The sequence below is a fragment of the Xanthomonas sp. 3498 genome (genome assembly GCF_014199795.1).
Lineage (GTDB): Bacteria > Pseudomonadota > Gammaproteobacteria > Xanthomonadales > Xanthomonadaceae > Xanthomonas_A > Xanthomonas_A rydalmerensis.
In genome coordinates, this window is record NZ_JACHOH010000009.1 from 1 (window position 1) to 55835 (window position 55835).

52 protein-coding genes and 1 pseudogene (1 of these 53 running past the window's edge) are annotated in these 55835 nt (G+C 68.5%); 17 read left to right on the forward strand and 36 right to left on the reverse strand.

Features of this window, described 5'->3' with window-relative positions; genetic code table 11:
- Positions 1-159 precede the first annotated feature (159 nt).
- From lepB to GGR66_RS21325, 5 genes and pseudogenes are all read right to left on the reverse strand, one after another.
- On the reverse strand, positions 160-789 hold the full coding sequence (gene lepB, locus GGR66_RS19790) for a signal peptidase I (protein ID WP_184450132.1): 630 nt from the start codon (positions 787-789) through the stop codon (positions 160-162).
- Between the two features lie 240 nt (positions 790-1029).
- Positions 1030-1569, reverse strand: a complete 540-nt coding sequence (locus GGR66_RS19795) for a hypothetical protein (RefSeq protein ID WP_184450134.1) — start codon at positions 1567-1569, stop codon at positions 1030-1032.
- Between the two features lie 103 nt (positions 1570-1672).
- On the reverse strand, positions 1673-3832 hold the full coding sequence (gene dcp / locus GGR66_RS19800) for a peptidyl-dipeptidase Dcp (RefSeq protein ID WP_184450136.1): 2160 nt from the start codon (positions 3830-3832) through the stop codon (positions 1673-1675).
- Positions 3833-4150: 318 nt separating this feature from the next.
- The gene (locus tag GGR66_RS21320; protein ID WP_255421814.1) at positions 4151-5116 is read right to left on the reverse strand and encodes an isoaspartyl peptidase/L-asparaginase; all 966 of its coding nucleotides are present in this window, start codon (positions 5114-5116) and stop codon (positions 4151-4153) included.
- A gap of 213 nt (positions 5117-5329) precedes the next feature.
- A pseudogene (locus tag GGR66_RS21325) lies at positions 5330-6097 on the reverse strand (cyanophycinase); the annotation flags it as partial.
- Positions 6098-6252: 155 nt separating this feature from the next.
- Here GGR66_RS21325 and GGR66_RS19810 point away from each other — a divergent pair.
- From GGR66_RS19810 to GGR66_RS19820, 3 genes are all read left to right on the forward strand, one after another.
- Complete coding sequence (locus GGR66_RS19810; protein ID WP_184450140.1) at positions 6253-6825, forward strand: sigma-70 family RNA polymerase sigma factor; 573 nt, start codon at positions 6253-6255, stop codon at positions 6823-6825.
- Positions 6806-7855, forward strand: coding sequence for a FecR domain-containing protein (locus tag GGR66_RS19815; protein WP_184450142.1), 1050 nt, complete (start codon positions 6806-6808; stop codon positions 7853-7855). The genes GGR66_RS19810 and GGR66_RS19815 overlap by 20 nt, the downstream gene beginning before the upstream one ends.
- Before the next feature lie 114 nt (positions 7856-7969).
- Positions 7970-11005: a TonB-dependent receptor gene (locus tag GGR66_RS19820; RefSeq protein WP_255421811.1), complete on the forward strand. Its 3036-nt coding sequence runs from the start codon at positions 7970-7972 to the stop codon at positions 11003-11005.
- A 151-nt stretch (positions 11006-11156) separates the two neighbouring features.
- On the opposite strand, the gene GGR66_RS19825 is transcribed toward GGR66_RS19820, so the two are convergent.
- Together GGR66_RS19825 and arfB are read right to left on the reverse strand one after the other, a co-directional pair.
- The gene (locus GGR66_RS19825) at positions 11157-11711 is read right to left on the reverse strand and encodes a lysophospholipid acyltransferase family protein (RefSeq protein ID WP_255421815.1); all 555 of its coding nucleotides are present in this window, start codon (positions 11709-11711) and stop codon (positions 11157-11159) included.
- Between the two features lie 51 nt (positions 11712-11762).
- Positions 11763-12194 (reverse strand): alternative ribosome rescue aminoacyl-tRNA hydrolase ArfB, encoded by a 432-nt coding sequence (arfB, locus tag GGR66_RS19830; protein WP_160964622.1) that lies wholly within the window; start codon positions 12192-12194, stop codon positions 11763-11765.
- A gap of 164 nt (positions 12195-12358) precedes the next feature.
- On the opposite strand from arfB, the gene GGR66_RS19835 reads away from it, so the two are divergent.
- The gene (locus GGR66_RS19835) at positions 12359-12895 is read left to right on the forward strand and encodes a DUF2059 domain-containing protein (protein ID WP_184450149.1); all 537 of its coding nucleotides are present in this window, start codon (positions 12359-12361) and stop codon (positions 12893-12895) included.
- A 188-nt stretch (positions 12896-13083) separates the two neighbouring features.
- Here GGR66_RS19835 and GGR66_RS19840 read toward each other — a convergent pair whose 3' ends face one another.
- The 8 genes from GGR66_RS19840 to oleD all read right to left on the reverse strand — a co-directional run bounded on the left by GGR66_RS19840 (position 13084) and on the right by oleD (position 20908).
- Positions 13084-13479 (reverse strand): hypothetical protein, encoded by a 396-nt coding sequence (locus tag GGR66_RS19840; RefSeq protein WP_184450151.1) that lies wholly within the window; start codon positions 13477-13479, stop codon positions 13084-13086.
- Positions 13480-13584: 105 nt separating this feature from the next.
- Positions 13585-14370: a pseudouridine synthase gene (locus GGR66_RS19845; RefSeq protein ID WP_184450272.1), complete on the reverse strand. Its 786-nt coding sequence runs from the start codon at positions 14368-14370 to the stop codon at positions 13585-13587.
- A gap of 185 nt (positions 14371-14555) precedes the next feature.
- On the reverse strand, positions 14556-15155 hold the full coding sequence (locus GGR66_RS19850; RefSeq protein ID WP_184450153.1) for a class I SAM-dependent methyltransferase: 600 nt from the start codon (positions 15153-15155) through the stop codon (positions 14556-14558).
- Between the two features lie 2 nt (positions 15156-15157).
- Complete coding sequence (gene ubiB / locus GGR66_RS19855) at positions 15158-16816, reverse strand: ubiquinone biosynthesis regulatory protein kinase UbiB (protein ID WP_160964626.1); 1659 nt, start codon at positions 16814-16816, stop codon at positions 15158-15160.
- Positions 16813-17454 carry an SCP2 sterol-binding domain-containing protein gene (locus tag GGR66_RS19860; RefSeq protein WP_184450155.1) on the reverse strand — a complete coding sequence of 214 codons (642 nt, stop codon included), beginning with the start codon at positions 17452-17454 and terminating at the stop codon, positions 16813-16815. Before GGR66_RS19860 ends, ubiB begins: the two co-directional genes overlap by 4 nt.
- Positions 17455-17533: 79 nt before the next feature.
- Complete coding sequence (locus GGR66_RS19865) at positions 17534-19489, reverse strand: S9 family peptidase (RefSeq protein WP_184450157.1); 1956 nt, start codon at positions 19487-19489, stop codon at positions 17534-17536.
- A 187-nt stretch (positions 19490-19676) separates the two neighbouring features.
- The gene (locus GGR66_RS19870) at positions 19677-19835 is read right to left on the reverse strand and encodes a DUF1328 domain-containing protein (protein WP_003468167.1); all 159 of its coding nucleotides are present in this window, start codon (positions 19833-19835) and stop codon (positions 19677-19679) included.
- A gap of 62 nt (positions 19836-19897) precedes the next feature.
- Positions 19898-20908, reverse strand: a complete 1011-nt coding sequence (oleD, locus tag GGR66_RS19875) for a 2-alkyl-3-oxoalkanoate reductase (protein ID WP_184450159.1) — start codon at positions 20906-20908, stop codon at positions 19898-19900.
- A gap of 195 nt (positions 20909-21103) precedes the next feature.
- On the opposite strand from oleD, the gene GGR66_RS19880 reads away from it, so the two are divergent.
- Positions 21104-22228, forward strand: coding sequence for a serine hydrolase (locus GGR66_RS19880; RefSeq protein WP_184450161.1), 1125 nt, complete (start codon positions 21104-21106; stop codon positions 22226-22228).
- On the opposite strand, the gene GGR66_RS19885 is transcribed toward GGR66_RS19880, so the two are convergent.
- Positions 22212-23774, reverse strand: coding sequence for a winged helix-turn-helix transcriptional regulator (locus GGR66_RS19885; protein WP_184450163.1), 1563 nt, complete (start codon positions 23772-23774; stop codon positions 22212-22214). The genes GGR66_RS19880 and GGR66_RS19885 overlap by 17 nt on opposite strands.
- Positions 23775-23783: 9 nt before the next feature.
- Complete coding sequence (oleC, locus tag GGR66_RS19890) at positions 23784-25445, reverse strand: olefin beta-lactone synthetase (protein ID WP_184450166.1); 1662 nt, start codon at positions 25443-25445, stop codon at positions 23784-23786.
- Positions 25446-25590: 145 nt separating this feature from the next.
- On the opposite strand from oleC, the gene GGR66_RS19895 reads away from it, so the two are divergent.
- A complete protein-coding gene (locus GGR66_RS19895) occupies positions 25591-25965 on the forward strand; it encodes a YkgJ family cysteine cluster protein (RefSeq protein WP_010340074.1) in 375 nt (124 codons plus the stop codon).
- 308 nt (positions 25966-26273) lie between these two features.
- On the opposite strand, the gene GGR66_RS19900 is transcribed toward GGR66_RS19895, so the two are convergent.
- The 8 genes from GGR66_RS19900 to GGR66_RS19935 all read right to left on the reverse strand — a co-directional run bounded on the left by GGR66_RS19900 (position 26274) and on the right by GGR66_RS19935 (position 37918).
- On the reverse strand, positions 26274-26753 hold the full coding sequence (locus tag GGR66_RS19900; protein ID WP_184450274.1) for a hypothetical protein: 480 nt from the start codon (positions 26751-26753) through the stop codon (positions 26274-26276).
- 250 nt (positions 26754-27003) lie between these two features.
- Complete coding sequence (locus GGR66_RS19905) at positions 27004-27909, reverse strand: alpha/beta fold hydrolase (RefSeq protein WP_184450168.1); 906 nt, start codon at positions 27907-27909, stop codon at positions 27004-27006.
- On the reverse strand, positions 27906-30407 hold the full coding sequence (locus GGR66_RS19910; protein WP_184450170.1) for a DEAD/DEAH box helicase family protein: 2502 nt from the start codon (positions 30405-30407) through the stop codon (positions 27906-27908). Before GGR66_RS19910 ends, GGR66_RS19905 begins: the two co-directional genes overlap by 4 nt.
- Before the next feature lies 1 nt (position 30408).
- Positions 30409-32028 (reverse strand): site-specific DNA-methyltransferase, encoded by a 1620-nt coding sequence (locus GGR66_RS19915; protein ID WP_184450172.1) that lies wholly within the window; start codon positions 32026-32028, stop codon positions 30409-30411.
- Positions 32025-33188 carry a Fic family protein gene (locus GGR66_RS19920; protein WP_184450175.1) on the reverse strand — a complete coding sequence of 388 codons (1164 nt, stop codon included), beginning with the start codon at positions 33186-33188 and terminating at the stop codon, positions 32025-32027. The genes GGR66_RS19915 and GGR66_RS19920 overlap by 4 nt, the downstream gene beginning before the upstream one ends.
- Positions 33189-33483: 295 nt before the next feature.
- Positions 33484-34500 carry a 3-oxoacyl-ACP synthase III gene (locus GGR66_RS19925; RefSeq protein WP_160964646.1) on the reverse strand — a complete coding sequence of 339 codons (1017 nt, stop codon included), beginning with the start codon at positions 34498-34500 and terminating at the stop codon, positions 33484-33486.
- 102 nt (positions 34501-34602) lie between these two features.
- Entirely contained in the window at positions 34603-34920 is a 318-nt protein-coding gene (locus tag GGR66_RS19930) for a DUF4156 domain-containing protein (protein ID WP_017907737.1), read from the reverse strand.
- A gap of 121 nt (positions 34921-35041) precedes the next feature.
- Positions 35042-37918, reverse strand: a complete 2877-nt coding sequence (locus GGR66_RS19935; RefSeq protein ID WP_184450177.1) for a pitrilysin family protein — start codon at positions 37916-37918, stop codon at positions 35042-35044.
- Between the two features lie 411 nt (positions 37919-38329).
- Between GGR66_RS19935 and GGR66_RS19940 the strand changes: the two genes are divergently transcribed.
- The 4 genes from GGR66_RS19940 to GGR66_RS19955 all read left to right on the forward strand — a co-directional run bounded on the left by GGR66_RS19940 (position 38330) and on the right by GGR66_RS19955 (position 40836).
- Positions 38330-38806 carry a hypothetical protein gene (locus GGR66_RS19940; protein ID WP_160964650.1) on the forward strand — a complete coding sequence of 159 codons (477 nt, stop codon included), beginning with the start codon at positions 38330-38332 and terminating at the stop codon, positions 38804-38806.
- A gap of 41 nt (positions 38807-38847) precedes the next feature.
- Positions 38848-39327, forward strand: coding sequence for a tRNA (cytidine(34)-2'-O)-methyltransferase (locus tag GGR66_RS19945; protein ID WP_184450179.1), 480 nt, complete (start codon positions 38848-38850; stop codon positions 39325-39327).
- A gap of 187 nt (positions 39328-39514) precedes the next feature.
- Positions 39515-40372, forward strand: coding sequence for an AraC family transcriptional regulator (locus GGR66_RS19950; protein WP_184450182.1), 858 nt, complete (start codon positions 39515-39517; stop codon positions 40370-40372).
- 56 nt (positions 40373-40428) lie between these two features.
- Entirely contained in the window at positions 40429-40836 is a 408-nt protein-coding gene (locus GGR66_RS19955; protein WP_184450184.1) for a DUF2000 domain-containing protein, read from the forward strand.
- Positions 40837-40860: 24 nt separating this feature from the next.
- Here GGR66_RS19955 and GGR66_RS19960 read toward each other — a convergent pair whose 3' ends face one another.
- Entirely contained in the window at positions 40861-41550 is a 690-nt protein-coding gene (locus GGR66_RS19960; RefSeq protein ID WP_184450186.1) for a DUF1349 domain-containing protein, read from the reverse strand.
- A gap of 148 nt (positions 41551-41698) precedes the next feature.
- Here GGR66_RS19960 and GGR66_RS19965 point away from each other — a divergent pair, with 148 nt between their 5' ends.
- A complete protein-coding gene (locus GGR66_RS19965) occupies positions 41699-42241 on the forward strand; it encodes a TetR family transcriptional regulator (protein WP_184450188.1) in 543 nt (180 codons plus the stop codon).
- Positions 42242-42488: 247 nt separating this feature from the next.
- On the forward strand, positions 42489-43061 hold the full coding sequence (locus tag GGR66_RS19970) for an Ax21 family protein (protein WP_048490709.1): 573 nt from the start codon (positions 42489-42491) through the stop codon (positions 43059-43061).
- A 179-nt stretch (positions 43062-43240) separates the two neighbouring features.
- Here GGR66_RS19970 and GGR66_RS19975 read toward each other — a convergent pair whose 3' ends face one another.
- The 5 genes from GGR66_RS19975 to GGR66_RS19995 all read right to left on the reverse strand — a co-directional run bounded on the left by GGR66_RS19975 (position 43241) and on the right by GGR66_RS19995 (position 46310).
- Complete coding sequence (locus GGR66_RS19975; protein WP_184450190.1) at positions 43241-44266, reverse strand: NAD(P)H-dependent glycerol-3-phosphate dehydrogenase; 1026 nt, start codon at positions 44264-44266, stop codon at positions 43241-43243.
- 18 nt (positions 44267-44284) lie between these two features.
- Positions 44285-44803 (reverse strand): protein-export chaperone SecB, encoded by a 519-nt coding sequence (gene secB / locus GGR66_RS19980; RefSeq protein WP_017907745.1) that lies wholly within the window; start codon positions 44801-44803, stop codon positions 44285-44287.
- 85 nt (positions 44804-44888) lie between these two features.
- Positions 44889-45323 (reverse strand): rhodanese-like domain-containing protein, encoded by a 435-nt coding sequence (locus GGR66_RS19985; protein WP_019797227.1) that lies wholly within the window; start codon positions 45321-45323, stop codon positions 44889-44891.
- Positions 45324-45376: 53 nt separating this feature from the next.
- Positions 45377-45796: a hypothetical protein gene (locus GGR66_RS19990; protein ID WP_184450192.1), complete on the reverse strand. Its 420-nt coding sequence runs from the start codon at positions 45794-45796 to the stop codon at positions 45377-45379.
- 43 nt (positions 45797-45839) lie between these two features.
- Complete coding sequence (locus tag GGR66_RS19995) at positions 45840-46310, reverse strand: YiiD C-terminal domain-containing protein (RefSeq protein ID WP_184450195.1); 471 nt, start codon at positions 46308-46310, stop codon at positions 45840-45842.
- 33 nt (positions 46311-46343) lie between these two features.
- On the opposite strand from GGR66_RS19995, the gene GGR66_RS20000 reads away from it, so the two are divergent.
- The 3 genes from GGR66_RS20000 to GGR66_RS20010 all read left to right on the forward strand — a co-directional run bounded on the left by GGR66_RS20000 (position 46344) and on the right by GGR66_RS20010 (position 49484).
- Positions 46344-47126 carry a uroporphyrinogen-III synthase gene (locus tag GGR66_RS20000; RefSeq protein ID WP_184450197.1) on the forward strand — a complete coding sequence of 261 codons (783 nt, stop codon included), beginning with the start codon at positions 46344-46346 and terminating at the stop codon, positions 47124-47126.
- 112 nt (positions 47127-47238) lie between these two features.
- Complete coding sequence (locus GGR66_RS20005) at positions 47239-48219, forward strand: uroporphyrinogen-III C-methyltransferase (protein WP_184450199.1); 981 nt, start codon at positions 47239-47241, stop codon at positions 48217-48219.
- Entirely contained in the window at positions 48216-49484 is a 1269-nt protein-coding gene (locus tag GGR66_RS20010; RefSeq protein ID WP_184450201.1) for a heme biosynthesis HemY N-terminal domain-containing protein, read from the forward strand. The genes GGR66_RS20005 and GGR66_RS20010 overlap by 4 nt, the downstream gene beginning before the upstream one ends.
- Positions 49485-49910: 426 nt before the next feature.
- On the opposite strand, the gene GGR66_RS20015 is transcribed toward GGR66_RS20010, so the two are convergent.
- Both GGR66_RS20015 and GGR66_RS20020 read right to left on the reverse strand, forming a co-directional pair.
- Positions 49911-50477, reverse strand: coding sequence for a hypothetical protein (locus GGR66_RS20015; protein WP_184450203.1), 567 nt, complete (start codon positions 50475-50477; stop codon positions 49911-49913).
- 179 nt (positions 50478-50656) lie between these two features.
- Entirely contained in the window at positions 50657-51937 is a 1281-nt protein-coding gene (locus GGR66_RS20020) for an acetyl-CoA C-acetyltransferase (RefSeq protein ID WP_184450205.1), read from the reverse strand.
- A 106-nt stretch (positions 51938-52043) separates the two neighbouring features.
- Here GGR66_RS20020 and GGR66_RS20025 point away from each other — a divergent pair, with 106 nt between their 5' ends.
- Both GGR66_RS20025 and GGR66_RS20030 read left to right on the forward strand, forming a co-directional pair.
- On the forward strand, positions 52044-52931 hold the full coding sequence (locus tag GGR66_RS20025; protein ID WP_184450207.1) for a hypothetical protein: 888 nt from the start codon (positions 52044-52046) through the stop codon (positions 52929-52931).
- Between the two features lie 215 nt (positions 52932-53146).
- Positions 53147-53713: an NADAR family protein gene (locus tag GGR66_RS20030; RefSeq protein WP_184450209.1), complete on the forward strand. Its 567-nt coding sequence runs from the start codon at positions 53147-53149 to the stop codon at positions 53711-53713.
- A gap of 141 nt (positions 53714-53854) precedes the next feature.
- Here GGR66_RS20030 and GGR66_RS20035 read toward each other — a convergent pair whose 3' ends face one another.
- The 3 genes from GGR66_RS20035 to ntrC form a co-directional block, all read right to left on the reverse strand.
- Positions 53855-54481 (reverse strand): superoxide dismutase family protein, encoded by a 627-nt coding sequence (locus GGR66_RS20035; RefSeq protein ID WP_160964680.1) that lies wholly within the window; start codon positions 54479-54481, stop codon positions 53855-53857.
- Between the two features lie 79 nt (positions 54482-54560).
- Entirely contained in the window at positions 54561-55136 is a 576-nt protein-coding gene (locus tag GGR66_RS20040) for a superoxide dismutase family protein (RefSeq protein ID WP_184450211.1), read from the reverse strand.
- A 252-nt stretch (positions 55137-55388) separates the two neighbouring features.
- Positions 55389-55835: the end of a nitrogen regulation protein NR(I) gene (gene ntrC / locus GGR66_RS20045; RefSeq protein WP_160964684.1), read on the reverse strand. 984 nt of this gene lie beyond the right edge of the window; the window shows 447 of its 1431 coding nt (coding positions 985-1431); its start codon lies off the right edge, out of view; it ends in the stop codon at positions 55389-55391.

Here is a 55835-nt window from a genome sequence, read left to right on the forward strand (position 1 = left end):
CACACCTCCTCCGATGATCAGTCGGAAGACATGACGCCTGTTTAAGGGCGCCAGGTCCAGATACAAGGAGCGGCTTCAGCCGCGACGGGCGTTCCCGGTAAAGCCCGTCGCGGCTGAAGCCGCTCCTACGGATCACGTCCCGTCGTTGCGAGCGATGCCCTACAGCTGCGCCCACTCCAACCCCTCACCGCGACGGTAGAACACCGCCAGCGCCTTGCCATAGACGCTGTCCGCATCGACGAAGCCGAAGTAGCGGCCGTCGAAACTGTCGCCGCGATGGTCACCCATGACCAGCAGCTTGCCGGGCGGCACGCGCACGTCGTGCAGGTCCGGACCGCCGCCCGCGTCCAGGTCGAGCCGCGCGATGCGTGCGCCGAATCGCTCCGCATCGCCCGCGGCGCCCACCTGCAGCGGCTGGCCGTTGATGGAGAGATGGCCATCGCGCACGTCGACGCGATCGCCCGCCACCGCGACCACGCGCTTGATCAGGCGGGTGCCGTCGTGCGGGGAATCGAACACCGCCACATCGCCGCGCTGCGGCCTGCCGCGTTCGAGCACGCGGTACTCGGTGAACGGCACGCGCAGCCCGTAGGCGCTCATGTCCACGGCAACGCGGTCGCCTGGCTGCAGGGTCGGCTGCATCGAGCCGGAGGGCACAACGTAGTGATTGGCGAAGGACGACCGTGCGGCGGTGAGCAGCAACAGCATCACCACCATCGGCAACAGTTCCTTGCAGGTCCAGCGCGCGGCGCGCTGCAGGCGGGTGGCATGCGGATCGGCGTGGGTCATGGGGCACCTGTGGTGAGCGAGGGCGGCACGGGATGTGTCATCGCGACAGTGCGCGCTCGGCGGCTCGGCGGGCCAGTGACGAAAGGCATGGCGAGAGCGCATTCGGTGGCGAACCCGCGGCGACAGCGACCGTGGGAGGCAGAGGCACAACACGAGTGCCATGTACGATCCGGCTGCGGCGATCGGCTTCATGATCACCTTTGATACGGACTGCAGGCGATAGTCTCTACGTCTTCTGCGTTAGGTATCGGATTGAGGCTCGACCGATGCCCGCGGCGTGACCTCGATGCGGTTGGACGTGGCGGCCTTGAGGGAACCCACCTGATCGGAAACATGCGCGGCGGTGGCCGCCGGAAGTTCGCGATACCGCAGCAAAGGCTGCGCAGTCACCATGTAGCGGCGGCCGGGCACGATCCGGTAGCTAACTGACAGATCCACCGTCGCGGATTTCGACTCGCCCGGGCGCAGGATCACGTCGGGCCTGGACCCCGGCAACTGACTCACGTAAACGCCGAGGTAGTCCGCAGGGCTTCCGTCTTCCTGCAGCACTCGGAACAGATTCGCTTGCAGTCGCCCGTCGCGGCCCACCTCGGGGACGTAGGCATCCGGCACCGCGATCGGCTGGTCGCCCGCATTGACCAGGGTAATCGTGATGACCGCTGCGCCCGCGCGTTTGCTGCCTGCTTGCGCGTGTTCCAGCCGGATGTCCAACCGTCCTGCGGCGGACGCCGTAAAACAGGCGCCCAACATCGCCATGCCGACGATCCAGCTTCCCTTCATGGGCCTCTCCTTGTGGTGGATGGATTATCCGGACACCCCAACGAAAAACGGGATGGCCACAAGGCCATCCCGTTCTCGACACACCCGATTGGCGCAGCGCCGATCAGTTCTTCAAACCGCGGTTTTCCAGCAGCGGCTCGACGCTGGGGTCCTTGCCGCGGAAGTCGCGGTACAGGGTGGCCAGGTCGACGGTGTTGCCGCGCGAGAGGATCTTGGCGCGGAAGATGTCGCCGTTCTTGCGCGACAGGCCGCCGTTTTCCTTGAACCACTGGAACGCGTCGTCGTCGAGCACTTCCGCCCAGAAGTAGGCGTAGTAGCCGGCCGAGTAGCCGCCGCCCCAGATGTGGTCGAAATAGGTGGTGCGGTAGCGCGGCGGGACTTCGGCCAGGTCCACCTTGTACTTCTTCAGCGAGTCGGCTTCGTACTTGTCCACGTCCTGCAGCGGCGCGTCGGCCGGCAGGGTGTGCCAGGACAGGTCGAGCAGCGCCGCCGACAGGTACTCGGTGGTGGCGTAGCCCTGGTTGAAGGTGCGCGACTTCTTGATCTTCTCCACCAGGTCGGCCGGCATCGCCTCGCCGGTCTGGTAGTGCTTGGCGTAGTGCGCGAACACCTTCGGATCCGACGCCCAGTGCTCGTTGAACTGCGAGGGGAACTCGACGAAGTCGCGCGAGGTGGCGGTGCCGGCCAGGGTCGGGTACTTCACGTTGGAGAACATGCCGTGCAGCGCATGGCCGAACTCGTGGAACATGGTGGTGACGTCGTCGAAGCTCAGCAGCGCCGGCTGGCCCGGGGCGGGCTTGGTGAAGTTGCAGACGTTGTAGACCACCGGCTTGGTGCCGGTCAGGCCGTTCTGGCCGACGAACTCGTCCATCCAGGCGCCGCCGGACTTGCTGTCGCGCTTGAAGTAGTCGGTGTAGAACAGCGCCAGCGACTTGCCGTCCTTGTCGAACACTTCATAGACCTTCATCCCGTCGTGGTAGGTGGGGATGTCGGTGCGTTCCTTGAAGGTGAGGCCGTACAGCTGGTTGGCGGCGTAGAAGACGCCGTTCTGCAGCACGTTGTCCAGTTCGAAGTACGGCTTGATCTGCGCTTCGTCGAGGTCGTACTTGGCCTTGCGCACCTGCTCGGCGTAGAAGTCCCAGTCTGCTGCGGTGAGCTTGAACCCGCCCTTCTGCGCGTCGATCACCTTCTGCATCTCCGCGGCCTCGCTGCGCGCCTTGGCGGTGGCGGCGGGCACGGTGTCGGTGAGCAGCTTCAGCGCCGCGTCCGGGGTCTTGGCCATCTGGTCGCTGAGGCTGTAGGCGGCGTAGCTGTCGAAGCCGAGCAGCTTGGCCTTCTGCGCGCGCAGTTGCGCCAGGCGCTGCACGGTCTGGCGGGTGTCGTTGGCATCGCCCTTCTCGGCGCGCGACTGCGAGGCGGCCATCACCTGCTGACGCAGGTCGCGGTCCTTCAGCGAAGCCAGCACCGGCTGCTGGGTGGTGTTCTGCAGGGCCAGCAGGTACTTGCCGTCGAGCTTGCGCGCGGTGGCGTCCTGCGCGGCCGAGGCGATGTCGCCGTCGGACATGCCGTCGAGCTTGGCCTTGTCGTCCACCACCACCGCACCGGCGGCGGTGGCCGCGACCAGCTTGGTGTGGAACTGCGTGGCCAGGGTGGTCTCTTCGACGTTGAGCTTGCGCAGGGTGGCCTTGTCGGCGTCGGACAGCTGCGCGCCGGCGCGCACGAACTCCTGGTATTCGTACTCGACCAGGCGCTTCTGCTCCGGATCCAGGGTCAGCGTGTCGCGCTGGTCGTACAGGCTCTTGATGCGCGCGAACAGCTTGGGATCCAGGCTGATCTCGTCCTGGTGCGCGGCCAGCTTGGGCGCGATCTCTTCCTGGATCTTCTGGCGGGCATCGTTGGTGTCGGCCTGGACCAGGCCGAAGAAGATGCGCGACACGCGGGTCAGGGTCTCGCCGCTGCGCTCCATCGCTTCCAGGGTGTTGGCGAAGGTGGCCGGTTCCGGGTTGTCGGCGATCTTGCGGATCTCGGCCAGGTGCTGCTTCATGCCTTCTTCGAAGGCCGGCAGGTAGTCGCTGTCCTTGATCTTGTCGAACGGCGGCGCCTGGAACGGCAGCGTGCTCGGGGTCAGCAGCGGGTTGGCGGCGGCGGCGGGCTGCGCGGCGGCCGGAGCAGCGGGGGCGGCGGGCACGGGGGTGGACTCCTTACCGGAACAGGCGGCCAGCGCCAGGCTGATGGCGGCGGCCAGAACGACGTTACGCGACATGAGGTGGAACTCCTGGGAGGACCTTGGGGCCAAGACAGCCGCCCACGTTACCGGGTTTGCCTGGCAGCGGCATGTGCCATTGGCTCGGCCCGGCACGGCAGCCAGCCGGCGTACAGATCGCCGGGCGCGGGCTTGGCGCCAGCGCCGGCAGGGTGACCTCGCTCCTGCACCTCGCCCACGGCGTCCTCGCATCGGCCACCGCGTTCGACCCGGAAAGGACCCTTGCCTGCCAGGGGGCAAGACGGTCTCTACGGCGGTACGGGCGCCGGCCAATTGCAAGGAAGCGGCCGGCACCGCGGAGCGGGCCGGCGCGCCGGCTCACTGCCCGCCGGGCAGCGGCAACGCCTCGTCCTTGAAGATGGCCACGTGCGGCACGCCGTCGGCGCCGATCCAGCCGCGGTACATGCCCTCGGTGTTGAACGGGAAGGCCACGCTACCGTCGGCGCCCAGCGCGATCGCGCCGCCGTCGCCGCCGTCCTTGGGAATCTGCCTGTCGATCACCGCATCGGCGGCCTGGGCCAGGCTCTGCCCGGCGTACTTCACCCGCGCGCAGATGTCGTAGGCGGCCACCGCGCGGATGTAGAACTCGCCCCAGCCGGTGCCGGACACCGCGCAGCGGCTGTCGGCGTAGGTGCCGGCGCCGATGATCGGCGAGTCGCCGACGCGGCCGTAGCGCTTGTTGGTCATGCCGCCGGTGGAGGTACCGGCGGCCAGGTTGCCCTGCAGGTCCAGCGCCAGCGCGCCGACCGTGCCGAAGTGCTTGGCGGTTTCCAGATCGGAGTGCGCCTGCTTGTTGGCCTCTTCCTTCAGCGCCTGCTGCAGTTGCTGCCAGCGCTTCTCGGTACGGAAGTAGGACGGATCGACCAGGGCGATGCCGTGCTGCCGCGCGAAGATCTCGGCGCCGTCGCCGACCAGCATCACGTGCTCGGACTGGTCCATCACCGCGCGCGCCAGCTCGATCGGGTTCTTGACCCGGTGCACGCCCGCCACCGCGCCGGCCTTGCCGGTGCGGCCGTCCATGATCGCCGCGTCCAGTTCGTTGCGGCCATCGTGGGTGAACACCGCGCCCTTGCCGGCGTTGAACTGCGGCGAATCCTCCAGCACGGCGATCGCCGCGGCGACCGCACCGGTCGCCGATTTGCCCTGCGCCAGCAGCGCCTGCCCGGTGCGCAACGCCTTTTCCATCGCCGCGCGCGCCTCGGCCAGGTCGGCGGCGCTGCTGCTGGCGCGCTCGACGCCGGCACCGCCATGAATCACCAGGGTGGTCGCCGGGATCTCGCGCATGCGTCCGTCCTGCACGGCGTAGTAGCGGTGGAACACCGGCGCCTCGACGCGGCCGTCGGGCAGGTGCAGCGTGGAGCCAGGGCCGACGCCGACGGTCTCGATGCGGGCGGCCTGCAGCGGCTGCCCGGCCGGGGTGGACGGTTGCAGCGGCCCGGCGACCACGGTGGCCACGGCCTGCGGGTCGGTGGCATAGACCCGCGCAGTGCCGTCGCCTTCCACCGCCAGCGCGGCGCTCTCGTCCACGCCCAGGCCGATCAGCGGCGCGTCCTTGGGCGCCAGCGTGGCGGCCTTGGCGCGGAACGCGAACAGGCGGCCGAGACGGTCGCGCTCGCGGAAGTGGGTGTCGGTGATGACCCGCTTGAGCAGGTCCAGGTGCAGGAAGTCGGTCTCGATGGTGACCGCCGGCCCCAGCGGATCGGACAGCGCCGCCGGGCTGGTGATGCTGCCGCCGTCCATTGAGCCGTACAGGTACTCGCCGAGCATCGCCAGGCCGGCACTGGTGCCGCCCAGCGGCTTGCCGGCGCGCACGTGCGCGTCCAGCGCGTCGGCCACCGGCGTGTTCTTCCAGTAGCGCACGTAGCGCGACTGGTCGCCGCCGGCGATGAAGATGCCGTCGGCCCGCGCCAGCGCGCGCAGCAGCGCCGGATCGCTGGAGGCGCCGCGGCCGCTGAACACGAACGTCTCCACCGAGGCCACGCCGCCGACCTTGCGATAGAACTCCTCGCCCACCTCGCCCGCCTGCGAGGCGCGCAGCACCACTACGTGGCCATGTCCGGCCTTGGCCATGAACCAGCGCAGCGCGTCGTAGTTGCGGTCGCCGCCGCCCATCAGCAGCAGGCCGGGCGACACCGGGCCGGGTGTGGGCGCGGCCGGGTCGCCGACCAGGTACTGGCGGTAATCGCGCGCGACGGCGGGCGTGGCCAGGCACAGGCCCAGCAGCAGCGACATCCAGGGCCGGAACATGCCGACGGAACGGGTCATGCGGATCTCCTCGGGAACGGGGCGGGCAGGCGAGCGTGCGGCTCGTTGCTGAGAGGGGACGAACGGCGGCACGGTTTCCCCCCGCCGCGCCACCCTCCCACGTTCGACGCGCGGCACTTGCCCGCACGCGCCGGCGATCGGCTAATGTGGGATCCATGCCCGCTTCCCTTGACGATTGGTTCGTCCAAGAAATCCTGGTCCACGAGCAGGCGCTCAGCGGCTACCTGCGGCGCTGCTGGCCGCATCGCGAGGAGTGGCACGACCTGCGCCAGGAGATCTACGTGCGCGTCTACGAGGCCGCCGGCAAGGCCCGGCCGAGCCTGCCCAAGTCGTTCCTGTTCGCCACCGCGCGGCACCTGATGACCGACCGCCTGCGCCGCAACCGCGTGGTATCGATCGAGGCGGTGGGGGATCTGGAGTCGATGCACGTCCTCATAGACGAGCTGTCGCCGGAACGCTGGTGTGGCGGACGCCAGGTGCTGGGGCGGCTGGCGGCGGCCTTCGACCGGTTGCCGGACCGCTGCCGCAGCGTGGTCTGGCTGCGGCGGGTAGAGGAACTGCCGCAGAAGGAGGTGGCCGTGCGCCTGGGCATCAGCGAGAAGAGCGTGGAGAAGCAGGTGGCCCGGGGCATGCGTCTGCTGGCCGATCATTTCCATGGCGAGGAGGGCGCGCCGGCGCCAGCGACGCCATTGCAGGCGCGCGCACGCGATGGACAGCAGGTGGATTGAGGCGCGTGCGGCGGCCTGGCTGGCGCGGCGCGACCGCGGCGACTGGTCCGACGCACGGCAGGCGCGCCTGGACGCATGGCTGGCCGCGGCCACCGCGCACCGGGTGGCGTTCCTGCGCCTGCAGGCCGCCTGGCAGGAGAGCGGACGCCTGCAGGCACTGGGCGCAGGCCAACGCGATGGACAGGTGCCCGAACGCGGCCGCTGGCAGGGCCTGGGCGGCCGCAGCACGACGGTGCCGGCCGCCACGGCCGCGCCGGATCTGCGCGACCTGCGCTTCGCCCCACGCCCACGCGCGCGGCCACGACGGCGCTGGCCGGCCGCGCTGGCGGCGGCGCTGATCGGTGCCGCGGTGCTGGGCCTGGGCTGGCGCCATGCGCTCGAACCGGTACCGACCGCCTACGCCAGCGTGACCGGCCAGCTGCGCCCGGTGGCCCTGGCCGATGGTTCGCAGGCGACGCTGAGCAGCGATAGCCGTATCGCGGTGGCGTTGTCGCACGCGCAGCGGCACATCGACCTGCAGCGCGGCGAGGCGTTCTTCGCGGTAAGCAAGGACCCGGACCGGCCGTTCGTGGTCGCCAGCGGGGTGCGCCGGGTGGTGGCGGTCGGCACGCGCTTCGCGGTGCGCCGCGAGGCCGATGCGCTGCGCGTGGTGGTCACCGAGGGCACGGTGCGGCTGGAATCGGCGAGCGCGCCGCAGGCGCCGCCACTGCTGCTGCACGCCGGCAGCATCGCCCAGGCCGGTCCGCACGGGGTACTGGTGCGCCGGGTGGCGCTGGCCGAGGCCGAGCGCGTGCTGGATTGGCGCAGCGGCTACCTGAGTTTCGACGACACCCCGCTGCAGGCGGCGGTGGCCGAGTTCAACCGCTACAACACCGTCAAGCTGCAGGTCGCCGACGCCGGCGCCGCGGCGCTGCGGGTCGGCGGCAACGTGCGCTGGTCCAACGTCGACGCCTTCGTGCGCCTGCTCGAACAGGGGTTCCCGATCCGCGCCGAGCGCCGCGGCGACACGGTGCTGTTGCACAGCCGGTGAGCCGTTCCGCGCCGGGGAGGCGCGGTGGCGGGGGGATTTGCCGGTCTCGTTCGTCCTGGAGCTACGGAGGCGCGCTCCGCGCCCGTTTGGGGAGAAAACTCGATGCGGTATCCGATGCGCGCCCTGCTGCTGAGCATGGCCTGTGCGAGCGCCTGTGCGGCGCAGGCGCAACCCGCTGCCGTAGCAGCCACCGCCACGATAGACATCCCCGCTGGCCCGCTGCGGACGGCGCTGGACGCCTTGGCGCGGCAGTCCGGCGCGCAACTGATCTACCGCGCCGACCAACTGGGCCAGGCCCGCAGCGGCGGCGCGCACGGCCGGTTGGACACGGGGCAGGCGCTGCAGCAGGTGCTGCGCGGCAGCGGCTTCGTCGCCCAGCGCGATGCCTCCGGCGCCTGGCTGGTGCGGCGCCAGGAGCCGGCCCCGGCCCGCGCGCAGCCAGCCCGTGCCGCCGCGCCGACGCCGGCCGCGGCGGCCGATGCGCCGGTGGCGCAACTGGACACGCTGCGCGTCACCGGCTCGCGCATCCCGCGCACGCAGGTGGAAGGCCCCGCGCCGATCAGCGTGATCAGCGCCGAGCAGATCAAGGCCAATGGCTTCACCTCGGTGCCGGACGTGCTGCGCGCGATGACCCAGAACGGCGGCGAGACGCAGAGCCCGCAGTCGGCCAGCGGCGCGGACTTCTCGCCTGGCGCGCAGCAGGTGGACCTGCGCGGGCTCGGCCCCAACCACACCCTGGTGCTGGTCAACGGCCGCCGCATCGCCGACTTCCCGATGCCGTTCAAGGGCCGCAGCAACTTCACCGACATCTCCAACATCCCGCTGGGCATGATCGACCGCATCGAGATCCTGACCGGCAGCGCCTCGGCGATCTATGGCTCGGACGCGATCTCCGGCGTGGTCAACTTCATCCTCAAGAAGCACGCCGACGGCACCACGCTGGACTACCGCTTCGGCGACACCACCCGCGGCGGCGGCGAGAGCTTCAACCTCAGCCTCAGCAGCGGCTGGTCGCGCGGCAATTTCGACTCCGTGTTCGGCGCCGAACTGGTGTCGCAGACGCCGCTGTGGGCCTATCAGCGCAGCCGCCAGGACAGCACTCTGGACGGCCCCACCGCGCGTTCGCAGGTGCCGCGGCGCACCTTCCTGCGCACCGACTACGACGACAACTATCTCGACCCGGGCGCGGACACCTGCGCGTCAGTGTCCGGCCTCAACGGCGGCAGCACCGGCTACGCCACGCGCCCGGGCTACGGCGCGTTCTGCGGCAGCAGCGCCTCGATCGGCTACGGCACCATCACCAACAAGCGCCGCGGCTTCAACGGCTACGCCTCGCTGCGCTACGCCTTCGACAACGGCAGCGAGTGGTTCGCCGACGTGCAGCTGGGCTACCACGAGCTGTCGCTGTTCCGCGACGTGACGCAGTGGGGCTACATGGCCCCGGACGGCAACGAGCAGGGCTATTTCTACAACCAGGCCACCGACCAGGTGGAAGCCTGGGGCCGGCAGTTCAGCCCGGAAGAAATGGGTGGACTGAGCGCCGGCACCATCCGCACCCGGCAGAAGACCTTCAGCGTCACCACCGGTTTCAAGGGCCACCTGGGCGCGGACTGGGACTACGAGGCCAGCCTCAGCCACTCGCAGTACCAGGCCACGATCAGCTGGCCGCAGATCGTCGCTGCGCGCGCCAATGCGCTGTTCCTGGGGCCGCAGCTGGGCGTGGACGAGGACTCGGGGCTGCCGATCTTCAACGCCGACCCACAGCGCCTGTACACGCCGCTGAGCCGCGCCGAGTACGACAGCATCGCCCAGCGCACGGTGTACCAGCCGCGCTCGCGCACCGACACCCTCGCCTTCACCACGACCAACACCGCGCTGTTCTCGCTGCCCGGCGGCGATGCCGGCATGGCCGCGACCGCGGAGTTCGGCAATCAGGCCTACAACCTGCGCCCGGATCCGCTGGCCACGCAGTACTACTACTACAGCTGGAAGGACTCCGACGGCCACGGCAGCCGCAACCGCTGGGCGCTGGCCAGCGAGCTGCGCCTGCCAGTGCTGTCGACGGTGTCGCTGAGCCTGGCCGGGCGCTACGACCAGTACCGCTTCGCCGGGCGCGCGCTGGGCAAGTTCACCTACAGCGGCGGGCTGGAGTGGCGGCCGGTGGACACGCTGCTGGTACGCGCCTCCTACGGCACCGCGTTCCGCGCGCCGGATCTGCACTACGTGTATGCCGGCCCGGGCAACGACGAGACCACCGGGGTCGATTACTACCGCTGCGCCAGCGAGGAACCGGGCGTGGCGATCCAGGACTGCAGCTACAACGAAGAAGCGGTGATCCGCGGCCGCAGCGGCAATCGCGCACTGGATCCGGAGAACAGCACCTCGTGGACCGCCGGCCTGGTGTGGTCGCCGCTGGCGGACCTGGACCTGTCGGTGGACTACTTCAACATCGACATGCGCGACCAGGTGCAGGACCTGCGCGTGGACCAGGTGCTGCGCGACGAGGCCGACTGCCGCCTCGGCGTGCTGCAGGCCACCTCCACCACCTGCCAGCAGGCGCTGGCTCGGGTCACCCGCAGCGCCGATGGCCGCCTGTACGGGGTCTACGTCAACCCGATCAACATCGCCCGCGAGCGCACCAACGGCATCGACCTGAGCGCGCAGTACCGGATCGACACCGGCATCGGCACCTTCCGCCTGAGCGGCAACTACACCTGGGTGCGCCGCCACGACATCCAGGTGTACGCCGGCGAAGCGATGGTGGACGAGTTCGCGGTCAACAGCGGCTACGACATCCCGCGCACCAAGGCCAGCGCCAGCGTGTCGTGGGAGCGCAACGCCTGGACCGCGACGCTGCATGGCGAGCGCCTAGGCCGGCTGCCCACCTCGGATTCCTATGACCAGGTCTACGACCCGGCGAGCGGCGACAGCCCATGGATCGGGGCGACCTATCGCTACAACGCCTCGCTGCAGTACCGCTTCACCGACCGCGCGCAGCTGTCGCTGACGGTGACCAACCTGTTCGACACGATGCCGCCGCACGACCGCACCTACACGGCGTACCCGTATTACGACGTGTCCTGGTTCGACACCGTGGGCCGCAGCGTGTACCTGCAATACACGCAGAAGTTCGGCGGCAGCGCGCTGTAGCGCAGGCGTCGAAGCGATCGTGTGGGAGCGGCCTCAGCCGCGACAGGGCGTTACCGGGAAGGCCTGTCGCGGCTGAAGCCGCTCCTACGACAGCGGGTGGCGCCGTTGGGTGCAACGGCGGGTCGGCGCAGCCCTCAAGCGCCGCCCATCCTCACAACGTATCGCGATGCTTGCCGCGCCACGGCCGGTACCAGGTGCGGATCGCGGCGATGTCGGCCTGCATGTCATCGCTGGTCCATACCACTTCGCCGAGGCCGATGGTACGGCTGGGGTAGTCGAAGTACACCGGAAAAATCGGCACCTGCGCGCCGTGGGCGATCTTCCAGAAGCCGGTCTTCCACTTCTCCACGCGCTTGCGCGTGCCCTCGGGGGTGATCACGTACCACATGCGCTCGGCGCCGCGGATCAGCGCCACGGCCTGTTCCACCACCCCGCGCGGCGAGTTGCGGTCCAGCGGGATGCCGCCAAGCTTGCGCAGCAGCGGCCCCAGCGGCCACCAGAACAACTGGGTCTTGCCGAGCACGCGCACCTCGAAGCCGACCGCGAACTTGACCGCGAAGCCCACGAAGCCGTCCCAGTTGGACGAATGCGGGGCCACGATCATCACCAGCTTCGGCTCGTTCGGGAACTCGCCCACCACCCGCCAGCCGGTCAGCCGCAAGGCGGTGCGGCCGAGCCAGCGCATGAAGCGGCTGGGCTTGACCATCGGGATGTTCGGGGGCGCTGCGGGCAGGCGGTAATCGCGTTCGGTCAAAAGTCACTCCCAGCGGCCGGGCGAGCGGCCGCGTTTGATCTGGCTGCGCTCGCGCTTGGCGTCCAGGCGTCGCAACTTGGCGCCGTGCGAGGGTTTGGTGGCGATGCGCCGCTTCGGCACCGACAGCCCGGCGGCGATGAACTCGGCCAGGCGCTGGCGCGCATCGTCGCGGTTGCGGTCCTGGGTACGGAAGCGCTGCGCATCGATCACCAGCACACCGTCGGCGGTGATGCGGCGATCGCGCCGCGCCAGCAGGCGCGCGCGCAGCGGCTCCGGCAACGACGGCGAGCCGGCCAGGTCGAAGCGCAACTCGACCGCGGTGGCGACCTTGTTGACGTTCTGCCCGCCGGCGCCGCTGGCGCGCACGAAGCGCTCGACGATTTCGTCTTCCGGAATCGCCAAGCTGCTCGAGATGTGGATGGCCCCGTTACCCATGGCGCGGATTGTAGGGCATCCGCCGGACCACTCGGTTTACGCCCCGGCGCTGCCTGAACGGGCCAGGGCGCGAATGCCACCCCGCAGCGCCGCCCGCGGTGCGGCGGCGGCATCGCGGCGATTGCCGTATTCTGGCCGCCGGTCATCGTTCTGCAGGATGCTCCATGTCCCCGACTCCGCGCTTCTTCCGTTGGCCGCAGCGCCTGCTGCTGGCCCTGCTGCTGGCCCTGCTGCTGGCCCTGGTCGCCCTCCCCGCGCTGGCCGAACCGCCCAGCGAGGCCGACGTCAACCGCCTGCTGTCGGCCTCGCGTGCGCAGAACATGCTCGACACCATGCTGCCGCAGATCGAGGCGATGCAGCGCCAGCAGTTCGCCCAGCTCACCGCACAGCACCCGCTCGACGCCACCCAGCAGCAGAAGCTGCAGCAGATCCAGGAGCGCACCCAGGCCACCGTGCGCAAGGCGCTGTCCTGGCAGGAAATGCGCCCGCTCTACGTCGACCTGTACAAGCAGACCTTCTCCAAGCAGGACGTGCTGGCGATGGCCGAGTTCTACGAGAGCCCGGCCGGCCAGAGCCTGCTCGACAAGACCCCGCAGCTGATGCAAAACCTGATGGGTGCGATCCAGCAGAAGATGACCCCGCTGTTCGCCGACCTGCAGAAGGACCTCGAGCAGACGGTCAACGCGCCGCCGGCGAAGTAACGCGGCATCGATTTTGCGCTGTCGTAGGAGCGGCTTCAGCCGCGACCGGGATGCATCGGGAACGCCTGGTCGCGGCTAAAGCCGCTCCTACAGCTCATTGCTCAGGCATACACGGTAGCTTTCCATCATTGCTACCAGCACGATCAATAGTTCGCGGCCTGCGATATCCGGCCGGATAACGCAGCATGTCAGTTCATCCAGATATATGCGGCCGTTTCACGATCGCCCCATACAGCACAATCGCCGGTTCCATGCACGTGGACCACCTTGCCTTGTGCGGAAGCGCTTAGCAGCAGTGCGTACTGAGCTCTTCCGGACTGGGTCGCCAATGACAACGCCAATGCCGTGCTGGAGCATGCGGGCACGTTCGTGTAGGGCCCATCGAGGGAAAAAAATACGACATCCTGAGAGTGCGCCATGATCGTTGACACTTTTCCCGACGCATCGCCTGCCGATGCAGAAAACGGCAGCATGGAAATAATCGAGACAGCAAGAACCAAACGAACCTTATTCCACATATTACCCCCCTGAGAAACTACGGAATTCAGTTTGGCAAGATAAACGAAACCGAGCTTCGCCGCCATCGGGCCGCAGACGCTTTGGCACTATGCATACAAAGGATCAGCCTCGAACAGATCATCCCAGTGGCGGTACCTTGCCACGGCAACAGCCTCATGGTGGGAGCTGTGCTACCCCGCCACATCACATCCCACAGCCACCTGCCACGGCGCAGGATCCCAACCGAACAACCCGAACGCGCGCACGAACTCCGTATCCAGCGGGGCAGTGACCACGATCCGGTGCCCATCGGGATGCGGAAACGCCAGGCGTTCGGCATGCAGCAGCATGCGGTGCACGCCCTGCATGCGGAAGATGCGGTTGTGGCGACCATCGCCATGGCTGGTGTCGCCAATCAGGTGATGCGAGAGATGCTTGAGGTGGCGGCGGATCTGCCGGAAGCGTCCGGTCACCGGGCTGCAGCGCAGTAGCGCATAACGCGAGGTGGCGAACTCGCCCGACGGTACCTGCAGCTCACCGCAGGCGAGGCGCTCGAAGCGGGTCTGCGCCGGTTTCTTCAGCGGCTTGCCAGGGCCGCCGTCGAGGTCGTGGTCGACGTCGAAGCGGTCTTCGGCCGGCCAGCCGCGGCAGATCGCCAGATAATCCTTGTCCACTTCGCCGCTCATCAGCGCCTTGCCCAGTGCGCTGGCGGTGTCGCGGTCGAAGGCCAGCAGCAGGCAGCCGCTGGTGGCGCGGTCGAGCCGGTGCACCAAGAAGATCGGCCGGCCCAGCTGCGCACGCAGGCGGCCGGCGAGGAAATCGTCCTCGCCGCGGGCGAGCTTGCTGTCGTGGACCATCAGCCCGGCGGGCTTGTCGACCACGGCAAGCAATGGGTCTTGGTAGAGGATCTGTAGAGGCGCGGCGTCGGTATTCACCGCCGGATTATCCGCGCCGTACCGCGGCGCGACAATGCGCATGGCAGGAATGCGCCACGCATGCAGGTGGCAGGTGGCGATGAGCGGCAGCGTTCGACGCCATGCCCCCACGATGTCGCTCACGACAGGGCGCTCATTGCTCGGATGGCACCCTGGCTGCAGTTCGGGCATCCAGTTGCGTGACCCGGCGATGCACGCCGCACGTCCGCAACGCCGTCGCGGGACGCCTACGCGTCCTTGACTGCCAGCAGTTCGCCGTTACCGACCGGCAGCGTGGTGCAAGTGAACGCGGCATCGGCGTGCAGCAGCGCGGCGAAGGGTGCCATCTCCGCCGCATGCGACAGCGCGTTGTCCACGACCAACAGCCCGCCCGGCCGCAACACGCGACGCAACTGCGGCCACCAGTCGCAATACAGCGTGCGCTCGGCGTCCAGGAACAGCAGGTCGAACGCGGCCGACCCCGTGTCCGCCAGCCAGACGCCGGCATCGGCGTGGACCAGCTCGACGCAACCTTCCACGCCGGCACGGGCGAAGCTGCGCTGCGCCAGCGCGATCTTGTGCGCGGCGTGCTCCACGGTGACCACGCTGCCGCCCAGCGCCGCCGCGGCCTCGGCCAGCCACAGCGTGGAATAGCCGTTGGAGGTGCCGATCTCCAGGACGCGCCGCGCGCCGCTGGCGCGAACCAGCACCGCCAGCAGTTCGCCGGTCTCCGGGGTGATGTTGAGCAGACGCTGCGCGCGCTGGGATTGGCCGGCGTCGTGGCGCGGCCCCTCAGCGCCGAGCTCGGCGCGCACCGCCTGCAGACGCCCGCGATCGAGCCCGCCCATGCTCAGCGCCGCCACCACGCCGACAGCAAGGCCGCCGTGCCGGCACCACCGCTGATCCACGCCCACAACGAGACACCGGCCAGCTGCGGGCCGCCGGCGTCGAGCGCGTACAGCAGCGTGGCCACGGTGAGCAGGCCGACGCCGGCGATCGCCGCGACCACCCGCCGCTGCATGCGCCGCACCAGCAGGTTGAGTTCGAACAGGTCGCGCGAGCGCATCGACAGCTCGTGCCGGCCCTCGACCTGCTGGCGCAGCCAGCCGTGGATCAGCCGCGGCATGTCCGGCGCGTGGGTCATGATCTCGGGCAGGCGTTTGCGCAGTTCGTGCAACGCCCGCTGCGGGCTGTAGCGCTCGATCAGGATGCGCTCGAGCACCGGCCGCGCCACCGCCCAGATGTCCAGTTCCGGGTCGAGTTGGCGGCCGACGCCTTCGATGTTGAGCAGGGTCTTCTGCAGCAGGATCAGCTGCGGCTGCAGGGTCAACTGGTAACGCTGGGCCACGCGGAACAGCTTGATCAGCACCTCGGCCAGCGAGATCTGCGACAGCGGCCGGGTGAAGTACGGCTCGCACACCGAGCGCGCCGCCGCCTCCAGCTCGTCGATGCGCACGTTGGCCGGCATCCAGCCCGCCTCCACGTGCAGCTCGGCCATGCGCCGGTAGTCCTTGTTGAAGATGGCCATGAAGTTCTCGGCCAGGTAGTACTGATCTTCCTGCGAGAGCTGGCCCATGATGCCGAAGTCCAGCGCGATGAAGCGCGGGTTGTCGCGGCGCGCCGGATCGCTGTCGACCCAGATGTTGCCGGCGTGCGCATCGGCATGGAAGAAGTTGTCGCGGAACACCTGGGTGTAGAACACCCGCACGCCCTTGGCCGCCAGCGCGCGGCGGTCGATGCCGGCGGCGTCCAGCGAAGCGATGTCGTCGGACGGAATGCCGCGTACCCGTTCCAGGGTCAGCGCGCGCTCGGCCGTGTGGGTCCAGATCACCTCAGGCACGTACAGGTCGTCCGAGTGCAGCCAGAAGCGGCGCAGCACGCTGGCGTTGGCGCCCTCGCGCTGCAGGTCCAACTCCGCGGCCAGGGTGGTCTCGATCTCGGCCACCACCTCGCGCGGGCGGATCTTATCGGCGCGCGGATGGGTGCGTTCGACCAGCGCGGCGGCCGATTTCAGCAAGGCGATGTCGGCGTCGATCTGCCGCTCGATGTCCGGGCGCAGTACCTTGACCACCACTTCGCGGCCGTCGTGCAGCGTCGCCGCATGCACCTGCGCGATCGAGGCCGAGGCCAGCGGCGTGGTGTCGAAACTGGCGAAGGCGACGCCGATCGGCTGCCCCAGCGCCTGCTCGACGATGCGCCGCGCGGCCTCGCCGTCGAACGGGCGCACCCGGTCCTGCAGCAGGGTCAGTTCCTCGGCCACGTCCGGCGGCATCAGGTCGCGGCGGGTGGACAGGATCTGCCCGAACTTGACGAAGATCGGCCCCAGGTCCTGCAGCGCCAGGCGCAGGCGCGCCCCGCGCGATTGCGCGGCGATGTCGGGGCTGGCGCGCGGCACGAAGGGTTTGGCCAGACGCAACCAGCGTTCGGCCGGGGTGCCGTCGAGCAGGTCGTCCAGGCGGTAGCGCAGGATCACCCGGCCGATGCGGCTGGCGCGGAACATCGCCTTCATGCGCCACGCTCCGGCTGCAGCCGCGCCACCCGCGCGGCGATGCGCTCGACATCGTCGCGCAGCACGTCCACGTCGTCGTAGAAGGCCTCCAGCTCGGCGCGCGCGACCACGTCACGCGACTCTTCGGTGACGTACTCGGCCGCACTCTGCGCCAGGTCCTGCGCACTGCGCCGGGCCTGCTGCAGGGCCGAACGCGCGGTGTTGGCCACCTGCACGCCGAGCACCTCGCCGAACACCTGCACGAACGGCCGCTGCCAGTCCGGATCGAAGCGCGTCGCCAGGTGCTGCAGGCGTCGCGCCAGTTCGGCATCGCCGGAGACCCGCACGCGTCCGCCGGGGCCGCCGGTGCGCCGCGCCTGCGCCAGGAACGGCAACTGCGCGAGCAGCCCGCCGAGTGTGCTGCGCACCGCCAGTTCCGGCTCCTGCGCCGGATCCACCGGGCCGACCCGCAATTGCGAGCCATCGACGCGGATCTGCAGGGCCAGCGCCGGCGCCTCCAGGGTCAGCGCCACGCGCTGGCCATCGAGGTCGCGCAGGGCCTCGCCGGTTTCCGGGTCCAGCGCCAGCGCGCGATTGAGCGCCGCTTCCAGCGCGCGGCCGGCCAGGGGCTTGAGAGCATCGAGGGGGGATCCAGACATGCCCGCATTCTAGCGGCAGACACGTCGCAAGGCCGTGCGCAGGGCGAGACAGATGCCCCACCCAGGCCGCCGCTCGCCGCTATTGCGCCTGCGCGCCGCCCAGGTGCTTGCTCAGGAACGCCAGCAACTGCGTGTAGTAGGCGCGCCGGTGCGCCTCGGTGTAGAAGCCATGACCCTCGGTGGGGACATACAGCGCCTCTACTGGCACCCCGGCCTTCTTCAATGCCTTCTCCATCCGCTCGGTATGTTCGATCGGGGCACGTTCGTCCTTGCCGCCAGCGGCCAGAAACACCGGCACGCGGATGCGTTCGGCCAGGTTGACCGGCGAACGCGTCGCCAAACTGTCGCGTTCGCCCAGCCAATCGCCCGCCCAGGCCTTGGTCCAACGCGCATATCTGGCCTTGTCACGGTACATGGTCTCCAGGTCGTACACGCCGACGTAGCCGGCCGCGCAGCGGTACAGCGCCGGCTCCTTCGCCGCCCCCATCAGCGCAGCATAGGCCCCGTAGCTGGCGCCGTAGATGCAGATGCGCGCGCTGTCGGCGACGCCCTGATCGATCGCCCAGCGGGTGGCATCGGTGAGATCGTCCTGCATGCGCCCGCCCCATTCCCGGGCGCCTGCCTGGGTATAGGCGCGACCATAGTTGCCGGAGCCGCGGTAGTTCACCCGCAAGACCGCGTACCCGGCCGCGGCCAGCACCTGCGCATCGTCGTCGAATTCCCAGCCATCGAAGAGACCGAACGGTCCGCCATGCGGCAACAGCACCATCGGCAGTGGTTTGCCGGCCGGCGCCTGCAACGGCAGTGTCAGATAGCCGTACAGGTCCATGCCATCCCTGGCCTTGAAGGCGACCTCGCGGGTGTGCGGCACCCTATCCGGCACGAACCATTCGCGACGGCTGAACACCCGCTTTGCCGACTTGTCCGCGGTGTCGAACAGGAAGTAATCGCCGTTGTTGCGATCGCTCCACACATAGAGCATCAGCAGGCGCCGATCGGCGGTGGCCGAGGTGATGAACACCGCATCGCCGTTGAAGGCCTGCTCCAGCGCGCGGTACAGCCGTGCCATCGGTGCGTTGTCGTCGAAGAAGCGGTTGTGCACGCGGTCGCTCATAAACGACACGCCGATCGGGGTACGGCCGTCCAGGTCGCGCAGCACCTGGTAGGGATCGACTCGTGCGTCGCGCAACAGCGGTGTGGAGCGGTCGCTTTGCGGATCCCAGGACACGACCGTATCGGGTCCTTCGGCTTGCTCTACCTGCAGGTAGGCGATCTTGTCGTCCGCGGAAAAGCCCAGCGGGAAACTGCGATGTCCGCTGCTGGCCTCGTCGTTGATCAGCCGCCATGGGCTGGCGTCGTCGCTGCGGTAGAACAGTTTACTGGCGTTGCTGCCGGTCTCGGCACCCTGCGCGAAGCGCACGTGGCCGCCGTGGTCGGTGACGAAGTCCGCGCGTGCCACCGGTGCGCGCGCCACCGGCATGCGCCGGTGGTTGTAGATGTCTAGCTTGTCCACATGCACGGTGGGATCCTTGGTCTGCTCCACCACCGACACCAGGACCGAGCGCGGATCGTCCGGCAAGGTGTCGAGCATGAACACCGACGGATCCAGGCCGGCCTTGTAGGTGACGCCATTGACGCTGTCGTTGAGCCCGTAGGGGCTGGCCAGCAAGCGCGGATTCTTGCCGTCGGCGTCGACCGCATGCAGCTGACCGATCGCCACCGGCCGGTCGAGCGCGCCCAGGCGCTCGGCCATCGATACCACGATGCGCTCGTTGCTGGCCCACCAGAAATCGTGCACCACCGAGTCGGCCTGGCCCATGATCTTGGCCGAGACCTGCTTGTCGCTGCGTCGTATGACCGCCAGCACGGTGCGGTCCTCGAGCGGCGCGGTGACGGCGTAGTAGGCACCGGTCGGCGAGATCTTGACCCGTTCGAACTGATCGCGCTGCAGGTATGGCGCCAGGTCCACCGGCGGCACCTGCGCGCACGCGCTCCCCGCAAGCGCAAGGCCTGCCCATACGATCCACGCTCGCATTCGATCCGCCCCTGTCCCCTGAGCGGAGGATGGTGACAAGCGTCAGGCTAAACGTCTAGCCCGCAGCGCCACTAAGCGGCCCGGCGTGCGGTCAGCCAGCGCCATCGCGGCGCCCTGCCCCAGAAACGACTTGCCCGCGACGCAAAGCGCCGCGGGCAAGCATCGACGTTCGATTGTCGCGAAAGGACTACACCTTGCCGCGGCGGAACATCGAGATCACCGCCAGGATCAGGAACACCACGAACAGGATCCAGGCGATGTTGGTCGCCGCGCCGGCGATGCCGCTGAAACCGAGCACGGCGGCGATGATGGCGATCACGAAGAAGATGATGGCGTAATGCAGCATGGCAATATCCAGAAGTTGTCGTGCCGAATCGGCGCGGCATCATCTTCGGAAACCAGCGGTCGTCAGCGGGTGACGGACGTGTCGTTGCGCCATGAGGACGCCAGCCGCTGCAGGCCCTGCTCGATCGACACCTGCGGCACGTAACCGAAGTCGCGTCGGGCCGGTTCCATGCTGTACCAGTGCGGCGTGCACAGCTGCTCGGCCAGGAACCGCGTCAGCGGCGGCTCGCCGCGCAGGCGCAGCAACGGCCACAGGGTTTCGCAGGTGGCGCCGATGCGGTAGGCGGCCTTGAACGAGAGCGTCTTGGTCACGACCGGCGCGCCGACCGCGGCGAGCAGCTTGTTGAGCAGCTCGCGCATCGGCAACGGCTCGCCGTTGGAAATGAAGTAGGCCTTGCCGGCACAGGGCGCGCCTACCGCCAGGTGCTCGAAGGCGTCGAAATGCGCCTGCGCGGCATTGTCGATGTAGGTGGAATCGACCTTGTTGTCGCCGCCACCGACCAGGCGCACACGCCCGGCCTGCGCCCGCGCCACCAGCTTGGGCAGGATCTGATTGTCGCCCGGCCCCCAGATCAGCCGCGGGCGCAGCGCCACCACGGCCAAGCGCGCGTCGTTGGCGGCCAGCACCATGCGTTCGGCGATCGCCTTGGTCGCCGCGTACGGCGCCTGGAAATTCTCGCCGTAGGGCACCTGGTCCGCGCCCAGGCCCTCGACCGGATGGGTGGCGCGGTGGGTCACGCTCGGCGTGGAGGTGTAGACCAGGCGCGACACGCCATGCATGCGGCAGGCAGCCAGCACGTTCTCGGTGCCGACCACGTTGGGCTGGTAGTAACTGTCGTAGCTGCCCCAGGCGCCGGCCTTGGCGGCGTTGTGGAACACCGCATCGGCGCCGGCCAGCGCATGTTGCAGCGCCTGCGCGTCGACCAGGTCGCCCCGCACCTGGGCCACACCCAACGCCTGCAGTTCCGGATAGTGGCCGCGGTTGTAACTGACCACCTCGTGCCCCCGCGCGACCAGCCCGCGGCACAGCGCCTGGCCCAGGAATCCACCACCGCCCGTCACCACAATCTTCATCGCGTCGCACCGATCGAACCAGGGCGCACACGATAGCCGGGGCCGCCGGTGAAGGCGATCCGCGATGACGACGCCGGCGACACAAGCCGTGCAAGCCCTTGATCCGACTGACCTTCAGAATTCTTCAGTCTGGCATCAGGCACTTCAGCGATGCCATGGGCGTAAGTGCACCGGCCTTTCCACCGGAGTTCCGCCATGTCACGCCTGCCACTGCTGCTGTGCGCCATCTTCTCCCTCATCGTTCCGTTTGCTTGCGCCGCCGCACCAGCGGCCGCGACCGCACCGCCGGCGCAGGACGACGGCTGGCCGGTCGCCGACGCCGCCGCCAGCGGCTGGAAGCTGGACCGGCTTGCCGCCATGGAACGCGCCATCGCCGATGGCGCGGCGCCGGACACCACCAGCGTGCTGATCGTGCGCGACGGCGCCTTGGTCTACGAGCACTACTTCGGTGGGGCCGACCGGCAGACCTTGCACGACACCCGCTCGGCGACCAAGAGCGTGACCGCGCTGCTGGTCGGCGCGGCGATCGCGCGCGGCCGTCTGCCTGGCGTGCAGACCCACGTCTACGACTTCTTCGGCGACCGCCAGTGGCAGCACGATGCGCCGCGCAAGCGCGCGATCACCGTCGAAGACCTGCTGACGATGAGTTCGCAATGGGAGTGCGACGACGACAACGCCTTCTCCAGCGGCCACGAGGAACGCATGTACGTCAGTGCCGACTGGACGCAGTTCGCACTGGACCTGCCGCTCAAGGGCTATGCACCGTGGATGCGCCGCCCCGAGGAGAGTCCATATGGACGCGCCTTCTCTTACTGTACCGCCGGCAGCTTCCTGCTCGGCGCGCTGCTCGAGAGGGCCACCGGGCAGCGCCTGGAGGACTTCGCCGCGCAGGTCCTGGAGCGGCCGCTGGGTATCGTCGGTGCGCACTGGCTGCACGCCGCCGAGGGCGTGGGCATGGGCGGTGGCGGCACCCGCTACCGCAGCCGCGACCTGGCCAAGTTCGGCCAGTTGGTGCTTGACGACGGCCGCTGGCACGGCACGCAAGTGCTGCCGGCCGCATGGATCCGGGCGATGACCCAAGTGCATGCGCAGGCCCGCGACGATGCCGACTACGGCTACCTGTTGTGGCGCTTCCGCTTCCAGGCCCACGGCGTCGAACGCGGGGTCTGGGCGATGTCGGGCAACGGCGGCAACTATGTGTTCGTGCTGTCGGAGGAACGCCTGGTGGTGGTGATCAGCCGGCGTGCCTACAACCGCCCGCAGATGCACCCGCAATCGCAGGCGCTGCTCGCCGACTACGTGCTTACGGCATTGCCGTAGGCACCAGTCCGGCACGCTGCGCCTGTACCCGTTGCGCGGCGACATCGGCCTCGTTGCGCGCCAGCAACGCCGCGAAACCCGGCTCTGCGCGCAGCGGTGCCAGCAGCGGCGACACCCGCAGGTAGGCACCGTCGCGATAGCCCGCGGCCTGGGCCCGACGCAGCGCGTCCAGCGCCGCCGGCCGGTCGCCGGTCAACTGTAGCAGCAGCGCCGCATCCAGCGCATCCAGCGGGTCGGTGCCGCGCGCCACGGCGTCCAGCAAGGTCTGCGCCCGCGCGCGCAGCTGCGGCGCCGGGAGCGGCGGTTGCGCCTGCAGCGTCCAGGCCACGGCCTGGGCAAAACTGCCTTGCGGGCGCAGACGCATGGCCTGCAGGCTCGCCTGGCGTGCCCGCGCGGGGTCGCCACGCGCCAGCGCCACCTCCGCCTGCAGCAGGAACAGTCCGGCGGAGTCGGTGCCACGCCCCAGCGCCTGATCCAGCGTAGCCTGCGCATCGGCCGTGCGGCCATGCACGAACAGGAAGCGCGGCCACGCCAGATTGGAATACGCGCTGTCGGGATAGAGCTGGAAACTGTCGCGGTAGCGCGCTTCGGCGGCGCTGACGTAGCCCAGCAGGTCGAGGTTGCTGGCGATCTGCAGCGGCAGGAAGCGCACCCGCGCCGGATCGCGCACCTGCAGGTTGGCCGCAAGCGCTTGCGCCAGGCGGCCCTGGCGTTCGTACAGATAGGCCGCCGAGCCACGCACGGCATCGGCCTGCGGGTCCAGTTGCAACGCGCGCTCATAGGCGGCCAGCGCCGCGGCGTTGTCGCCGCGGCAATCGTACGCATAGCCGAGCGCGGCATGCGCGGCGGCCAGACGCGGATGCGCCGCGAGTACCTGCGTCGCCAACCGCTGCGCGCGCAATGCGACCTGCTGGTCGCCGTCGTATTGGCAGACGCGCGCACTGTAGGCGCGGCTCAGGCCAATCAGAGCTGCCGCCTCGTCCGGTGCCTGCTGCAGGCGCTGCTGGTACAGCGCGATCGCACGCGTGTTGTTGTCGCGCTGGCCGATGCCGGCGTAGTACTCGGCGCGCTGCAACAACGGCGACGCGGCCGGCGTTGGCACGGCTGCCTGCCAGCGCGATACGACCAATGCCGAGGCGATCGCCACCGCACCGGCCGCGATCGTCCAGACGCCACGCCTGCGCCACATCGGCCGCGGCGCAGGTGCGGCGCCGGCAGGAACCGGATCGGCGTCGGGCTGTACCGGAAGGCACAGCTGATACCCCTGGCCGCGCACCGAGCGCAGATAGCGCGGTTGCCGCGAGGCATCGCCCAGCGCCTGGCGCAGCAGGCGCACGCGCTGGGTGACGGTCTCCTCGTTGACCAGCGCCGGCGCCCACACCTGCGCGATAAGTTCATCGAACCCCACCACGCGCTGACCCTGCTGCAGCAGGTAATGCAGCAGGCGAAAACTCAGCCCGCCCACCTCCAGGACTTCACCATCGCGCTCGACCCGCTGCCGCGCCGCGTCGATGCGCAGATCGCCCAGCCGGTAGCGCTCGGCCATCGTCGCGCCTCAGCGCACCTGTTCCGCGGCCCACAGCGCCAGCTTCTCGCGCCCGATCTTGGCGTTGTGGCGGATGTCCACCGGAAAGCCCGGGTGGCTCAGGAAGTCGACGATGCCGGCCGTGTGCGCATGCGCGGCAGCGGTGTCGCGTAGTTGCTGGAGCAGATCGTCCAGTTCCAGTTGGCTCGCCATCCAGGCGTTGTCGCCCAACTCGTAGCACAGCACCGGGCGCTGTCGCCCCGGCTCGCCGATGCCGACCAGGGCGGTGCGGCCGATGCCCGGCAGTGCATTGAAGATCGGCTCCACCTGTTCGGTGTACAACGGCCCCTGCGCGGTCTCCACGCGCTGGGTCTTGCGCCCGCAGAACCACAGCCGGCCCTGCGCGTCGAAATAGCCGACGTCGCCCATGCGGTGCACGATGCGTTCGCTGCCATCGTCCAGGCGCTCGCGGATCTTGGCCAGCCGCGTGCCCGCGTCGCGGTTGAAATAGGTGTCGGTGGCAGTCGGGCCGGCCACGGTGATCTCGCCGACCGTGCCCGCCGGCACTTCGCGCACGTCGCTCCACTCGGGAATGGCGGCATCGTCGATGGCGATGATGCGCACCTCGTTGGGCGGCACCACGGTACCGACGCAGGTGCCGGCGCCGCTCTCGGTGGCCGCGCGCGTGTCCTGCAGCGCGCGGCCCTCGATCACCGCCACCGGCAGACACTCGGTGGCGCCGTAGGGCGTCCAGAACTTGCCATCCTCCGGCAGCAGACTGCGGATCCGCGCCACCACGTCCGGCGGCACCGGCGCGCCGGCCGAGGTGGCGCAGCGCACGTTGGTCAAGGGCTTGCCGTAGTCGGCCAGCACCCGCATCAGTGCCGGCGAGCCAAACAGCTGGGTCACGCCGAAACGCTGCATCGCATCGTGCAGCTTGCGCGGATCGACCTTGGCCGGACGCGTCGGGTCCATGTCCGGGATCACCGAGGTCAGCCCCAGCGCCGGGTCGAACAGCGCGAACGGCGGGAAGGTCGGCAGGTCGATGCCGCCGGGCTGCATGTCGAAGGCATTGCGCATCAACTCGATCTGGCCGACGAAATGGCGGTGCCGGTAGACCACGCCCTTGGGCACGCCGGTGGAGCCGCTGGTGAACAGGATCGCGGCGACGTCGTCCGCGGCCGTGTCGGCCAACTGGCTGCCGGCGCCCTGGCCGGCGCGCTCGATCCGCGCCAGCGTGGTGCCGCCCCAGGCCCAGCGCCGGCCGACGGTGACGATCCGTTTCGCCGAGCGCGCCCAGCCGAGCAGGCGCCGCGCCAGCTGCGCCAGTGGAATGCCGATGAAGGCCTCCGGCTGCGCCTCGTCCAGGCATTGCTTGAGCGCGCGCCGGTCGATGCCCGGATCGACCAGCACCGGCACCGCGCCGGCCTTGAACAGCGCGAACATCAGCAGGAAGAACTCCGGCGACGGCCGCACCATCACCACCGTGCGGGTGCCACGGCCGATGCCGTAGGCGCCCAGGCCAGCGGCGATGGCATCGCTGCGCGCGTCCAATTGCGCATAGCTCAGGGTCACGTCGTAAGCGGCCATGCCACCGGGGCCGGGTCGGCCGGGGCAGCGCATGGCGATCTGGTCCGGGCGCTCGCGCGCCAGCCGCGGCAGCGTGGCCGCGATGTTGCAGGTCGTGGTCATGCGCCGATTATCGCCGATGCGCCGGGCCGCAGCGGACAGCCCGCCCGCGGCGGCCGCGGCTGAATGCCGCAGTGCTTGCAGCGCGCCCCGGTTCGGTCAGAATGCCGCGCCCCCCACGCTGTTCGCCGCGCAAGGCCCGGCCGCCATGTCCCATCCCTGCCTCACCTGCGGCGCCTGCTGCGCCTACTTCCGCGTCAGTTTCCACTGGAGCGAAGCCGATCCCGCGCTGGGCGGCAGGGTCCCGTTCGAGCTGACCGAGCCGCTGCGTACCCACGAGCGGGTGATGCGCGGCACCTCGCAGGCGCAGCCGCGCTGCATCGCCCTGGACGCGGACATCGGCCGCTACAGCCGCTGCAGCATCCACGAGCGGCGGCCGTCGGTGTGCGCGGCGGTGCCGGCCTCGCTGGAGTTCGGCGAACGCAGCGCGCAATGCGACAAATCGCGGCTGGCGCACGGCCTGCCGCTGCTGACCGCTGCCGACTGGGACGGCGTGGTCGAACGCAATCTGCCGGACGCCTGAGCGACGGCGCCGCAAGCACGGCAGGGATGCCGTGGGAGTGGCTTCAGCCGCGACCGGGCGTGAGCCGCAACGCCAGTCGCAGCTGATCCCACAAAACGGGACGACAGCCGCTCCCACAGGTGCGGCACTCGCCTTGTCGGAGGACTGCACTGTGGGAGGGACTTCAGTCCCGACGACGGCGGGTGTCAGTCGGCCTTCGCTCCTCGCGACTGCATGACAGTTGACTCCTACGGAAACCCGTACAAACGCCCAGCCTGCCGGCATCCGGCGAACGGCGTGGCGCACGTGCGCCCACACGCCGCACCGGCTCAGCGATGCTTCCAGGCGGTCGGCACCGGATTGGTCACGGTGTTCTTTTCCAGGGTGTAGGTGCCGTTCTGCTGGGCGATGGCCTCGCCGGTGTCGACGATCGCGTTCTGGATGAAGACGTTCTTGTCCTCGCCGCGGATGAAGGTCAACTGGTGGAAGGCGGTCTTGTTGCCCCAATCTTCGGACGGTAACGAGATGAAACGGACCGTATAGGTCTGGTCGTCGAAGCTGCCCTGCAGCACGTACACGCCGTAGTGGTTCTCGCCCTGCGAAATGATCTTGTACATGCCGTTGCTGTAGTAGTAGATCTCCGCATCGGGGAACGGCTTCTTGTCGTACAGCTTGCGGTAGTGCAGCACCTGCTTCCAGGTGGGCTGGCCGAATCCCACCGTCAGCGTGTTGCCGTCTGCGGACGTGGTCAGGTCTTCCGCCTGCGCGCCAGGCACGCTCATCGCCATCAGCAGCATCGCCATCGTCATCGCTTTCACTCTCGTCTCCGGTTGGATTGCGTGCAGCGTTCGCTTCGCCGCGCCGCGCACATCGGCGGCGACTGTACACAGCCCCAAATGTTGCAGCACGGCAATCGGTAGCAGTTTGCGTGCGCCGGTGTAGACGATCCGCGGCGCAGCGGCGACGCCGTCTCGCGCCACTTCGCCGCAATGCCCTCCCTCGTAGCTGCGCATCGATGCGGCGCACCACTGCACGCCGGCATCATGCCGGCGAGTGCGCTCAGGACAGCGGATGCGCGTCCAGGAAGCGGCGGATTGCCGGCACCAGCACCTCGTGCTTGTCTTCCAGCACGTAGTGGTTGGCATCCTCGAACGCCATCACCTCGGCCTGCGGCAGCGCGCGGCGGAAGCCCTCCAGGAAATGATGGTCGAAGCAGATGTCGCGCAGGCCCCAGCCGATGAAGGCGGGACGATCGGCGAACGATGGCAGCGCCTGCTCGGCCCGCGCCAGCAACGACCACGCCTTGTCCGCCGGCGACAGCGGAATGTCCTGCATGAAGCGGATGGTGGAAATGCGGTTGGCCCAGCTGTCGTACGGCGCCACGTAGGCGCGACGCACGTCGGCGGGCATGCGCCGCGACACGCCCAGCCACGACGCGCCCGAGGAGAACGCATTGAAGGTGCGGATGAACCACTCGCCCAGGCGCCAGTGCCGGCCCATTGCGATCTGCCATGGCATCGGCTTGGCCGCCGGCAGCGGAAACGCCGCCGTGTTGGTGATGACCAGGCGCCGCACCTGCGCATGGTGCGACAGCGCCCAGCCGAAGCCGATCATGCCGCCCCAGTCGTGCACCGCCAGCGTCACCGGCCCGTCGATGCGCAGATGCCGCAACAACGCGTCGAGGTCGTCCACGCGCGATTGCAGGGTGTAGTCGTAGCCCGGCTGCGCGCCCGGCGCATCGTCCGGCTTGTCCGACAGGCCCATGCCGATGTGGTCGGGCACGATGCAGCGGTAGCGGTCCGACAACCCGCTCACCAAGGTGCGCCACAGATAGCTCCACGACGGATTGCCGTGCAGCATCAGCACCACCTCGCCGTCGCGCGGGCCCTCGTCGAGATAGGACATATGCAGCCCCGGGCGGACCTGGAAGCGCTGCGGGGTGAAGGGGTAGCCGGGGTAGTTCATGGAAACCGCATCCGATCCAGATCGAAGTAACCCGCGCTCTCCAGGCGGCCGCCCAGTTCCTGCAGGTAAAAGAAGTCGCGCTCCCCGCGTTTGCGCCCGACCATGAACACTGGGCCATAGTCCCGATGTTTGGCCAGGCTTTTGTCCACTTCCGTCGGAACCCCCCAAGATTGCTCGCCTTTTACTTCCAACAAGGCGATTCCCGACGCTGCACGCTGCGCCATGCAAACCACAAAATCGGGATAGAAGCCGGCCCCTTCATCCCAGCGATACAGGCCGACGCCGGATTTGGGGAGATTGCGATGCCACCATCTCACTTTGTCGCTGCTGTCCAGCCGCTCTGCGATGGCTAGTTCGTCCTGATTGAGGCCAATCGGAAAAACGCCATAGAGTGCGCGATCGGCACGACGCAGCGGTTGGGCGCTGACCAGCTCGGCGGGCAACAATACATCCACATCCACGACCTGGTTCATGCGCAAGCGCTTGAAGGCATCGCGCAACAGCCCCGGACGCCGTACCAACAAAAGATCCAATTGCCGCATCTGCAGCTCTTCTTCGTCGGGGACCTCGGCGCCAGATGCTTCGATGGCGCGAACGAATCTGTCCAGCAATCGGGCATACAGTTCCCGATCGTTGGCGTCCACCAGGCGCAGGCGGATCTGCTCCGCCTTGTCGGCAACCGCTTCGGGCGACAGCGTGGCCCACAGGTCGATGCCATCGTCGGCCACCCTATCTCCCGCGAACAAGTCGGTGTCGCGACGTTGCACCTGCACACGCCCGCGCAGGCGGTCGGCCAGCACCTCCGGCGAGAAATCGACGTACGCAGCCAGTTGGGCCTCGAAATCCACCGCGACCGGGGGCAACTGTTCCCCGCGCAAGCGATCCGGCGCGTCAGCACGACGCGGATATCGATACATGCTGTCCTGGGCAAGGACAAACGCGTCTGCCACCGATGTGGCGCGTGCGGGCCAGGCCCCTTCGCCGCCGAACATCTCCAGCGCCGCCTGGGCAGCCTCCGTCATTCCCGCAAACGCAGTCCCGGCCAGCATGCCAACCACCTCGCCTGCGGTTGCAGCCTGATCGACCGCTACAGTTACCTCGTCCTCCTGCAACATCTGCACGCCGGCGCTGGACACCAGCAAACTCAACGGCTCTCCACTGCGCACAACTTGCAATGCCACGCCATCGCCAATCATGGTGAGCACCGTCTGCGTCCCCAATTCGGGAGCCTGCGTGGTAAACGTGTTGATCTGCTCGCCCGCCTGCAGCAGACCTTCCTGCGACTCGGAGTTGGCGAGGAACACATAGCCGTGATCCAGCAACGGCGGCAAGTCCGCACGATCCTGCAACAGCATATGTCGACGTACAATGCGACCGATCACCTGCACACCGAAAGCCACGTCGCGTGCGCCGCGTAGCGCTGCCAGGGTGAATGCACGGGGCGCATCGAAGCCCAAGGCCACCGCCATCTTGAAGATCAGCACCTCTACGGTCGGATCCTGCGCCAACGACAGCAGGTCGGGATCGGGTTCGTCGGCCGTATGGACGCGCACGGCTGTCGCGTCGAACCCCAATTGCCCGATCAGATACGCCCGCGCCGCCTCCTGCGCTGCCTTGCCGTCGGGCACTTGCACCAGCATCAACGGCGTCAGCGCCACACCGGCCTCGGCCAGACTGGCGCGGATGGCCCGATGGGTCTGCGCGCATTCGCGCAGGGCGAGATGTTCGAAATCCACCAATTGCGCGGTATCGCCGTCGCGAGCGATGAAACGCACCATGCGCACGCCACGCTTGAGCAGGCCGGCGTCGACCGCATCAGCGCGGCTGACCGAGGCCCAATCCGCCGACTCGCCGACGAAATACCCGGTAGCCCGCGCGAAGGCGGCCATGTCGGCATCGCGCGGCGTGGCGGTCATCAACAGGGCGTAATCGGGCTTGAGCACATCGCAGAAGAACGCCCGCGCCTGCGCCGCGCGTTGAAACCCGTGGTGCGCCTCGTCCACCACGCAGCCGATGCGCAACCCCGACTCGCGCGCAAGCGCAATCACTTGGTCGACCGACAGGCCGTCGTCACCGCGCTGACGAGCTCGACGGCTCTCGGCATTGCGGGCCGCCAGCGAGGCCCAGGTGACCACAAACACTCCGCCGCCGCGCACCAGGTCCAAACGCCGATCCGCTTCAAGATCGAACAGCGCCAACTCCGGCGCCTCGTTCGCCAAGACCTTGCGCGACTGGTCCACCAAGCCGGTGAATGGGGCGAACCAGAACCACAGAACCTTCTCCCCAGCCGAGACGCGACGCAGTACCTCGATGGCCATGCGGGTCTTGCCGACGCCCGTCGGCGCCTGCAGCACAACGACCGCATCCTTGCGCCGCGCTTCGTCGATGCGTTCCGGTGCGGCCGCGGCGATCTGTCGGTACAGCGCGCGCACCTGACCGAACTGGGCGACGATGCCGTCGCAGAGAACACGCTGGAAGTCTTTCAGGGGCATAGGCATGTCAACGTCCGAAGCGTTCGCGCAGGTGTTGCGGGAGAGGAAGCAGCGCCAGCTCTGCCGCGGCGTCGACCAGCAGGCCGGCCAGCCGCTGCGGCGACCAGGTATACACGTGGGGCGCAGCGGCGGAACACGCCTGCAGCCAATCGCGTAAGCGCTGCACGGGGCCTGGGTGGAAGTCCGCCAGATAGGCCAATTCGCCGTCACCGGCAAAACCGTCGTCCGGCCATGGCGACAGCGGCAGACCGTGCAGCAGCTGCAATGCGCTCCAGACCTCGGCATGGTCCAGTTTCAGCGCCATGCGGTGCTTGGGGACGCGTCTGGCGCGCAGGTATGCGAACCCACCGCCCAAGCCAGCCAGCTCCTGTCCTTTAGCGTTGGTGTAACCGCCAAGCACTCGACGCACCCGCTGCGCGCAGACGTCCCGGCACAGATTCTTGTCCGGCGCGTCTTCCGTGGCCTCGGTGCTGCTGACCAGAATGAACTTGCGCCGGCCACCGTCTTCGGCGTTGAGCTTGGCGACGGCATGGGCTGTCGTGCCAGAGCCGGCAAAGAAGTCCAGAACGGTGTCACCGGGCTTGGTAGCAATGCGTAGGACGCGTTCAATCAAACGTGTCGGCTTTGGGGTATCGAAGGCCATCTGCGTCCCAAAGATTGACTGAATTTCCTTACGTGCCTCATCGGTATGCCCAACTTCTTCGTGTGGCCACCATGTCCAAGGCACGACGCCATCCACCTCCGACAAGTATCGAACCACACTGGGCTGAGCATCTCCATTTTTTCCAAAATATATTCTATTTTGATTTTTTAAGCGAATAAACTCCGACTCAATCATCGACCAGCAGCGCCCCTCTGGGGGCAAATGAACAGAACCATCCGGCCCTTCGATCTCATACATTTGGTTCGGACGAAAACCTTGCGCCGTCATCGGAATAGTGCGCCATCTACCTTTTTCATCATTATTGGTGTTCTTGTATATTTTAGCTTGTGCTTCAGTGAGAGGAATCAAATTCCTTGAGGACTTGAAAGAATCTGAATCAGGCGCATACACCAGCAAATATTCATGCGCATCACCAATCGCGCCCCGATTCTCCCTCGAATAGCGCTTTTGCCAAACACAGGTGGCAACGTGACCATTTACTCCAAAAATCCGATCCATCAACATCCCCAACCGGAACAACTCATTGTCGTCGATGCTGACGAAGATCACGCCATCGTCGGCCAGCAGTTCCTTGGCCAGTTGCAACCTCCGATACATGAACTCCAACCACAGCGAATGGCGGAATCGATGGGTCTTGTCGACGAAGCGATCGTTGTAGACGAAATCCTTATTGCCGGTGTTGTACGGCGGATCGATGTAGATGCAACGGATCATGCCCTTATGGGTCATGCGCAGCGCACGCAAGGCGTCATAATTGTCGCCCTCGATGATCATGTTGTGCCACGGCGCAACGCCATGACTGAGGCCGACGTCCAGCGACAGCGCCACGAAATCTTCATTGAGCGCTTGGTCGACCTCTATCTCGTCGCGCTCCCATACCAGCCCTAACTGCCGCTCGGCATCACGCCGCTGCAGCAGACCAATCAGGGTCTGACGGTCGAGTTGGTCGTACTTGCTGGTCATATGCTCGATTCCACGTTCCCCTCGGGCCTGCGGTAAGCAGGTAGTTTATTGTTGTCGCTGGACAGCAAACGGAGGAACGTTGGATGCAGGAACAGCTTTTCCTTACCCATCCGCTGCTCCTGCAGTACACCGATGTCCACCAACTCTTTTAAATGGCGGGCCCCAGTCTGTCGGGTCACACCCACCAAATCCACGACATTCTGGATACGGCAATAGGGCTGGTTGAAGATCACATCTATCAGTTCCCGGCTATAGGCTTTAGGCGCTTGGTCGCGGATATAATCGCGGGCCTGCGTCTCCAACCCTCGGATCGCCTGGATCTTGGCCGTGGTCCATGCAGCCGTCTCGGCCACAGCGCTGAGCATGTACTGGATCCATTCGGCCCAGTGGCCATGTCGGGTCACGTCAAGTAACAGACGATAGTAGTCGTCGCGGTGGCGGATGATGTAACGCGATAGATACAGCACCGGCAGGTCGAGCAACCCCTGTTCGACGAGCATCAGCAGGTTCAGCACACGCCCAGTGCGACCGTTTCCGTCGGTGAATGGGTGGATGGCTTCGAACTGATAATGCGCCACTGCCATGCGAATCAGCGGGTCGACGTCAGTGTGTTCATGGATGAAGCGTTCCCAGTTGGCCAGCTTGTCGCGCAGCAGTGTTTCGCCCACGGGCGGGGTGTAGACAATCTGCTGGGTCTGATCGTTCGCAAGCGCCGTACCGTGGATGCGGCGGATCTGCATCTGCACCGCCTTGATGCGGCTGCAAACGAGGATCGCGGTATCCGTGCAGAGAGGACGCTGCTGCAGTGACTGGAAACCTTCGTAAAGCGCGGTGCGGTAACGCAATGCTTCCTTGGTGGCGGGCTTCTGTGCCTTTGCCTGATCATCGGCGTAGCGGAACAGGTCGTCCGTCGTGGTGACGATGTTCTCGATCTCCGAACTAGCCTGAGCCTCAAGGATCGGAATCGTGTTGATCAATACCGTGGGATTGGGCAGCAGGGCAGTGGCCTGTTTCAACTCGGCCAGTGCGGTACGCGCATTGATGCAGGCCTTGAGCAGACTCCGTGTTTCAATGTCGCCCGCCGGCGGAAGCAACGGGAGATCATTGAACGGAAACTCCGCCTTGAACCTGGACACGTCTTCCATGGCTGCGTCGATCATGTTCGGGAAACGAACATGATGCTATGACGCGTACTAAAAATCCATTTTTTTTAACATATCAATCTGGAGCAGGGCCACTTTGCTTGAGCGTCAAGGCGTTGCATTCCGATGCCCCTTGCATCAGCCCTCAGCTCCAAGCCTTCAGTAAGCTGGATTGCAGTGCGTTCGTTGGGATGGCGGTACCCAGATGCTAAGAAAAAGCCGAATTCATATACACGACAGTAGTGCCATGTATCGTTTCGGCAGCTTTTCTATGCGTGTCGCAGAGACCGCTCAGGCGTCTCTGCGCAATCCACTACCAGACCACCTCGGCCATCGAGCAGTTCAGGCCCGAGCCGATGCCCATCAGCGCGATCCGGTCGCCCTTCTTCAGGCGGCCCAGCTCGCGCAGCTTGCTCAGCACGATCGGCACGCTGGCCGGGCCGATGTTGCCGTATTCGCCGAAGATGGTCATGACCTTCTTCTGGTCGATGCCGAAGCTCTTCATGAAGGCCTTGGTGTGCGGAAGGCTGACCTGGTGGATGACGAACTGGTCCAGTTCGTCCACCGCCCAGCCCAGCGCCTGCCGCGCGGCGGCGAAGGTCTTCTGGCCCAGCTTGAGGCCTTCGATCAGCAGCATCCGGGTGTCGGTGACCATGCGGTCCATGTTGCCCCGGCACAGGGCGTTCCACTGCGTGGCCGAGCGGGTCACGCCGCCGCGGTAGCGCGGCGCATCCGGTGCCAGCTCGGTACGCGTCATCACCATCGCCACGGCACCGCAGCCCAGGGTCAGGGTCGCCATTTCGTCGCGGAAGGCGTCGGCGGTCAGGTCCTGCGAGGCCATCCGCTCCAGGGTCTTCTCGTACACCAGGTTGGCGGTCTCGCCATCGACCACCATCGCATAGTCGATCTCGCCACGCTCGATCATCCGCGCCGCGATGTCCATGCCGTTGATGAAGGCGAGGCAGGCGTTGGCGACGTCGAAGGTCATGCACTGCTCGCTCACGCCCAGATTGCCGGCGACGATGCTGGCGGTGGACGGCTCCAGGTAATCGCGGCTGACCGAGGTATTGACCAGCAGCCCGACCTGTCCGGCCTCGATGCCCGCATCGCCCATCGCCTTGCGCGCCGCCAGCGTGGCCACGTCCGAAGCCTGCAGGTCCTGGTCCCACATGCGCCGCGCGTGGACGCCGGCGATGTCGCCGAGCACGTCGGCGCGGATCCGCAGCCGGTCCAAGGTCGGCTGCAGGCGCGCATTGATCTGCTTGGAGGTCAGCGTATGCGGCGCGTCGATATGCGCCAGTCCCGCGATCGAGACGTTGGTGAAAAGCATCGAGGTGTACGCCAGGGTCAGGCGAGGGGGCGCCAATTCTAGCGGTTACACCGTTTTACCGCATCTTTAACAAATCCCCGAAAAGCGTATGGTCTGAGCGGTTCAGCGACCGCCACACTGGTAGGCGGTGAAGCGCTGGTCGCCGTCGACCGGGTCGCCCATCGCCTGCACGGTGTTGGCGCCCACGCCGGGCGCCTCGTTGCGGGCCAGGGTCTCCAGCTCCTCGCGCACCCGCAGCGGGTTGCGCTGGTAGAAGCCGACGCTGCTCTTCACCGACACCACCACCTCGCCGCGCTTCTCGCAGCCGCTGGCCGCCTGCCCCGGAGGCAGGACCCGCACGCCCTTGCCCTCTGGCGCCATCGGGACCCAGGTGCAGCCGGCGAGCGTGGCGAGCAGGACGAAAGCGATCGGTAGACGCATGGACAAGCCCGTTGGCAGGTGAATCCGGATTGTGCCGCAAAACGCTGAATCCGCCATGACAACGCCGGCGCACACCCGGCCACAGCGCGCGCCAGCCATCGCCGACGCGCGCCCATTCCGGTCAACGCTGAGCCGGGACCGCCGCCGCACCGCTTTGCGGCACCCCGTCGGCATCGATCACCGTGACCTCGCCCAGCTTCAGCGCGCGCACCGGCGCCTCGATCTGCTTCAGGTCGCCCACCACCACCCAGGTCAGGCTGTTCGGATCGAGCATCGACGCCGCCTCGCGCACCTGCGCCGGGGTCATCGTCTCGATCTCGGCCTTGCGCTTGAACACGTAGTCGTCGGGGCGGCCGTAGCGCACGATGCCGCCGATCGCACCCATCACCGCGCTGGCGGTCTCGTAGGCACCGGGCAGGCTCAGGGTCTGGATGTTGCGGATGCGCGCCACCTCTTCCGCCGTCGGCGGTGCCTTGCCGTTGGCGAAGGCACTGATTTCCTTGGACATCTCCTGCAGCGCCGGCGCGGTCTTGTCGATCTGCACCGGCGCCGAGGCGGTCCACGGCCGCTGGCCGAGCGCGCTGGCAGCGCCGCTGCGCGCGCCGTAGGACCAATGCTTGTTCTCGCGCAGGTTCATGTTCAGGCGCGAGGTGAAGTCGCCGCCGATCACGCCGTTGGCCATGTCGAAGCGGACCGCCGCCGGATCGGTGGTCGGCGGCACCAGTTCCGACGCGAACAGGTTGGCCTGCACCGCGCCGGGCTGGTCGATCAGGTACACGCGCGGCTTGGCCGGGCGCGCCACGCTGGCCGCGGCCGGCACCGACGGCGCCTGGCCCTCGCTCTTCCAGTCGCCGAACTGCGCATCCAGCAGCGGCACGATCTCGCCCAGGGTGGTATCGCCGACCACGATCACGGTGGCGTTCTCCGGACGTACCCAGTCGCGGTGGAAGTCGACTAGGTCCTCGCGCTGCAGGGCCGCGATCGCCGCCTCGGTGCCGGTGCCGCTGAACGGGATCGCATACGGATGGCCGGCGCCGTACAGCAGCGGCGGCAGCACCCGCATCGCCACGCCGTTGGGCTGCGCCTTCTCCTGGCGGATGCCGGCGATCCAGCTGGCGCGGATCCGCTCGATCTCGTTCGGCGCGAAGCGCGGCCGCCGCAGCATGTCCGCATACAGCGCCAGCGACGGCGCCAGGTTTTCCTTCAGCGCCGACAGATAGGCGTTGCTGCCGTCCAGCGAGGCGCCGGCGGACAGCGACGCGCCCAGCGCGTCGGCCGCATCGGCGAACGCCAGCGCATCGCGCTCGCCGGCGCCCTCGTCGAGCATGCCCATGGCGAAACTGGCCGTCCCCGGCTTGCGCCCCTGGTCGGCACTGTAGCCGCCGCGGAACTCGTAGCTGAACTGCACCACCGGCACGTCGTGGCGCTCGGCCAGGATCACCGTGCTGCCGTTCTTCAGCGTGGCGCGCTGCAGCGCCGGGAACTTCAGCTGCGGGAACTGGGTGGTCTTGGGCGGACCGGCGCTGCGGTCGACCACGCTGGGCAGGACGCGGTACTTGGGATCGGCCGGCGGCGGGTTCAACGGCGCCGGTTGCACGGTCGGCTCCTCGGCCAGGGCCACGCGCTCGCCCGGCTGGACCAGCAAGGTGTAGTCGCCCTTGCCCAGCCACTTGCGGCCGACCGCGGTCAGGTCGCGCGAGCGGGTGGAGGCGATGGTGGCCAGCGAGGTGCGGAAGCAGCCGGGGTCGCCGGTGTACACCGCGCACTCGGCCAGCACGTCGGCCTTGCCGCCGAAGCCGCCGATGCGCTCGACGCCGCGGATGAAGCCGGCACGGAAGGCGGTCTTGGCGCGCGCCAGTTCGGCCTTGTCCGGCCCCTTGTCCAGCAGCCGACGCACTTCCTCGTCGATCGCCGCCTCGACCTTGGCCGGGTCCACGCCCTGCTTGACCATGGCGATGATGCCGAAGCCGGAACCGAGCTGCGACGGCCAGACCGAGGCACTGATCTGGTCGACCAGCTTGTCCTCGTGGACCAGGCGCCGGTCCAGCCGCGAGGACTTGGCGCCGCCCAGCACCTGCGCCAAAAGTTGCAGGCGGTCGACATCCTCGGTGCCGGTCTGGGCCACGTTCCAGACGCGGTAGATCCGCGTCTGCGGCACCTTGTCGGTCATGGTCTCGCGGGTGGACTGGCTGCGCTGGGCGACGTCGACCTTGGGCTGGGCCATGGTCGGGCCGGCCGGGATGTCGCCGAAGTAGCGCGTCACCTTTTCCTTGGCCGTGGCCACGTCGATGTCGCCGGCCAGCACCAGCACCGCGTTGTTGGGCCCGTACCAGGTGCGGAACCACTGCTTCACGTCGGCCAGCGAGGCCGCGTTGAGGTCGTTCATCGAGCCGATGACGGTGTGGTGGTACGGGTGGCCGGCCGGGTACAGCGCGCGGCTCAGCCGGCTCCAGGCCTGGCCGTACGGCTGGTTTTCGCCCTGGCGCTTCTCGTTCTGCACCACGCCGCGCTGTTCGTCCAGCGCGGCCTGGTCGATGGCGCCGAGCAGGTGGCCCATGCGGTCCGACTCCATCCACAGCGCCATGTCCAGCGCAGTGGTCGGCACGTTCTCGAAGTAGTTGGTGCGATCGCTGTTGGTGGTGCCGTTCTGGTCGGTGACGCCGACCTGCTTGAACGGCTCGAAGAACTCGCCGTGGTGGTTCTCGCTGCCCTGGAACATCAGGTGCTCGAACAGATGCGCGAACCCGGTGCGCCCGGCCGGCTCGTCCTTGGCGCCCACGTGATACCAGAGGTTGACCGCCACGATCGGCGCCTTGCGATCGGTATGCACCACCACCCGCAGTCCGTTCGGCAGGGTGAATTGCTCGTAGGCGATATCCACCGACGTGGCGGCGGCAGGCCGGGCCGCCGTCGAGGGCGGCACGTAGCTCAGTGCGCCGAGTGCGGCGGACAGGGCAATGGCCAGCAGGGCGCCACGCGGGCGGGTCGAGACGGTCATGCGGATCCTTCTTCCTTGGGGCCAGTAAACAGCCGGTGAACGCCGATCGTACCGGGCGTACCGCCCTGCGCGTATTCCGCCGTTGTCGCTGACGTCCTTCTTCGACGGCGTCGCAGCCGCACCACTAGCGGCCGGCTGCCGGCGCGGACGGTGCCGCGGTGTCCGCGTCCGGCGTACGCGAGCGCCCGGGTGTCCGCCCGCGGACACTTTATTGGAATCAATTCCCTTGCAAATACAGTTACTTGGAGTTGGCACGCAGCATGCGTACACATCCTCGAGCGCAACAGATGCCAGCAGTAAGTGAACGAAAGCTTAATGAAACTGCGGAAAGCAAAAAAGCTGTTGCAGCCCCTGATTAGGTGTACTACATTACTACCACACCACTGATCAACAACACCAACGAGGCCCGCCATGAAAACCACCACCCTGCTCCTGACCGCCGCCATCGCCGCCCTGTTCGCCGCGCCGTCCTTCGCTGCCACGCAGATCGCCACCCTGGATACCGTGCAGGTGCGCCCGTCGGCCGACCAGATCGCCCAGCACACCATCGAACAGGCCAGCGGCATCGCCACCCTGGCGGCGGTGCAAGTGCGCCCCTCCGCCGAGCAGATCGCCCAGCGCGAGGCCGAGCTGTCCAGCCGCATCGCCACTCTCGCCGCGGTGCAGGTGCGCCCGTCGGCAGATCAGCTGGCCGAACGCGACATGCAACAGGCCGCCGGCCAGCGCGTGGTGACCCTGGCCACCGTGCAGGTGCGCCCGGATGCGGACATGGGCAGCATGCTGGCGATCGGCGACGTGGTCGGCGACACGCTGGACACCGCGATGCTGCAGTTGCAGCCGAGTCTGCAGAAGCTGGGCCAGGACCTGGCGGTCGGCCTGGTGCGCTGAACCCGCACCAAGCCCTCCACGCCGGCGCGTACACTGCGCCGATGATCGCGACCCCAACGCTGCACGTTCTGCTGTATCAGCCCGAGATTCCGCCCAACACGGGCAACGTCATCCGCCTCTGCGCCAATACCGGCGCGCAACTGCACCTGATCGAGCCGCTGGGCTTCGACCTCGGCGACCGCCAGCTCAAGCGCGCCGGCCTGGACTACCACGAATACGCACGACTGCAGGTCCACGCATCGCTGGAAGCGGCCCTGCAGGCCATCGCCCCGCGCCGCCTGTTCGCCCTGAGCACCCGCAGCAGCACCCGCTACGACACACCCGCCTTCGCCGACGGCGACGCCTTCCTGTTCGGCCCGGAAACCCGCGGCCTGCCAGACGTCGTGCTGGAACAAGTGCCCGACGCGCAGCGCCTGCGCCTGCCGATGCAACCGCACAACCGCAGCCTCAACCTGTCCAACGCGGTCGCGGTGGTGGTGTTCGAGGCCTGGCGACAACTGGGATTTCCCGGCGCCGACTGAGCGTAGGGCACGCGCCCGGAAGCGAAGATGCTTCGATCAAAGGGCAGCGAAAACCTCCGCAGCCTCTCCCTCCCGATCGCGCCGCGTCCAGCTTGAAGCCCATGACGCTCCGTTCCTACACTGGATCTCGGCGCATCCTCTGGATCCAGCGAGAACGCCACCTGTCGTGCCCCATCAGGTTTCGCGAATGGCATCGAACACCCAATCCGACGCCAGTGACTGGGTCAGGATCCGCCGCGACCGGGAGACCGGCATCGAAAGCGTGCATGCGCATTTCCGCGGGCATGCCTACGATCCGCACGATCACGACGAAGTGCTGGTCGGCGTGACCCTGCAGGGCCTGCAGCGCTTCCGTTGCCATCGTTCGCTGCACACCAGCACGCCCGGGCGCGCCATCCTCATCGAGCCTGGCGCGGTCCACGATGGACATGCGCCCGCCGAGGACGGTTTCACCTACGCGATGCTCTACCTGCCTCAGCGCTGGGTGGCCGGCGCACTGCAACGCCTCGGCCAGGAGGACATGTCCGCGCTCCATCCGGCGTTCCGCACGACCTTGGCCGACGACGCGGCGCTGAGCGCGGCGATACGCCAGGCCTTCCTCGCGATCCATCAACGCGAAGGCCGGCTGGCGCGGGACCAGAGCCTGGACCGCATGATGCGTCTGCTGTCTCCGCAACTGTCGGCCGAGGCGCAACGCCCGTGCGCGTCCACGCCAACGGTGGCGCGCGCCAGGGATTTTCTGCACGCGCAGATGGAGCGCGACATCAGCCTCGATGAGCTTGCCGACCACGCCGACCTGGATCGGTTCCGCCTCACCCGGCAATTCCAGCGCACGTTCGGCCTCTCGCCGCATGCCTACCTGATCCGGCTGCGCCTGCGCGTTGCCCGTGCCCTGCTGGCGGATGGACAGGAACCGGCGGACGTGGCGCTCAAGGTCGGATTCGCCGATCAGAGCCATCTGGGCCGCTGGTTCAAGCGCGCCTACCGGCTCACACCGGCCGCATACCAGCGGCAATGTGCCGGCGGTGCTGCACAGGCGTTCTAGAACGCGGCGGCGGCAACTCGGACCATGCCCGCGTCATCCAGACTGCGGAGTTGCACATGTTCGACACCAAAGTGGCCATCATCGTCCGCAACGACCTGGCGATGTGGCAGCGCCTGAACGTCGCCGCCTTCCTGGCGACGGGCGTCGCCGCGGCCGCCCCAGACGCCATGGGCGACCCTTACATCGATGCCAACGGCCATCGCTACGGCTACCTGCTCGGCCAGCCGATGCTGGTGTTCGAAGCCGATCTCGACGGGCTTCGGGCCGCGCACCGGGTGGGGTTGGCCCGCGAGATCACCGTGCTGCCGTATGTCTTCGCCATGTTCTCGACGGGCAATGACGCGGCCAATCGCCAGGCGTTCGCGGCGGAAGATCCTGGCGCTCTGAACCTGGTGGGGCTCGGCCTGCGCGGACCCAAGAAGGCCATCGAAAAAGCCACCAAGGGCCTGGCACTGCATCGTTAGACGCGCGCTGGCGCAGGCGAGGCGTCAGGAGAGATCGTGCAGATCCTTGCCCAGCACCGGTCCCAGGCTCCAGTCGGAGAAGCGGACGTTCAATCCCTCGCGCTCCGGCGTGCAGGTCATCGGGCCGACGAGGTAAGAGGACGCAACCGGGAACGGACACAACCGCACCAGCGGCCAGTATGTCCCGTCGCGCGAGACCTGCAGGCGCAGCACGCCCTTGTCCACCGTGGCGCGCATCCAGAAATCCGAGGCGTCCGCTTCGTACGGGCCGGTGGCCCAGTCCGAGCGGCCGTCGGTCAACACGCTGCTGAGCATCGGCCGTCCATCGCTCAGTTCGATACCGGCCTTCACCCAACGCCGCTCGTCGACCCGGACCATGAGGCCGGCCTGGTCGTAGAGCTGCTCGAATTTTCCGCGGACGCGGAGCTGGCAGGTGAAGCGCGCGGGCGCGGCGATGCCGAGAAAGTGCCCGCTGTCGCGGGTGAACCCGTAGTGGGTTTCGCGCCAGAAGTCGCTGCCCTTGTCGGTGACGACCTCGAGCACGCCGTCGGGCAGGATCCGATGGACCTTCGGTGCATTGAGCCAGGTGCCCGCCTCCCAACCGGAAGGCGCCACCGCGCGTGCCCCGGTGGCCAGCACGACGCCACCGGCGGCGAGGCCGCCCAAGGTCGCCCGGCGGCCGATATCCACGTCCCGCTCACCGGAATTCGCCATCGTCCTGCTCCTCACGTCGCTGCTTCGGAGGCGCCATCGCTGCGATGGCCTTCGTCGACCTCATCGGCAAATTTGTACATCCGTACCAATTGAGGTGTCAACCGCGAACTGCGATCATCGGCCTTCGTCGAAACAGCGTTGGACAGGCATGAGCGGCAGGACCTGGCGCCAGGATCCGCACCGGAAGGAAGCGATCGAGCAGGCCGCGCTGCGGGTGATCCTGGAGCACGGCGTCGCGGGCACCACGTTCCGCAAGGTCGCCGAGGAAGCCGGCGTTCCGCTCAGCGCCACCACGTATTACTTCGGTTCGATGCACGCGCTGCTGGTGGCCGCGTTCACCCGGTTTTCCCAGGACGTGTCCACCGACTTCGCCGCCGAAATCCGCGCCGCGCAGAACCACGCGCAGGCCTGCGAGGCGGTGGTGAACATCGTCTTCGCCGAGGGCACGGCGTCCCCACGCGTGCTGCTGCTGAGCTACGAGCTGTATGCCTTCGCCCGCCGGCATCCGGAGATGACCGCGATCATGCAGCAGTGGATGGCCAGGAGCCGGGCGGCCCTGGAAACGCATTTCTCCGCCACGGCGTCCGCCGCCATCGACGCCTTCATCGAAGGCGCGACGATCCACCGCTCGGTCGTGCCCATGGACAGGCGACGGGTGCACGATGCGATCGAGAAGCTCGCCGCGCTGTAAAGAGTGGTCGCGGGAGCAAAGCGCGTTGCAGCCGGCGATGGCACGCCCGAATCAGGACTTCGTTGTTCTGAAAGAACCGGATGCCCGCCCAAACAATGCACCTCACCCGCCTGAACGGGGCGTTTAATTTATGCACTAGTTAGTTTGGGATTCAGGGCGAGTTCGGGTCGCTAACGGATAATTTACATATCGGCAGCGAACGGCCCCACGCCTCAGCGCCGACAACCAATAACGAAGGTACCCGATTATGAAGACCTCTCTGCTTGCTCTCGGCCTCCTGGCCACCCTGCCGTTCGCCGCTTCGGCTGCCGAAGGCCTTTCCTACAACTACGCCGAAGCCGGCTACGTCAAGACCGACGCCAACGGCGGCGACGCTGACGGTTGGGCGGTGAAGGGTTCCTACGCGTTCCACCCGAACTTCAGCGTGTTCGGCGACTTCAACCGCCAGAAGACCGACTTCGGCGACGTGCGCGTCGACCAGTGGCGCGTCGGCGCCGGCTACAACCACGAGATCGCGACCAGCACCGACCTGGTGACCCGCGTGGCCTACAACCGTTTCGCCCCGGAATACGGCACCAAGTTCAACGGCTGGAGCGCCGAAGCAGGTATCCGCACCGCGTTCAACCCGTACCTGGAAGTCTATGTCCTGGGTGGTTACGAGGACTACCTGAAGAAGGACGGCATCAATCCGGAAGGCGAGTTCTACGGCCGTCTGGGTGCCCAGGCCAAGCTGAACCAGAACTGGGGCCTGAGCGCCGACCTGAAGATGGACCGCAACGGCGACAAGGAATGGTTCGTCGGTCCGCGCTTCAGCTGGTAAGCGTTGCCTAGCGCTGCGCGCGTCGTCTCTCTCTCCCGCCGCGCGCGGTTCGGAAAGCCCGGTCCCACGACCGGGCTTTTTTTTGCCTGTCGATCCGGCCGTCGTCCATTACGCGCTGGCGTGCAGATACGCAAACGCCCGGCCAGGCCGGGCGTTTGCGTTTCCGGCAGTGGGCCGGATCAACTGAACAGGGTGGTCGGGTACTCGGGCTTCTGTTCGCGCGCCAGCAACTGCTGCAGGCCGACCGCCGGGGTCAGTTCGCCGTGCAGGACCGCGCGCACCGCATTGGAGATCGGCAGATCGATGCCGTGGCGCTCGGCCTGGCGCATCACCTCGTCGGCGGTCTGCACCGACTCGACCACCTGCCCGATCGCGCGCACCGCCTCCTGCAGCGGCTGCCCACGCCCCAGCGCCAGACCCAGCCGGCGGTTGCGCGACAGGTCGCCGGTACAGGTGAGCACCAGGTCGCCGAGTCCGGCCAGGCCCATCAGGGTCTCCGGCTTGGCGCCGATCGCCGCGGCCAGCCGCAGCATCTCGTTGAGGCCGCGGGTGATCAGGCCGGCACGGGCGTTGAGGCCCAGCTCCATGCCGTCGGCCACGCCGGTGGCCACCGCCAGCACGTTCTTCATCGCCCCGCCCAGCTCGGCGCCGACCATGTCGTCGCCGGTGTAGGCGCGGAAGGTCGGGCCGTGCATCGCGTCGGCGACCTGCTGCGCGAACGCGGCATCGCCGTGCACGGTCACCGCGGTCGGCAGGTCCAGGGCCACTTCCTTGGCGAAGGACGGGCCGGTGACCACCGCCAGCGGCACCGCCTCGCCGAGGATCTCCTGCGCCGCTTCGTGCAGGAAACGCCCCGACCCGGGCTCGAAACCCTTGGTCGCCCAGGCCACGCCGGCCTGCGCCGGACGCAGCGGCGCCAGCTGGCGCAGGGTCTCGGTGAACGCATGCGACGGCACTACGACCAGGATCCAGTCGGCGCCGTCGATGGCCGCCGCCAGGTCGGTGGTGGCCTGCAGGCCCTCCGGCAGCGCGATCCCCGGCAGATAGCGCGGGTTTTCGTGGCGCTGCCCGATGGCCTCGGCGACCACGGCATCGCGGCCCCACAGCACGGTGGGATACCCGTGCCGCGCGGTGAGCGACGCCAGCGCCGTGCCCCAGGACCCGGCGCCGAGGACGGCGATCTTCTTCTTGGCGTTATCGCGCATGCGCAACGGCGAACGCGCTCAGGCGTTGCCGGCCGGCTCCGAATCGGCCAGCGACTGGCCCTCGCCCTGCTGCGCACGCTGGCGCAGGGTCTCGGCGTACAGGGCCTCGAAGTTGATCGGCTGCAGGAAGAACGGCGGGAAGCCGCCGGCCTGGATCAGGTCGCTGACCAGCGAACGCACGTACGGGAACAGGATGCTCGGGCACTGGGTGCCGAGCAGCACGTCCACCGCCTGCGGGTCCAGGCCGACCAGGCCGAACACGCCGGCCTGCTGCACTTCGGCCACGTAGGCGGTCTTGCCGCCGGCGGTGCAGGTCAGGGTCACGGCCAGCACGACTTCGAAGGCCTGCTCGTTCAGCTGCTGCACGCGCTGGTTGAGGTTGAGCTGCAGTTCCGGCTGGGCGTTGTCGTTGAACACCGACGGCGCGTTGGGGGACTCGAAGGACACGTCCTTGACGTAGATCTTCTCGATGGTGAAAGCGGGGCCGGCCGCGGCGTCGGCCGGCGCCGCGGCGCCGTTGTTGGTGAGGTCGGACATTGCGTGACTCCGGTGGATTCGGTGACAGAAAGAAACGGGATTATCACACGCCGGCCGCGACCCTCGGGTCCGGCCGGACGCGGTCTCAGCGGCCCTTGACCAGCGGCAGCTCGGCCTGCTGCCAGGCGGCGATGCCGCCCTCCAGCACGTAGACCTGCTCGAAGCCGGCCTTCTTCAACTGCTTGGCGGCGCCGTCGGCGGTGGTGCCGGTGCGGCAGACCAAGACCACCGGCTGCGCCTTGGCGTTGGCCACCAGCTTGTGCTCGGGGCCGAACTGGCTGGCGGTGGCGTTGCGGCTGCCGGCGATGTGGCCCTTCTCGAAATCGGCCGAGGCCGACAGGTCGACCAGCACCGCGTTGCCGGCGTTGATCAGGCGGGTCAACTCGGCTGGCCGCAGGCTCTTGTAGCCACGGAACAAGCGCGCCACTTCGGTGACGATCAGGGCGATGGTCAGGCCCACCAGGGCCAGGGCCAGCATCGGGTTGCGGCCGGCGAAGGCCAGCAGTTCTTCGAAGTTCACGGGACTCGGGGGCGGGAAGCGGGCGCCGATTGTCGCACAGCTCGGCGACCGCGCTACTGGCCGTTCCACAGGTCCGGCAGGCCGTCCTGCAGCCACCAGGTCTTGGCCTCGGGATCCCAGCGCCAGCGCTCGCGGTAGCGGACGATGCGTTCGGCCTGGGTATTGCGGTTGATCACGCCCAGTTCGATCTCGCGCAGCGCCTCGCCGTCGCCCACCGCGGCGCCGCCGACCTTGTAGGAGGAGACCTGGATCTGCCGGTAGCGCTCCAGTTGCAGGTCGGTCAGCGGGTGCGCCTGGCGGTAGGCCGGATCCACGACCTGCCAGGCGGTTTCGAACTCGCTCCAGCGCACCGCGGCGGCGTAAGCGGTCTGCAGGTCGTCGAGCTTGCGCTGTTGCGCGCGGCTGCCGGCCACGGCCGCGCCGGTCCAGCCCAGCAGCAACAGCAGCGCGAGCGCGCGGAACATCGAAGGCATGGTGGCGTCCAGGGCGGCGCGCGGGGCGCGCGATCCGCGCATCCTACCCCTTGGCGATGGCCACGAAGCGACCGCTCAGGATCGCCGCCGCCGCCTCGCCGGGGACACCGACCTGGGCCTGGATGCCGATGCGGGCACGGCCGCGCTGGCGGAAGGTGTTCACGAACACGTCCCAGTCGCCCTCGGGGTCGGCATTGGCCTGGGCGTGTAGATCGGCGTACAGCGGCGCCAGATAGCGCACCTGGCTGTCGGCGACATAGACGTCGGCCTGCAGGCCGGCGCGGTGCAGTTCGCAGTTGACCAGTCCCCAACCGGCCAGGGTCATCACCGAGCCCAGGCTGCCGCCGAAAGCGTTGCCCTTGTCGTTGATGTTGGCCGCCAGCGGTGCGACCAGCTGCAGGCGCTGGTCGGCATAGCCGTGCACGGCGACCTGCAGTGCGGCCACCGGCGGCATGGCCTGGAACTGCCGCTGCAACTGCTGCAGGAACGCCTCGAAGGAAAGATCCGCTGCCATGGTGCGATTGTGCTGCCGGTGGGGGCTCGCATAATGCCTGGCATGAGCGCGCATGCAACCGCCGCCCCGACCTGGACCCTGATCTCGCTGCGCCCGCAGGGCGAGCACGCGCCGCTGCGGCGGGCGGCGGCGCGCTGCGGCGGACGCGTGCTGGCGGTGTCGCCGTGGCAGCTGCGGGCGCGCGCCGATCCCGCCACCCGTGCGGCCCTGGCCGCGGCGCTGGACGCGCCGCGGGTCATCGTCAGCAGCCCGGCGGCGGTGCGCGCGGCAGCGGCGCTGCAGCCGCTGGCGGCACGTCCAGGCCAGTGCTGGCTGGCGGTGGGTGCCGGCACGGCGCGCGCGCTGCGCCAGCACGGCATCGCCGAGGTGGCGACGCCGGCGCGGATGGACAGCGACGGCCTGCTGGCGCTGCCGGCACTGGCCGCGCGCGACCTGCCGGTGGGACTGATCACCGCCCCCGGCGGGCGCGGCCTGATCGCCGCGCATCTGCAGGCGCGCGGCACCCCGCTGCTGCGCGCCGACGTCTATGTCCGCGAACCGGTGCAACTGCGCCCGGCCGACCTGGCCCGCCTGCGTGCGGCGCCGCCCGGGGTGCTGGCCTTGAGCAGCGGCGAGGCGCTGCAACAGGTGCTGGCGCAGTTGCCCGAGGACCTGGCGCAGGCCTGGCGCGCGCGGCCGGTGGTCGCGGCCAGCGCGCGCCTGGCGACCCTGGCGGCGGACCTGGGATTCGTCGACGTCGCGCAGGCGGCCGGACCGATGCCGCAGCAACTGGTGGCCGCCGCGGCGGCGATCATAACGCGCTTGCCACCTCGCTGAACGCGGACTTGCGCCCGGGTTGCGGCCGCGGTGCCGATCACGCCATGCTCCGGCGGTGCCGCGCCGACCGCCGCCTTGCTCGCGACGGGCGACGGCCCTCAGGACGCTGCCGATGACCGACGAAATCCCGATCACGCCTCGCCGTTCCACACGCTGGATCTGGTTGCTGCTGGTACTCGCCACGCTGGCCGCGTTGGCGTTCGCCGGCTGGCGTGGCTGGGACTGGTGGCAGGCGCGCAGCGCGCGCGAACTGGCCCAGCAATCGGACCTGCAGCAGCAACTGCAGGCCTTGCAGCAGGCCCAGGACAGCCTGCGCCGCGATCAGCGCGCCACCGTGCAGCGGTTGCAGGACGCGGCCAGCACCAACCGCGTGCTGCGCGATGAGATGCTCGGCCTGAGCCAGCGCAGCGCGCTGCTGGAGGCCAATGTCGCCAAGCTTGCCGACTCCAACCGCCACGGTGCGCAGGCGCTGCGCCTGGACGAGGTCGAGTTGCTGCTCAACCAGGGTCAGCAGCGGCTGCTGCTGGCCGGCGATGCGGCCGGTGCGCGCCGCGCCTATGCCCTGGCCAGCGGTGTGCTGGACGGCATCGACGATCCGCAATTCCTCAACCTGCGCCAGGCGCTGCTGCAGGAACGCACCGCCCTGGATGCGCTGGGCGACGGGCCGCAGGCGCGCCTGGCGGCGCAACTGGATGCCTTCTCTGCCAGCCTCGCCGCCCTGCCGAGGCAATTGCCGGAAAACGCACAACAGCCGCTGTGGCAGCGCGTGCTGGCGCCACTGGTGAAGATCCGCCCCTCGCAGGGCGGCGTGTTGGTCGCCAGCTCGGAGCGAGTTGCTGCCCACGATGCGCTGCAGCTGGACCTGACCCTGGCGCGCGCGGCGCTGGAACGCGGCGACACGCGCGGCTATCGCAGCGCACTGGCCGGCGCCGGGCGCTGGCTGTCGCGGCTGTGGCCGGAGTCGCCGCAACTGCGCGAACGCCGCGCCGCGCTGCGCACTCTGGCCAACGCTGATCTGCGCCCGACCATTCCCGAACTGGGAACCACCCTGCAGCAGTTGCGCGCGATGCGCGACGCAAGGAGCCCGTCATGAAATCCCTTCGTTCCCTGATCGTGCTGTTGATCGTCATCGCGCTGGGCGTGATCGGTGCGCAATGGCTGGGGCAGGACCAGGTGCGCCAGTTGGGCGAGGTGATCGTGCGCGTCGGCGGCACCGATTACATCGCCTCGCTCCCACAGGCGTCGCTGCTGCTGGTGATCGCGTTCCTGGCGCTGTGGCTGGTGTGGAACGTGCTCAGCTTCCCGTTCCGCGCCTGGGGTCGGCGCCGCCGCAAGCAGTCGCGCGCGCGCCTGCTCGATGGCCTGGCCGCCGCCCACGCCGGCCAGTGGACGCGGGCCGAGAAGCAACTCAACGCTGCCGCCGAGGACCCGGAGGTCACCGCCATCGCCCTGATCGCCGCGGTGCGGGCGGCCGATGCGCGTGGCGACCGCGAGGCGACCGAGCGCCATCTGCGGCGCCTGGGCGAACGCGATGCCGCCGCGCATGCACTGTTGCAGGCCGAACTGCACCTGGAGCAACAGCGTCCGGTCGATGCGATCAATGCGCTGGACGTGGCCGCGGCACAGCCGCTGCCGCCGCGCGGGCTGTTGCTGCGCACCGAGGCGCTGACCCGCATCGGCCGCGCCGGCGAGGCCTACGGCCAGCTCGGCGCGATCCGCCAGCAGCAGGCCTTGCCGCTGGAGGCGATCGCCACGCTGGAAACGCGTCTGGCCGCGGCCTCGCTGGACCAGGCCGGCGACGCCAATGCCCTGGCCGAACGCTGGGAAAGCCTGCCCAAGTCGCTGCGCAGCGAGCCGGCGGTGGTGGCCGCCTATGCGGTGCGCGCGGCGGCGCTGCGCTGGGACGATGCGGCGCTGCGCAGCCTGGAGCAGGCGCTGGACACGCGCTGGGACGAAGGCCTGGCCGCGCTGTACGGACGCCTGCCGGTGGAGAAGTACGATTCGCGTCGCGCCAGTGCGCAGCGCTGGCTGCAGGCGCATCCCGAGAGTCCGGCGCTGCTGCTGACCCTGGCGCGCCTGGCCCGCCACCAGCAGCAGTGGCCGCAGGCCGAGGAATTCCTGCATCGCGCGCTGGCGCTCGGCGCCGGTGCCGAAGCATGGGAAGTGTTCGGCGACGGCTATGCCGACGCCGGCGACATGCTCGCGGCGCAGCGCTGCTACGCCAATGCGCTGCGCGTGCAGCGCGGCGAACCCGCGCTGGCGTTGCCCGAGCCGGTCGCCCTGGTGACCCCGATCGCGGCGGATCCGGACAGCACGGAACGCCGCGACGACCATGGGTTCCCGCGGCTGGAAGGCTGAGTCCGGTACGACCGCGAGCGTAGGAGCGGCGCGCTCGTCCCTTCGGGATCAGCCGCGAGGCGCACGATCTGGAATGCCCGCCGTGGCGAAAGGGCGCCCCTGATCACCTGCTTCGCCACACTCAAGCAGCATGCGGTGTGCTGCTTGGCGCGACGGGCGTTCCTGGTAGAGCCCGTCGCGGCTGAAGCCGCTCCTACAAGACCCCCGGCGCGTCCTGCTGGTCGCTGGCGAAAACGCGTGCTGGATGCCACCAGACGCGGCGGCACACCCGCATCGCTCCGGGACCGGAGCGCAACTGCAACGACCCCAGGAGCGCGGCAGGATTCAAGGTTAACGGCGTGTGGCCATGGCCGCTGCGCCTCGATCATCCGGGCCAGGAGCCGTATAGCACCCGATGGGACCGGCCGACTGCCCACGCCCGCTCGCTCAGCGCCGCAAGGCCGGCGGCAGTGCCGGCAGGCGCGCCAGGAACGCGGGTGCCAGGCCCTTGTAGCGCGCATAGCGCTCGTCCATGCGCCGTGGCACCAGGATGCGTGCGCCGAACATGCCCCAGATCAGCATCACCAGGAACACGGCGCCTCCCAGCCAGAACCCGCCCTCGTCGCCGACGGCGAATCCCAGCACCGGACCCACCAGGAAGGCAGCGGCGCTCAACAGGATGAACCGGTTGCGCCGGCGGCGATGCTCCGCGCACATCCCCAGCACGTGGCTGCTGCGCTTGCGCGCGACCAACGCCGCGATCGCATAGACCAGGATGCTCACCAGGATCAGTGCGTACCAGCCTGGCGCGTGCCAGTAGAAGGTGCGCTTCTTCAGCTCGTCGTTGCGTAGCGCCACCCCGCACTTCACGCAATGCGGAGGGAACGGCGCGTCGCGCAGGCACAGCAGCTCGTTGCCGTCGCGCCATAGCGTCTCGCCCGGCAGCGGCGGCAGGCTGGACGAGGTGGCGACGCTTGGCGCCTGGTATGGATTGAAACTGCCCTGCTCGGTCATGGCCTGCGCCCCCTGCGCGCCGTGTCGCCCGCGTGGCGCGGACGAATCGGCGGGCATGGTAGCGCGACCGATGCGCGCCATGAGCGCCTTCGATCGGACGGCGTCAGGAGTGGCCGGCGGCCGAGGCCGGCGCGTGGGACGAGCACGGGCGCATGCTCACGCACGGCCCGCGGACGCGCTCAGCGTTCGACGATCGCCACCACGCCCATGCCCCCGGCGGTGCAGATCGAGATCAGCGCGCGGCCACCGCCGCGTTCGACCAACTGCTTGGCGACGGTTGCGACGATGCGCGCGCCGGTGGCGGCAAAAGGGTGGCCAGTGGCCAGCGACGAGCCCACCGGATTGATCTTGGCAGGGTCGATCTGCCCCAGCGGCGCGTCCAGGCCCAGCCGGGTGCGGCAGTAATCCTCGCTCTCCCAGGCGCGCAACGTGCACAGCACCTGCGCGGCAAAAGCTTCGTGGATCTCGTAGATGTCGAAGTCCTGCAGGCGCAGGCCATGGCGCTTGAGCATCTCGGGCACGGCCACGGTCGGGGCCATCAGCAGGCCTTCGCCGTGCACGAAATCCAAGGCCGACACCTGCGCATCGCGCAGATAGGCCATCGGCACATGGCCATGCGCCTGCGCCCATTCTTCCGAGGCCAGCAGCACCGCGGCGGCACCGTCGGTCAGCGGGGTCGAATTGGCCGCGGTCAGGGTGCCGCGGCCGCTGACCTTGTCGAACGCCGGCTTCAGCGTGGCCAGCTTCTCCAGCGAGGTGTCCGCGCGCAGGATGTTGTCGCGCTCCACGCCGCGGAACGGCGCGATCAGGTCGGCGAAGAAGCCGCGCTCGTAGGCGGCGGCCAGCTTGTGGTGCGAGGACACCGCCCAGGCGTCCTGCGAATCGCGGGAGATGTTCCACTGCTTGGCCATGTCCTCGCAGTGGTCGCCCATGCTCTTGCCGGTGCGCGGCTCGGCCACGCCTGGGAACTCGGGCTTGAGCTCGGCGAACTTGAAGCCGCGGGTCAGCGCGCGCAGCTTGTCGCCGGCGCTCTTGGCGCGGTTGGCCGCCAGCAGCCGCGCGCGCAGCTTCTTGCCGTAGACGATCGGCACTTCGGAGGTGGTGTCCGAGCCGCCGCCGATGCCCGACTCGATCTGCCCCAGCGCGATCTTGTTGGCCACGGTGATGATGCTGTCCAGGCTGGTGCCGCAGGCGCGCTGCAGGGTGATGCCCGGGGTCAGCGGCGACAGCCCGGAGGACAGCGCGGCCTCGCGGCCCAGGTTCCAGTCGCTGGAATGCTTGATCACCGCACCCATCGCCACTTCGCCCAGCTGCTGCCCATGCAAGCCGTAACGCTCGACCAGCGCGCCCAGCGTGCGCACCGACATGCCGAGGTTCCCGACATCCGCATACGCCGTGTTCTGCCGGCAAAACGGAATGCGGACGCCGCCGAGAATGGCGACGGGACGGGCTGCTGGCATGGGATTACCTCGCGCGAGGGGAGTCGGGGACATGGCCTGCACGTTAGCGCAGGCATAATGAAGCGAGTGTAGCTATGCGCCCGCGACGGGCCAACCGCCAATCCCCATGACCGAAGCCTTCGCCAACAGCCACGCCCGCGGGGTCATCGCCCTGGAATTGTCCTCCGGGCGCGAACCGGCGCATCCGGCGCTGCCGCACACCCAGGCCGCCGAGCTGGCCGAGAAGGTCGGCCGCGACCTGGCGCAGCTGGTGCCGGCGGTGCGCGATCTGGAGCTGAGCCTGGCCGGCGCGCATTTCGACCCGGCCGAAGCATTGCGACCGGGCTGGCCGCTGCACCGGCGCCTGGAAGAACTCAGCGCTCGTGCGCCAGGCCGCGCCGATGGCCCGCGCCTGCTGGCCTTCGGCACCGATGCCGACGGCAGTGTGCCGCTGCCATTCCAGGCCGACGCCGGTCTGCGCGGCGGCGCGCTGCGGATCGTGCCCTTCCTGCTCAGCGGCCCCGACGACACCGTGCAGGCGGTGGCCGCGGCGCTGGAGGAGGTGCTGCTGGCGCAGGGCATGGCCCAGGCCGACACCGCGCTGCTGGCGCAGCAGGGCTTTGGCGCGCAGGTCGAGCACGCCCGCTACCTGACCGGCAACGACCTGGCGGCGATGATGTCGATGCAGTACGACAACCAGGGCCTGGCGCCGCTGTGGCCGTTGATCGAGACCGCACTGCTGGCGCCGGACCAGGAAGAATGGCTGCAGGCCCCGCCCGAGCCGCTGCTGCGCTACCGCGGCGGCGAGGTGCGCATGGCCCTGTTCGATCCGGCCAGCTGGTGCGCGCACTACGCCTACGACCGCCAGGATTGCGACCGCCTGCAACGGGTCTACGAGCAGTATCTGGCCCGGCAGCGGCAACTGGCCGCGGTGCTGGAGGCCCACGGCCTGCAGGTGCTGTACGTGCACTGCGAAAGTGGGCAGGACGCGAAGCAGGCGTTGCTGGCGGCCTGAGCGGCGTTCGCACGGCAACCGCGGTGCATCACGCCGAAGCAAGCGCCTGTATTCCACCGCGCGGGTACGCGTAACCTCGCCACCCACTGCAATCCCGGTCCAGCGCCAGGCCAGGCATGGCGGCATGCGGCCGGATAGCGGCTGCCAGTACTGGCCCAACACCCTGGCGCTGCGGTGGTGCGCAGGCACTTCATCTCATTAGTAGCGAGGACATCATGCGCGACGTGTTGACCGTGGAAGCGCTGTGCGAACGCCGACAGGCCGGCGAACACCTGAAATTCGTCCACTTCTGGGGGCACACGCCGAAGCAGGCCGGCGCCATCGACCGCAGTTGCTTCAGCCAATGGTTCGAGGCGCCCTTCGTGCTCGATTCGGTGTCCTACCCGACGGCCGAGCACTACATGATGGCCGGGAAGGCGCGGCTATTCGGCGATCACGCAGCCTGCGCCCGCATTCTGGCCGCATCCCATCCAAAGGAAGCAAAGGCGATCGGGCGGGAGATCCACGGTTTCGATGAACCGACCTGGCGCGACGCCCGCATGCAGTTGGTCATCGAGGGCAACCTGGGCAAGTTCGGCCAGCATGCGGCGCTGAAAGCCTTCCTGCTCGGGACCGGGGATCACGTGTTGGTCGAAGCCAGCCCGGTCGACCGGATCTGGGGCATCGGCCTGGCCGCGGACGACCCGCGCGCAGCCGACCCGAGGACGTGGCAGGGCGAGAATCTGCTGGGCTTCGCCCTGATGCAGGTTCGCCAGCAGCTGGCGGAATCAGGTCATCACTGATCGCGGCGCTGCTGCGACACCAAGACGCGGCCCGCCTCGCCACCGATTGCCCAGCGGCGTTGAGGCAGGTCGACATCCAATGCCCGGGGATACCGGCGCCCGCACACGCGGACGCCGGCATCGTGACCATCCAGCGGCTGCTTACTGCGCCGGCGCGGCCGCGGCGTCGCCCTTGATCACGCCGCAGGCCAGACGGCCGCCGGCGTTGCCGGTGGGCTGGCTCTTGTAGTCGTCCGGGTCGGCGTGGACGATCACCGCGTGGTTGAGGATGTCGAAACCATCGCCCTTGCCGATGTTGACGTTGTTGGACACCGCCGCATCGATGGTCGCCTTGCCCTCGGCATCGGCCTTGAGGTTCGGCATGTCGCCGCCGTGGTGCGGATCGCTGCCGACCTGGCCGTGCTCGGTCTTGGCCGGATTGAAGTGGCCGCCGGCGCTGCTACCGTCGGGCGCGCTGCAATCGCCGAACTCGTGGATGTGGAAGCCGTGCTCGCTGTTGGGCTTGAGCCCGGTGATGGTGCCGGTGACGTGCACGGCGCCGTCGACGGTGGTGAACTTGACCTCGCCGGCCACTTCGTTGCCCTGGGTCGGGCTGAGCGAGGCGCTGGCGCTGCCGGTGGCATTGGACGTGGCCGGCGGTGCGCTCGCCGCGGGGGCGGCAGCGGGTTCGGGGGTCGCCGCTGGCGTGGTTGCCGGCTCTTCGCGCTTGCAGGCGCTCAGCGCCAGGGTGGTGGCCAGGAACAACAGACTGGGAAGGGTACGACGCACGGGGGTTCTCCTTCGTTGCAGAGCCGCAGGATGCGGACGGACCTCCCAGGCGGACCCGGGCGGCAGTATCGAAGCGATGTCAGCGCAGCGGGCGAATCACGCCGCAGGCCACGCGTGCGCCGGCGTTGCCGGCCGGTTGGCTGCGGTAGTCGTCCGGATCGGCATGCGCCACCAGCGCGCGGCCGACGATGTCGTTGGCCGCGCCGCCGCCGAGCACAACGCCATGCAGCAGCACGTCGATCTGCGCGGTGCCATCGGCATTGGCGTTGAGGTTGTCCATGTCGCCGGCGTGGTGCGGGCCGTTGCCGGCGCGGCCATGCGATGCCCCGAGCGGATTGAAGTGGCCGCCGGCGCTGCTGGCATCGGCCGCGCTGCAATCGCCGCGCTCGTGCACGTGGAAGGCGAAGCTGCGGTTGGGCTGCAGGCCGCCGAGCGTGCCGGTGATGCGCACGCCACCCGGGGCCGCGACCAGCGACAGCTTGCCGCTGACCAGGCTGCCGGAGGCAGGCGCCAGCACAGCCTGCGCCTGCTGCACCGTACCGGCGCTGGGCAACGGCGGCGCCTTGGGCGGCGGTGGCGGCGCCTTGGGTGGCGCGCTGCTGCACGCGGCCAGCATCAACAAGGCGCTCGCGGCGAGGGGCAATCCATAACGCATCGACATCGACTCCTGTGTCAGGGCGAAACTAGAGGGGCAGCCGTGCAGACCTCATGAAGGCGCACGGGGCGCAGTCTAATCGGCGGGATTGGGGATTGGGGATTGGGGATTCGCAAAAGCGGGCGCCATGCAGCTCGGTGCACGGCCCTGTCACGCCATGCCGCAGCAAGCGTTCCACGCAGAGGGAGGCACCCGTCGGGCACGGGACGTCGCCGTTGCGAATCCCCAATCCCCAATTCCCAATCCCGCTCTTCAGCGCCGACGCCGCCCCGGCCCCAGCTTGCGCGTCACGGTATTGCGGCCCACGCCCAGGCGGGCGGCGGCCTCGGCGCGGCGGCCCTGGGTGAAGCGCAGCGCCACTTCCAGCAGCGCCTTGTCGAAGCGTTCGCGGGCTTCGGCGTGCAGGCCCTCGGCGCCGTCGGACAGGCGCTGCTGCGCCCAGGCCGACAACTGCGTGTCCCACTCGCCGCCGTCGCCGCTGCGCTCGCGGCGGCCGCCGCGCAGCAGGGCGGCCTCGACGTCGCCGGCATCGATGATCTCCGCCGGCGCCAGCGCGGCCAGGCGCCAGCACACGTTCTCCAGTTCGCGCACGTTGCCCGGCCACGGATAGGCGCGCAGCGCGTCCAGCGCCGCTGGCGCCAGCCGCTTGGGCGGGGTGTCGAGCTTGCGCGCGGCCATCGCCAGGAAGTTCTCGGCCAG

Excerpts from the sequence above, each read along its gene's own strand:
- lepB (WP_184450132.1), bottom strand. The coding sequence starts at position 789 with ATGACCCACGCCGATCCGCATGCCACCCGCCTGCAGCGCGCCGCGCGC.
- GGR66_RS19795 (WP_184450134.1), bottom strand. The coding sequence starts at position 1,569 with ATGAAGGGAAGCTGGATCGTCGGCATGGCGATGTTGGGCGCCTGTTTT.
- dcp (WP_184450136.1), bottom strand. The coding sequence starts at position 3,832 with ATGTCGCGTAACGTCGTTCTGGCCGCCGCCATCAGCCTGGCGCTGGCC.
- GGR66_RS21320 (WP_255421814.1), bottom strand. The coding sequence starts at position 5,116 with ATGCGCGAGATCCCGGCGACCACCCTGGTGATTCATGGCGGTGCCGGC.
- GGR66_RS19810 (WP_184450140.1), top strand. The coding sequence starts at position 6,253 with ATGCCCGCTTCCCTTGACGATTGGTTCGTCCAAGAAATCCTGGTCCAC.
- GGR66_RS19815 (WP_184450142.1), top strand. The coding sequence starts at position 6,806 with ATGGACAGCAGGTGGATTGAGGCGCGTGCGGCGGCCTGGCTGGCGCGG.
- GGR66_RS19820 (WP_255421811.1), top strand. The coding sequence starts at position 7,970 with ATGCGCGCCCTGCTGCTGAGCATGGCCTGTGCGAGCGCCTGTGCGGCG.
- GGR66_RS19825 (WP_255421815.1), bottom strand. The coding sequence starts at position 11,711 with ATGGTCAAGCCCAGCCGCTTCATGCGCTGGCTCGGCCGCACCGCCTTG.
- arfB (WP_160964622.1), bottom strand. The coding sequence starts at position 12,194 with ATGGGTAACGGGGCCATCCACATCTCGAGCAGCTTGGCGATTCCGGAA.
- GGR66_RS19835 (WP_184450149.1), top strand. The coding sequence starts at position 12,359 with ATGTCCCCGACTCCGCGCTTCTTCCGTTGGCCGCAGCGCCTGCTGCTG.
- GGR66_RS19840 (WP_184450151.1), bottom strand. The coding sequence starts at position 13,479 with ATGGCGGCGAAGCTCGGTTTCGTTTATCTTGCCAAACTGAATTCCGTA.
- GGR66_RS19845 (WP_184450272.1), bottom strand. The coding sequence starts at position 14,370 with ATGCGCATTGTCGCGCCGCGGTACGGCGCGGATAATCCGGCGGTGAAT.
- GGR66_RS19850 (WP_184450153.1), bottom strand. The coding sequence starts at position 15,155 with ATGGGCGGGCTCGATCGCGGGCGTCTGCAGGCGGTGCGCGCCGAGCTC.
- ubiB (WP_160964626.1), bottom strand. The coding sequence starts at position 16,816 with ATGAAGGCGATGTTCCGCGCCAGCCGCATCGGCCGGGTGATCCTGCGC.
- GGR66_RS19860 (WP_184450155.1), bottom strand. The coding sequence starts at position 17,454 with ATGTCTGGATCCCCCCTCGATGCTCTCAAGCCCCTGGCCGGCCGCGCG.
- GGR66_RS19865 (WP_184450157.1), bottom strand. The coding sequence starts at position 19,489 with ATGCGAGCGTGGATCGTATGGGCAGGCCTTGCGCTTGCGGGGAGCGCG.
- GGR66_RS19870 (WP_003468167.1), bottom strand. The coding sequence starts at position 19,835 with ATGCTGCATTACGCCATCATCTTCTTCGTGATCGCCATCATCGCCGCC.
- oleD (WP_184450159.1), bottom strand. The coding sequence starts at position 20,908 with ATGAAGATTGTGGTGACGGGCGGTGGTGGATTCCTGGGCCAGGCGCTG.
- GGR66_RS19880 (WP_184450161.1), top strand. The coding sequence starts at position 21,104 with ATGTCACGCCTGCCACTGCTGCTGTGCGCCATCTTCTCCCTCATCGTT.
- GGR66_RS19885 (WP_184450163.1), bottom strand. The coding sequence starts at position 23,774 with ATGGCCGAGCGCTACCGGCTGGGCGATCTGCGCATCGACGCGGCGCGG.
- oleC (WP_184450166.1), bottom strand. The coding sequence starts at position 25,445 with ATGACCACGACCTGCAACATCGCGGCCACGCTGCCGCGGCTGGCGCGC.
- GGR66_RS19895 (WP_010340074.1), top strand. The coding sequence starts at position 25,591 with ATGTCCCATCCCTGCCTCACCTGCGGCGCCTGCTGCGCCTACTTCCGC.
- GGR66_RS19900 (WP_184450274.1), bottom strand. The coding sequence starts at position 26,753 with ATGACGATGGCGATGCTGCTGATGGCGATGAGCGTGCCTGGCGCGCAG.
- GGR66_RS19905 (WP_184450168.1), bottom strand. The coding sequence starts at position 27,909 with ATGAACTACCCCGGCTACCCCTTCACCCCGCAGCGCTTCCAGGTCCGC.
- GGR66_RS19910 (WP_184450170.1), bottom strand. The coding sequence starts at position 30,407 with ATGCCTATGCCCCTGAAAGACTTCCAGCGTGTTCTCTGCGACGGCATC.
- GGR66_RS19915 (WP_184450172.1), bottom strand. The coding sequence starts at position 32,028 with ATGACCAGCAAGTACGACCAACTCGACCGTCAGACCCTGATTGGTCTG.
- GGR66_RS19920 (WP_184450175.1), bottom strand. The coding sequence starts at position 33,188 with ATGATCGACGCAGCCATGGAAGACGTGTCCAGGTTCAAGGCGGAGTTT.
- GGR66_RS19925 (WP_160964646.1), bottom strand. The coding sequence starts at position 34,500 with ATGCTTTTCACCAACGTCTCGATCGCGGGACTGGCGCATATCGACGCG.
- GGR66_RS19930 (WP_017907737.1), bottom strand. The coding sequence starts at position 34,920 with ATGCGTCTACCGATCGCTTTCGTCCTGCTCGCCACGCTCGCCGGCTGC.
- GGR66_RS19935 (WP_184450177.1), bottom strand. The coding sequence starts at position 37,918 with ATGACCGTCTCGACCCGCCCGCGTGGCGCCCTGCTGGCCATTGCCCTG.
- GGR66_RS19940 (WP_160964650.1), top strand. The coding sequence starts at position 38,330 with ATGAAAACCACCACCCTGCTCCTGACCGCCGCCATCGCCGCCCTGTTC.
- GGR66_RS19945 (WP_184450179.1), top strand. The coding sequence starts at position 38,848 with ATGATCGCGACCCCAACGCTGCACGTTCTGCTGTATCAGCCCGAGATT.
- GGR66_RS19950 (WP_184450182.1), top strand. The coding sequence starts at position 39,515 with ATGGCATCGAACACCCAATCCGACGCCAGTGACTGGGTCAGGATCCGC.
- GGR66_RS19955 (WP_184450184.1), top strand. The coding sequence starts at position 40,429 with ATGTTCGACACCAAAGTGGCCATCATCGTCCGCAACGACCTGGCGATG.
- GGR66_RS19960 (WP_184450186.1), bottom strand. The coding sequence starts at position 41,550 with ATGGCGAATTCCGGTGAGCGGGACGTGGATATCGGCCGCCGGGCGACC.
- GGR66_RS19965 (WP_184450188.1), top strand. The coding sequence starts at position 41,699 with ATGAGCGGCAGGACCTGGCGCCAGGATCCGCACCGGAAGGAAGCGATC.
- GGR66_RS19970 (WP_048490709.1), top strand. The coding sequence starts at position 42,489 with ATGAAGACCTCTCTGCTTGCTCTCGGCCTCCTGGCCACCCTGCCGTTC.
- GGR66_RS19975 (WP_184450190.1), bottom strand. The coding sequence starts at position 44,266 with ATGCGCGATAACGCCAAGAAGAAGATCGCCGTCCTCGGCGCCGGGTCC.
- secB (WP_017907745.1), bottom strand. The coding sequence starts at position 44,803 with ATGTCCGACCTCACCAACAACGGCGCCGCGGCGCCGGCCGACGCCGCG.
- GGR66_RS19990 (WP_184450192.1), bottom strand. The coding sequence starts at position 45,796 with ATGCCTTCGATGTTCCGCGCGCTCGCGCTGCTGTTGCTGCTGGGCTGG.
- GGR66_RS19995 (WP_184450195.1), bottom strand. The coding sequence starts at position 46,310 with ATGGCAGCGGATCTTTCCTTCGAGGCGTTCCTGCAGCAGTTGCAGCGG.
- GGR66_RS20000 (WP_184450197.1), top strand. The coding sequence starts at position 46,344 with ATGCCTGGCATGAGCGCGCATGCAACCGCCGCCCCGACCTGGACCCTG.
- GGR66_RS20005 (WP_184450199.1), top strand. The coding sequence starts at position 47,239 with ATGACCGACGAAATCCCGATCACGCCTCGCCGTTCCACACGCTGGATC.
- GGR66_RS20010 (WP_184450201.1), top strand. The coding sequence starts at position 48,216 with ATGAAATCCCTTCGTTCCCTGATCGTGCTGTTGATCGTCATCGCGCTG.
- GGR66_RS20015 (WP_184450203.1), bottom strand. The coding sequence starts at position 50,477 with ATGACCGAGCAGGGCAGTTTCAATCCATACCAGGCGCCAAGCGTCGCC.
- GGR66_RS20020 (WP_184450205.1), bottom strand. The coding sequence starts at position 51,937 with ATGCCAGCAGCCCGTCCCGTCGCCATTCTCGGCGGCGTCCGCATTCCG.
- GGR66_RS20025 (WP_184450207.1), top strand. The coding sequence starts at position 52,044 with ATGACCGAAGCCTTCGCCAACAGCCACGCCCGCGGGGTCATCGCCCTG.
- GGR66_RS20030 (WP_184450209.1), top strand. The coding sequence starts at position 53,147 with ATGCGCGACGTGTTGACCGTGGAAGCGCTGTGCGAACGCCGACAGGCC.
- GGR66_RS20040 (WP_184450211.1), bottom strand. The coding sequence starts at position 55,136 with ATGCGTTATGGATTGCCCCTCGCCGCGAGCGCCTTGTTGATGCTGGCC.